The sequence below is a fragment of the Aeromicrobium sp. CFBP 8757 genome, from assembly GCF_014841755.1.
Classification (GTDB): Bacteria; Actinomycetota; Actinomycetes; order Propionibacteriales; family Nocardioidaceae; genus Aeromicrobium.
The window spans coordinates 166,967-223,403 of the sequence record NZ_JACYUM010000005.1; the positions used below are offsets into that span (position 1 = coordinate 166,967).

At 71.2% G+C, this 56,437-nt stretch carries 57 protein-coding genes and 1 riboswitch (2 of these 58 cut by a window edge); of the genes, 44 read left to right on the forward strand and 13 right to left on the reverse strand.

Annotated elements, in window-relative coordinates:
- Positions 1 to 307, reverse strand: partial view of a DUF3043 domain-containing protein gene (locus tag IFT73_RS14975; protein WP_235501881.1) — the 5' portion only. 251 nt of this gene lie to the left of the window's left edge; the window shows 307 of its 558 coding nt (coding positions 1–307); the start codon lies at positions 305 to 307; its stop codon lies beyond the left edge, outside the window.
- A 30-nt stretch (positions 308 to 337) separates the two neighbouring features.
- Between IFT73_RS14975 and IFT73_RS14980 the strand changes: the two genes are divergently transcribed.
- The 11 genes from IFT73_RS14980 to IFT73_RS15030 all read left to right on the forward strand — a co-directional run bounded on the left by IFT73_RS14980 (position 338) and on the right by IFT73_RS15030 (position 10,985).
- Positions 338 to 1,129: a PspA/IM30 family protein gene (locus IFT73_RS14980; RefSeq protein WP_192168324.1), complete on the forward strand. Its 792-nt coding sequence runs from the start codon at positions 338 to 340 to the stop codon at positions 1,127 to 1,129.
- A complete protein-coding gene (gene htpX / locus IFT73_RS14985; RefSeq protein WP_192168325.1) occupies positions 1,104 to 2,015 on the forward strand; it encodes a zinc metalloprotease HtpX in 912 nt (303 codons plus the stop codon). Before IFT73_RS14980 ends, htpX begins: the two co-directional genes overlap by 26 nt.
- Positions 2,015 to 2,584 (forward strand): hypothetical protein, encoded by a 570-nt coding sequence (locus IFT73_RS14990; protein WP_056609405.1) that lies wholly within the window; start codon positions 2,015 to 2,017, stop codon positions 2,582 to 2,584. The genes htpX and IFT73_RS14990 overlap by 1 nt, the downstream gene beginning before the upstream one ends.
- 26 nt (positions 2,585 to 2,610) lie before the next feature.
- Entirely contained in the window at positions 2,611 to 3,882 is a 1,272-nt protein-coding gene (locus IFT73_RS14995) for an aminotransferase class I/II-fold pyridoxal phosphate-dependent enzyme (RefSeq protein ID WP_192168326.1), read from the forward strand.
- A gap of 12 nt (positions 3,883 to 3,894) precedes the next feature.
- Positions 3,895 to 5,010, forward strand: coding sequence for a glycerate kinase (locus IFT73_RS15000; protein WP_192168327.1), 1,116 nt, complete (start codon positions 3,895 to 3,897; stop codon positions 5,008 to 5,010).
- 94 nt (positions 5,011 to 5,104) lie between these two features.
- Positions 5,105 to 5,482: an iron-sulfur cluster assembly accessory protein gene (locus tag IFT73_RS15005; RefSeq protein WP_056609400.1), complete on the forward strand. Its 378-nt coding sequence runs from the start codon at positions 5,105 to 5,107 to the stop codon at positions 5,480 to 5,482.
- A gap of 79 nt (positions 5,483 to 5,561) precedes the next feature.
- Positions 5,562 to 6,536 (forward strand): carbohydrate kinase family protein, encoded by a 975-nt coding sequence (locus IFT73_RS15010; RefSeq protein WP_192168328.1) that lies wholly within the window; start codon positions 5,562 to 5,564, stop codon positions 6,534 to 6,536.
- Positions 6,537 to 6,662: 126 nt separating this feature from the next.
- Positions 6,663 to 7,520, forward strand: a complete 858-nt coding sequence (gene coxB, locus IFT73_RS15015) for a cytochrome c oxidase subunit II (protein WP_192168329.1) — start codon at positions 6,663 to 6,665, stop codon at positions 7,518 to 7,520.
- Positions 7,520 to 9,274: a cytochrome c oxidase subunit I gene (gene ctaD / locus IFT73_RS15020; protein WP_056609394.1), complete on the forward strand. Its 1,755-nt coding sequence runs from the start codon at positions 7,520 to 7,522 to the stop codon at positions 9,272 to 9,274. Before coxB ends, ctaD begins: the two co-directional genes overlap by 1 nt.
- Positions 9,275 to 9,277: 3 nt before the next feature.
- Complete coding sequence (locus IFT73_RS15025) at positions 9,278 to 9,673, forward strand: cytochrome c oxidase subunit 4 (protein WP_192168330.1); 396 nt, start codon at positions 9,278 to 9,280, stop codon at positions 9,671 to 9,673.
- Between the two features lie 94 nt (positions 9,674 to 9,767).
- A complete protein-coding gene (locus IFT73_RS15030; RefSeq protein ID WP_371811290.1) occupies positions 9,768 to 10,985 on the forward strand; it encodes an Ig-like domain-containing protein in 1,218 nt (405 codons plus the stop codon).
- Between the two features lie 313 nt (positions 10,986 to 11,298).
- Here IFT73_RS15030 and IFT73_RS15035 read toward each other — a convergent pair whose 3' ends face one another.
- From IFT73_RS15035 to IFT73_RS15050, 4 genes are all read right to left on the reverse strand, one after another.
- Positions 11,299 to 13,005, reverse strand: coding sequence for a cytochrome bc complex cytochrome b subunit (locus IFT73_RS15035; RefSeq protein WP_192168331.1), 1,707 nt, complete (start codon positions 13,003 to 13,005; stop codon positions 11,299 to 11,301).
- Positions 13,002 to 14,051: a ubiquinol-cytochrome c reductase iron-sulfur subunit gene (locus IFT73_RS15040; protein ID WP_056609388.1), complete on the reverse strand. Its 1,050-nt coding sequence runs from the start codon at positions 14,049 to 14,051 to the stop codon at positions 13,002 to 13,004. The genes IFT73_RS15035 and IFT73_RS15040 overlap by 4 nt, the downstream gene beginning before the upstream one ends.
- Entirely contained in the window at positions 14,048 to 14,875 is an 828-nt protein-coding gene (locus tag IFT73_RS15045) for a c-type cytochrome (protein ID WP_056609387.1), read from the reverse strand. The genes IFT73_RS15040 and IFT73_RS15045 overlap by 4 nt, the downstream gene beginning before the upstream one ends.
- A gap of 94 nt (positions 14,876 to 14,969) precedes the next feature.
- Positions 14,970 to 15,539 (reverse strand): heme-copper oxidase subunit III, encoded by a 570-nt coding sequence (locus tag IFT73_RS15050; RefSeq protein ID WP_223148470.1) that lies wholly within the window; start codon positions 15,537 to 15,539, stop codon positions 14,970 to 14,972.
- 93 nt (positions 15,540 to 15,632) lie between these two features.
- Here IFT73_RS15050 and IFT73_RS15055 point away from each other — a divergent pair, with 93 nt between their 5' ends.
- Both IFT73_RS15055 and trpD read left to right on the forward strand, forming a co-directional pair.
- Complete coding sequence (locus tag IFT73_RS15055) at positions 15,633 to 16,037, forward strand: response regulator transcription factor (protein ID WP_056610571.1); 405 nt, start codon at positions 15,633 to 15,635, stop codon at positions 16,035 to 16,037.
- A 7-nt stretch (positions 16,038 to 16,044) separates the two neighbouring features.
- Positions 16,045 to 17,085 (forward strand): anthranilate phosphoribosyltransferase, encoded by a 1,041-nt coding sequence (gene trpD / locus IFT73_RS15060; protein WP_192168334.1) that lies wholly within the window; start codon positions 16,045 to 16,047, stop codon positions 17,083 to 17,085.
- 158 nt (positions 17,086 to 17,243) lie between these two features.
- Here trpD and IFT73_RS15065 read toward each other — a convergent pair whose 3' ends face one another.
- Both IFT73_RS15065 and IFT73_RS15070 read right to left on the reverse strand, forming a co-directional pair.
- Positions 17,244 to 17,519: an Lrp/AsnC family transcriptional regulator gene (locus IFT73_RS15065; protein WP_056609381.1), complete on the reverse strand. Its 276-nt coding sequence runs from the start codon at positions 17,517 to 17,519 to the stop codon at positions 17,244 to 17,246.
- A 26-nt stretch (positions 17,520 to 17,545) separates the two neighbouring features.
- Complete coding sequence (locus IFT73_RS15070) at positions 17,546 to 19,249, reverse strand: DEDD exonuclease domain-containing protein (protein WP_371811291.1); 1,704 nt, start codon at positions 19,247 to 19,249, stop codon at positions 17,546 to 17,548.
- Positions 19,250 to 19,404: 155 nt separating this feature from the next.
- On the opposite strand from IFT73_RS15070, the gene IFT73_RS15075 reads away from it, so the two are divergent.
- From IFT73_RS15075 to IFT73_RS15085, 3 genes are all read left to right on the forward strand, one after another.
- The gene (locus IFT73_RS15075; RefSeq protein ID WP_192168336.1) at positions 19,405 to 19,653 is read left to right on the forward strand and encodes a hypothetical protein; all 249 of its coding nucleotides are present in this window, start codon (positions 19,405 to 19,407) and stop codon (positions 19,651 to 19,653) included.
- 108 nt (positions 19,654 to 19,761) lie between these two features.
- A riboswitch (cyclic di-AMP (ydaO/yuaA leader) is annotated at positions 19,762 to 19,933 on the forward strand.
- A 12-nt stretch (positions 19,934 to 19,945) separates the two neighbouring features.
- A complete protein-coding gene (locus tag IFT73_RS15080; protein WP_197984277.1) occupies positions 19,946 to 20,959 on the forward strand; it encodes a C40 family peptidase in 1,014 nt (337 codons plus the stop codon).
- Positions 20,952 to 22,202: a hypothetical protein gene (locus IFT73_RS15085; RefSeq protein ID WP_192168337.1), complete on the forward strand. Its 1,251-nt coding sequence runs from the start codon at positions 20,952 to 20,954 to the stop codon at positions 22,200 to 22,202. Before IFT73_RS15080 ends, IFT73_RS15085 begins: the two co-directional genes overlap by 8 nt.
- Here the strand turns inward: IFT73_RS15085 and IFT73_RS15090 are convergent.
- A complete protein-coding gene (locus tag IFT73_RS15090; protein WP_192168338.1) occupies positions 22,169 to 23,908 on the reverse strand; it encodes an AMP-binding protein in 1,740 nt (579 codons plus the stop codon). The genes IFT73_RS15085 and IFT73_RS15090 overlap by 34 nt on opposite strands.
- A gap of 111 nt (positions 23,909 to 24,019) precedes the next feature.
- On the opposite strand from IFT73_RS15090, the gene IFT73_RS15095 reads away from it, so the two are divergent.
- Genes IFT73_RS15095 through IFT73_RS15110 form a run of 4 tightly spaced genes read left to right on the forward strand, consistent with a single transcriptional unit; the run spans position 24,020 to position 26,800 of the window.
- Entirely contained in the window at positions 24,020 to 24,457 is a 438-nt protein-coding gene (locus IFT73_RS15095; RefSeq protein ID WP_056609369.1) for an SRPBCC family protein, read from the forward strand.
- Complete coding sequence (locus IFT73_RS15100) at positions 24,454 to 24,801, forward strand: hypothetical protein (protein WP_192168339.1); 348 nt, start codon at positions 24,454 to 24,456, stop codon at positions 24,799 to 24,801. Before IFT73_RS15095 ends, IFT73_RS15100 begins: the two co-directional genes overlap by 4 nt.
- Positions 24,798 to 25,763 carry an ROK family glucokinase gene (locus IFT73_RS15105; RefSeq protein ID WP_192168340.1) on the forward strand — a complete coding sequence of 322 codons (966 nt, stop codon included), beginning with the start codon at positions 24,798 to 24,800 and terminating at the stop codon, positions 25,761 to 25,763. The genes IFT73_RS15100 and IFT73_RS15105 overlap by 4 nt, the downstream gene beginning before the upstream one ends.
- Entirely contained in the window at positions 25,763 to 26,800 is a 1,038-nt protein-coding gene (locus IFT73_RS15110; RefSeq protein WP_192168341.1) for an ROK family glucokinase, read from the forward strand. Before IFT73_RS15105 ends, IFT73_RS15110 begins: the two co-directional genes overlap by 1 nt.
- Here the strand turns inward: IFT73_RS15110 and IFT73_RS15115 are convergent.
- The gene (locus IFT73_RS15115; RefSeq protein ID WP_056609361.1) at positions 26,706 to 27,092 is read right to left on the reverse strand and encodes a hypothetical protein; all 387 of its coding nucleotides are present in this window, start codon (positions 27,090 to 27,092) and stop codon (positions 26,706 to 26,708) included. The two genes, IFT73_RS15110 and IFT73_RS15115, sit on opposite strands and share 95 nt — an antisense overlap.
- Positions 27,089 to 27,865 (reverse strand): carboxylesterase, encoded by a 777-nt coding sequence (locus tag IFT73_RS15120; RefSeq protein ID WP_192168342.1) that lies wholly within the window; start codon positions 27,863 to 27,865, stop codon positions 27,089 to 27,091. The genes IFT73_RS15115 and IFT73_RS15120 overlap by 4 nt, the downstream gene beginning before the upstream one ends.
- Positions 27,866 to 27,970: 105 nt before the next feature.
- Between IFT73_RS15120 and IFT73_RS15125 the strand changes: the two genes are divergently transcribed.
- The 4 genes from IFT73_RS15125 (at position 27,971) to IFT73_RS15140 (ending at position 31,997) form a co-directional block, all read left to right on the forward strand.
- Positions 27,971 to 28,723, forward strand: coding sequence for a 1-acyl-sn-glycerol-3-phosphate acyltransferase (locus IFT73_RS15125; RefSeq protein ID WP_056609359.1), 753 nt, complete (start codon positions 27,971 to 27,973; stop codon positions 28,721 to 28,723).
- A 163-nt stretch (positions 28,724 to 28,886) separates the two neighbouring features.
- The gene (locus tag IFT73_RS15130; protein WP_192168343.1) at positions 28,887 to 29,915 is read left to right on the forward strand and encodes a 6-phosphofructokinase; all 1,029 of its coding nucleotides are present in this window, start codon (positions 28,887 to 28,889) and stop codon (positions 29,913 to 29,915) included.
- A gap of 18 nt (positions 29,916 to 29,933) precedes the next feature.
- A complete protein-coding gene (locus tag IFT73_RS15135; RefSeq protein ID WP_192168344.1) occupies positions 29,934 to 30,410 on the forward strand; it encodes a DUF427 domain-containing protein in 477 nt (158 codons plus the stop codon).
- A gap of 252 nt (positions 30,411 to 30,662) precedes the next feature.
- Entirely contained in the window at positions 30,663 to 31,997 is a 1,335-nt protein-coding gene (locus IFT73_RS15140; protein ID WP_192168345.1) for a class II 3-deoxy-7-phosphoheptulonate synthase, read from the forward strand.
- 54 nt (positions 31,998 to 32,051) lie between these two features.
- On the opposite strand, the gene pknB is transcribed toward IFT73_RS15140, so the two are convergent.
- Positions 32,052 to 34,079, reverse strand: coding sequence for a Stk1 family PASTA domain-containing Ser/Thr kinase (gene pknB, locus IFT73_RS15145; protein WP_192168346.1), 2,028 nt, complete (start codon positions 34,077 to 34,079; stop codon positions 32,052 to 32,054).
- Between the two features lie 134 nt (positions 34,080 to 34,213).
- Positions 34,214 to 35,257: a polyprenyl synthetase family protein gene (locus IFT73_RS15150; RefSeq protein WP_371811292.1), complete on the reverse strand. Its 1,044-nt coding sequence runs from the start codon at positions 35,255 to 35,257 to the stop codon at positions 34,214 to 34,216.
- A gap of 23 nt (positions 35,258 to 35,280) precedes the next feature.
- Between IFT73_RS15150 and metF the strand changes: the two genes are divergently transcribed.
- A complete protein-coding gene (gene metF / locus IFT73_RS15155; RefSeq protein WP_192168347.1) occupies positions 35,281 to 36,174 on the forward strand; it encodes a methylenetetrahydrofolate reductase [NAD(P)H] in 894 nt (297 codons plus the stop codon).
- 11 nt (positions 36,175 to 36,185) lie between these two features.
- Here metF and IFT73_RS15160 read toward each other — a convergent pair whose 3' ends face one another.
- On the reverse strand, positions 36,186 to 37,442 hold the full coding sequence (locus IFT73_RS15160; RefSeq protein ID WP_192168348.1) for an NAD(P)/FAD-dependent oxidoreductase: 1,257 nt from the start codon (positions 37,440 to 37,442) through the stop codon (positions 36,186 to 36,188).
- 106 nt (positions 37,443 to 37,548) lie between these two features.
- Between IFT73_RS15160 and IFT73_RS15165 the strand changes: the two genes are divergently transcribed.
- The 19 genes from IFT73_RS15165 to IFT73_RS15255 all read left to right on the forward strand — a co-directional run.
- Entirely contained in the window at positions 37,549 to 38,319 is a 771-nt protein-coding gene (locus IFT73_RS15165; protein ID WP_192168349.1) for a bifunctional 2-polyprenyl-6-hydroxyphenol methylase/3-demethylubiquinol 3-O-methyltransferase UbiG, read from the forward strand.
- Positions 38,306 to 38,701, forward strand: a complete 396-nt coding sequence (locus IFT73_RS15170) for a DUF3040 domain-containing protein (RefSeq protein WP_192168350.1) — start codon at positions 38,306 to 38,308, stop codon at positions 38,699 to 38,701. The genes IFT73_RS15165 and IFT73_RS15170 overlap by 14 nt, the downstream gene beginning before the upstream one ends.
- A 229-nt stretch (positions 38,702 to 38,930) precedes the next feature.
- Positions 38,931 to 39,380: a division/cell wall cluster transcriptional repressor MraZ gene (gene mraZ, locus IFT73_RS15175; protein ID WP_056609340.1), complete on the forward strand. Its 450-nt coding sequence runs from the start codon at positions 38,931 to 38,933 to the stop codon at positions 39,378 to 39,380.
- A gap of 160 nt (positions 39,381 to 39,540) precedes the next feature.
- Positions 39,541 to 39,684 carry a hypothetical protein gene (locus IFT73_RS19080; protein WP_192168351.1) on the forward strand — a complete coding sequence of 48 codons (144 nt, stop codon included), beginning with the start codon at positions 39,541 to 39,543 and terminating at the stop codon, positions 39,682 to 39,684.
- Positions 39,681 to 40,652 (forward strand): 16S rRNA (cytosine(1402)-N(4))-methyltransferase RsmH, encoded by a 972-nt coding sequence (rsmH, locus tag IFT73_RS15185; protein WP_192168352.1) that lies wholly within the window; start codon positions 39,681 to 39,683, stop codon positions 40,650 to 40,652. Before IFT73_RS19080 ends, rsmH begins: the two co-directional genes overlap by 4 nt.
- A gap of 79 nt (positions 40,653 to 40,731) precedes the next feature.
- On the forward strand, positions 40,732 to 41,157 hold the full coding sequence (locus tag IFT73_RS15190) for a hypothetical protein (protein WP_056609337.1): 426 nt from the start codon (positions 40,732 to 40,734) through the stop codon (positions 41,155 to 41,157).
- Positions 41,154 to 42,914 (forward strand): penicillin-binding protein 2, encoded by a 1,761-nt coding sequence (locus IFT73_RS15195; protein WP_192168353.1) that lies wholly within the window; start codon positions 41,154 to 41,156, stop codon positions 42,912 to 42,914. The genes IFT73_RS15190 and IFT73_RS15195 overlap by 4 nt, the downstream gene beginning before the upstream one ends.
- 240 nt (positions 42,915 to 43,154) lie before the next feature.
- Positions 43,155 to 44,270 (forward strand): endonuclease/exonuclease/phosphatase family protein, encoded by a 1,116-nt coding sequence (locus IFT73_RS15200; RefSeq protein ID WP_192168354.1) that lies wholly within the window; start codon positions 43,155 to 43,157, stop codon positions 44,268 to 44,270.
- A gap of 52 nt (positions 44,271 to 44,322) precedes the next feature.
- Entirely contained in the window at positions 44,323 to 45,816 is a 1,494-nt protein-coding gene (locus IFT73_RS15205; protein ID WP_371811293.1) for a UDP-N-acetylmuramoyl-L-alanyl-D-glutamate--2,6-diaminopimelate ligase, read from the forward strand.
- A complete protein-coding gene (gene murF, locus IFT73_RS15210; protein WP_192168355.1) occupies positions 45,813 to 47,180 on the forward strand; it encodes a UDP-N-acetylmuramoyl-tripeptide--D-alanyl-D-alanine ligase in 1,368 nt (455 codons plus the stop codon). The genes IFT73_RS15205 and murF overlap by 4 nt, the downstream gene beginning before the upstream one ends.
- Positions 47,177 to 48,241, forward strand: a complete 1,065-nt coding sequence (gene mraY / locus IFT73_RS15215; RefSeq protein WP_192168356.1) for a phospho-N-acetylmuramoyl-pentapeptide-transferase — start codon at positions 47,177 to 47,179, stop codon at positions 48,239 to 48,241. Before murF ends, mraY begins: the two co-directional genes overlap by 4 nt.
- Positions 48,238 to 49,710: a UDP-N-acetylmuramoyl-L-alanine--D-glutamate ligase gene (gene murD, locus IFT73_RS15220; protein ID WP_192168357.1), complete on the forward strand. Its 1,473-nt coding sequence runs from the start codon at positions 48,238 to 48,240 to the stop codon at positions 49,708 to 49,710. The genes mraY and murD overlap by 4 nt, the downstream gene beginning before the upstream one ends.
- A gap of 56 nt (positions 49,711 to 49,766) precedes the next feature.
- A complete protein-coding gene (ftsW, locus tag IFT73_RS15225; RefSeq protein ID WP_192168358.1) occupies positions 49,767 to 50,981 on the forward strand; it encodes a putative lipid II flippase FtsW in 1,215 nt (404 codons plus the stop codon).
- A gap of 3 nt (positions 50,982 to 50,984) precedes the next feature.
- Entirely contained in the window at positions 50,985 to 52,064 is a 1,080-nt protein-coding gene (gene murG / locus IFT73_RS15230; protein ID WP_192168359.1) for an undecaprenyldiphospho-muramoylpentapeptide beta-N-acetylglucosaminyltransferase, read from the forward strand.
- Positions 52,061 to 53,455: a UDP-N-acetylmuramate--L-alanine ligase gene (murC, locus tag IFT73_RS15235; RefSeq protein WP_192168360.1), complete on the forward strand. Its 1,395-nt coding sequence runs from the start codon at positions 52,061 to 52,063 to the stop codon at positions 53,453 to 53,455. The genes murG and murC overlap by 4 nt, the downstream gene beginning before the upstream one ends.
- The gene (locus tag IFT73_RS15240; protein WP_192168361.1) at positions 53,452 to 54,177 is read left to right on the forward strand and encodes a cell division protein FtsQ/DivIB; all 726 of its coding nucleotides are present in this window, start codon (positions 53,452 to 53,454) and stop codon (positions 54,175 to 54,177) included. Before murC ends, IFT73_RS15240 begins: the two co-directional genes overlap by 4 nt.
- 182 nt (positions 54,178 to 54,359) lie before the next feature.
- Entirely contained in the window at positions 54,360 to 55,553 is a 1,194-nt protein-coding gene (ftsZ, locus tag IFT73_RS15245; protein ID WP_056609316.1) for a cell division protein FtsZ, read from the forward strand.
- Between the two features lie 20 nt (positions 55,554 to 55,573).
- On the forward strand, positions 55,574 to 56,287 hold the full coding sequence (locus tag IFT73_RS15250; protein WP_192168362.1) for a laccase domain-containing protein: 714 nt from the start codon (positions 55,574 to 55,576) through the stop codon (positions 56,285 to 56,287).
- Positions 56,284 to 56,437 carry the beginning of a YggS family pyridoxal phosphate-dependent enzyme gene (locus tag IFT73_RS15255; RefSeq protein ID WP_192168363.1) on the forward strand. 554 nt of this gene lie beyond the right edge of the window, so only the first 154 of its 708 coding nucleotides appear in the window; the start codon lies at positions 56,284 to 56,286; its stop codon lies beyond the right edge, outside the window. The genes IFT73_RS15250 and IFT73_RS15255 overlap by 4 nt, the downstream gene beginning before the upstream one ends.

Consider the following 56,437-nt stretch of genomic DNA (forward strand, 5'->3'; position numbering starts at 1 on the left):
CGACGGCGAACAGCACCAGGAGGACCACCAGGAACGGCAGCAGGTACTCGGCGAAGTTGCGCCGACGGTCGACGTAGTCGCGGGTGAAGCGGCGGACGGGACCCTGCTCGCGCGCCGGCAGGTAGCGCTCGTCGCCCGACTTCAGCGCGTCGCGCTGCTTGAGGCGGATCTCCTCGCGGGCGGCCCGGTCGCGCTTGGCCTGCTCCTTGCGGGTCATGGGGGTCTTCATCTGCTTCTTGCGGGCAGCCTCGGCCTCCCGGCGACTGGGGGTCGGACGGCCCTTGCCTGCTTCTGTCTCGTCAGCCACCCGCGACACCCTACCCGTAGGCTTGAGGGCATGAGCATCGGCAATCGCCTCGCCAAGTGGTGGGGATCGCGGCAGTCCGGCAACGACGACGCGGGTGCCCTGAAGGACCGTCTCGACCAGACCTACCGCACCCAGACGGCGCTGCTGCAGCAGGTGCGGCGCGGGGTCGCCGACGTCGCGACGAGCCGCAAGCGGGTCGACCTGCAGCTGACCACGATCGCCCAGCAGGCCGCGCAGCTCGACCAGCAGGCCAGCGACGCCGTCGCCGCCGGGCGCGACGACGACGCCCGCGCGGCCCTGACCCGCAAGGTCGCACTCGAGAAGACCGCCGACGAGCTGCGCGCCCGACGCGACGACCTGCTGGCCGAGGAGCGCAAGCTCGAGCAGTCGGCGCTGACGATCGAGCAGGACGTCGAGAGCTTCCGCATCCGCAAGGACACGCTCTCGGCCCGCCACACGGCGGCCTCCGCACGCGCCGAGATCAACAGCGCGACGAGCGGCATCAACTCGACCGTCAGCGAGGTCGGCCAGGCGATGGAGGCCGCCGAGCGGCGCACGCGCGAGATGGAGGCGAGGTCCGACGCCGTCGACGAGCTCGTGCGGGAGGGCGTCATCGGCACGGCGGGGGAGTCGGCGGACGACGCGCTGGCCCGGCAGTTCGACGCCGCGCTCGGTACCGGAACCGGCACCGACGCCGGCCCCGTCCTCGACGCGGGCACGACGGCCGAGGTCGACCGCCAGCTCGAGCAGATCTCGCACGACCGGGCTCGACCCGATCAAGACGTGGAGGGTGACGATGGCCAGAAGCCGGTTCAGAACTGATCGGGGGCTCTCGCTGCGCATGGGCGGCGTGAGCTTCGGGCTCGGCGCGCTCTACATCCTTTTCGGCGCGGTCCTGTTCGCCTTCATGGGCAACGGCGTGCTCGCGCTCGTCATCGTCCTTGCGATCGCTTGGGGACAGTGGTACTTCTCCGACACGCTGGCACTCAAGTCGATGAACGCGCAGATCGTCGAGCCCCACCAGGCGCCCGAGCTGCACGCCATGATCGACCGCCTGTGCGCGCTGGCCGACATGCCCAAGCCGCGCGTGGCGATCGCCGTGACCGACATGCCGAACGCCTTCGCGACGGGTCGCACGCCGAACCACTCGGCGGTGTGCGTCACGACCGGCATCATGCAGCGCCTCGACGCCGACGAGCTCGAGGGCGTGCTCGCGCACGAGCTGTCGCACGTCGCCAACCGCGACGTCACGGTCATGACGGTCGCGTCGTCGATCGGCCTGCTGGCCGGCTTCATCACGCGCTGGGGCGTGTACTTCGGCGGGATGTTCGGCGGTGGCAACCGCGACCGCGACAACAACGGTGGGCCGGCGTTCATCGTCGTGTTCCTCGTCAGCCTGCTGGTGTACGCGGTCAGCTTCGTCCTGATCAGGGGCCTGTCGCGCTACCGCGAGCTCAGCGCCGACCGCAGCGGCGCCTACATGACGGGCCGCCCGTCCAAGCTGTCGTCGGCGCTCGTCAAGATCTCGGGCGACATGTCGCGCATCCCCAACAGCGACCTGCGCGAGAGCCAGGCCATGAGCGCGTTCTTCTTCGCGCCCGCGATCAACCGCGAGTCGATCGGCGCGCTCTTCTCGACGCACCCGCCGCTGCAGCAGCGCCTCGACCAGCTCGCCAAGGTCAGCGCCGAGCTCTCCGAGCAGGGCTGATGGGCTTCCTCGACGGCATCCTCGGGCGGTCCAAGCCGCCCGAGGCCGATCTCGACGTCCTGTTCTCCGTGCCGCAGGCGGTCATCTCGCTGCAGCTGGAGGGCTTCGTGCCGACCGGTTCGGGGTCCGTGTGCTTCCGCGACATGGAGGGACAGGCCGACGACGCCGTCATGGCCGACGCCGAGAAGATCATCACGTCGACCCCCGGCTCGACCGTGACCCGCAGCGACGACCGGTTCGGCTTCCACTGGCTCACCGTCACGCGAGCCGACGCCGACGTGTCGGGTCTCGTGACCGACCTGCACGCCGTCAACAGCTCGCTGGCCGACGCCGGGTTCGGCACCGCGCTGCTGTGCTCGACTTTCGTGTTCACCAGTCCCGCCGGGAAGCCCGTCGGGCTGGTCTACCTCTACAAGCGCGGCACGTTCTACCCGTTCGCCCCCGACGGCTCCGAGCGACGCGACAACGCGCTCGAGCTGCAGCTCAGGGGCGTCGTCGGTGGCGACGTCCCGGTGGAGCCCGACCTCGCCCGGTGGCTCGCGATCTGGGGCGCGCCCGGTCTGGCCTGATTCCGTCCGGGCGATAGGTTGGGTCCGTGAGCCTCGACGATCTCTCCCGTGACCAGGTCCAGACCCTCCTCGACGAGCAGACGGCCGCGCACCGCGCCCTGCAGGAGCGAGGTCTCAAGCTCGACCTGACGCGCGGCAAGCCGTCGCCCGAGCAGCTCGACCTCTCCAACGGCCTGCTGACGCTGCCGGGCGACGACTTCCGCGACCGCGACGGCGTCGACACCCGCAACTACGGCGGTCTGACGGGCCTGACCGAGCTGCGCGAGATCTTCGCGCCGATCATGCAGGTGCCGGTCGAGCAGGTCGTCGCGGGCGACAACGCGAGCCTCGCGATGATGCACGACAACCTGGTCTTCGCGCTGTTCCACGGCGTCCCCGGGTCCGAGCAGCCGTGGGGCGTCGAGGAGTCGGTCAAGTTCATCTGCCCCGTGCCGGGCTACGACCGCCACTTCGCGCTGCTCGAGGAGTACGGCATCGAGATGGTGCCGGTGCCGCTGAACGAGGACGGCCCCGACGTCGACGCCGTGCGCGAGGCCGTCAAGGACCCCTCCGTCAAGGGCATGTGGCTCGTCCCCACCTACAGCAACCCCACGGGCGCCGTCACCAGCGAGGCCGTCGCGGCCGAGCTCGCGGCCCTGGAGACCGCGGCGCCCGACTTCCGCATCTTCTGGGACAACGCGTACGCCGTCCACCACCTCACCGACGAGCAGACCAAGACCGCCGACATCCTCGGTCTGTGCGTCGCGTCGGGGCACCCCGACCGGGCCGTGATCTTCGCCTCCACGTCCAAGATCACGTTCGCCGGCTCGGGAGTCTGCTTCTTCGGCAGCTCGGCCGACAACGTCGCGTGGTACCTGTCGCACCTGGGCAAGCGGACGATCGGCCCCGACAAGGTCAACCAGCTGCGGCACGCCCGTCACCTCGGCGACGTCGACGGCGTGCACGCCCTGATGGCCGGGCACCGCGAGATCCTCGCCCCCAAGTTCGAGGCCGTCGTCTCGATCCTGGCCGACCGGCTCGCCCCCTACGGTGTCGCGAGCTGGACCGAGCCGAAGGGCGGCTACTTCGTCAGCCTCGACGTCGTCGACGGCACGGCCTCGCGGGTCATCGAGCTGACCCGCCAGGCGGGCGTCGCGATGACCCCTGCCGGTGCCGCGTTCCCCTACGGCGACGACCCCCGCGACCGCAACATCCGCATCGCGCCGTCGTACCCGTCGCCCGACGAGCTGGCGCTCGCGATCGACGCGCTCGCGACGAGCGTCCTGATCGCGGCCGCCGAGCACGCCCTCGCGGAGTAGGCGGGGCGGGCCGTGCGGGTCCTCGTCGCACCGGACTCCTTCGGTGGCACCCTGTCGGCCCCGGAGGCGGCGCGCGCCATCATCGAGGGCTGGCGGCGTCACGCGCCCGACGACGTCCTGACCGCCGCGGCGATGGCCGACGGGGGCCCCGGGCTCGTCGACGTCCTGCACGCCGCGACCGGAGGCCGGCTCGACGTCGTCAGGGTCCGCGGACCTCTCGGGGCCGACGTCCCGGTCACGGTCCTCCACGCGGACGGCACGGCGTTCGTCGAGAGCGCGCAGGCGTGCGGGCTGCACCTCGTCGAGGCCAAGGACCCCCTGCACGCCTCGACGTTCGGGGTCGGCCAGGCCGTCGCCGCGGCGGTCGACGCCGGCGCGTCCCGCGTCGTGGTGGGCCTGGGGGGCAGCGCGACCAACGACGGGGGAGCGGGGTTGCTGGCCGCCCTCGGCGCGACGGCCGACGTGCCGCTCGACGCGGGCCCCGCGGCGCTCGCGAACGTCGGGTCCGTCGACGTGGCCCCGGCCGTCGAGCGGCTGCGCGGCGTCGAGCTGGTCGTGGCCGCCGACGTCGACGTCACGCTGCTCGGCATGTTCGGCGCCACCAAGACCTTCGGACCGCAGAAGGGCCTGACCGACGCCCATATCGTCGAGGTCGACGGCTGGCTCGACCGGTTCGTGGTGGCGGTGTGCGGCCCGTCCCCGGCGCAGCGACGCCCTGCGGACGCCAAGGGGGCCGGAGCCGCGGGCGGGCTGGGATTCGCGCTGATGGTGCTCGGCGGCACCGTCGTGTCGGGCATCGAGCTCGTCGCCGAGACGGTCGGGCTGACCGCGGAGGCCGGTGCCCACGACCTCGTCGTGACGGGGGAGGGCACGTACGACTTCTCGTCGCGGGCCGGCAAGGTCGTGCACGGGGTCGCCGCGGTGGCCGCCGCGGCCGCGCGCCCGTGCATCGTCCTGGCCGGGCAGGTGCTCGTCGGCTCGCGCGAGATGCGGGCGATGGGCGTCGAGTCGGCCTACGGCGTCACCGAGCGGGTCGCCGTCGAGGAGTCGATGGGCGAGCCCGCCCGGCACCTGGCCGACCTGGCCGAGCGCGTCGCCCGCACGTGGTCGCCCCGACCGCTGGACTGACGGCGTACGATGGAATGGAATCGCCACACGCTTCGTTGCCTTTCGTGAAGCGTCCCTCGTGACGAGTCCGCAGACCACACCTTCGGGAGTACACATGACAGTCGAGACCGACCAGACCACCGCCTCCGAGCCGACCACGGAGGTCGCGTCCGGCGTCAGCCTGAGCGACGGCGCCGCCGAGAAGGTCGCGAGCCTGCTCGCCCAGGAGGGTCGCGACGACCTCGCGCTGCGCATCGCGGTGCAGCCCGGCGGCTGCTCGGGCCTGCGCTACCAGCTGTTCTTCGACGAGCGCTCGCTCGACGGCGACCAGACCTTCGGCTTCGGCGGCGTCAACGTCGTCGTCGACCGCATGAGCCTGCCGTACCTCGGCGGCGCGACGATCGACTTCGTCGACACGATCGAGAAGCAGGGCTTCACGATCGACAACCCCGCCGCCACGGGCTCCTGCGCCTGCGGCGACAGCTTCCACTAGGCCCTCGCGGCTGGCCGGTGCCGCCGATCCCCGACGAGCGAGCTCNGCGCCGCAGGGGGGCGTTGTCTATGGTTGGCGGGTGCACCTCGCCATCACCGGATCCATCGCGACCGACCACCTCATGACCTTCCCGGGCAAGTTCGTCGACTCGCTCGTGCCCGACCAGCTCGACAAGATCTCGCTGTCGTTCCTGGTCGACGACCTCGACGTCCGCCGCGGCGGGTGCGGGGCCAACATCGCCTTCGCGCTCGCCAAGCTGGGCCACCGCCCCCTGCTGGTCGGCGCCGTCGGCCGCGACTTCGAGACCGAGTACCGCGGCTGGCTCGACGCCGCCGGCGTCGACACGAGCGGCGTGCTCGTCTCGGACACCCGCCACACGGCACGGTTCGTCTGCACGACCGACACCGAGCTCGCCCAGTTCGCGACGTTCTACGCCGGCGCGATGGCCGAGGCCCGCGACATCGACCTGCTCGCCGTCGGCTCCGGCTACGACCTCGTGCTGATCGGCCCCGACGACCCCGAGGGCATGCTGCGCCACACGCGCACGTGCCGTGACGGCGGCATCCCGTTCGCCGCCGACCCCTCGCAGCAGCTCGCCTGGGCCGAGGGCGACGTCATCCGCGAGCTGATCGACGGTGCGACGTACCTGTTCAGCAACGACTACGAGGCGTCCCTGATCCAGCAGAAGACGGGCTGGAGCGCCGACGACGTCCGCTCGCACGTCGGCACCCAGGTCATCACCCGCGGCAAGGACGGCGTGACGGTCCTGCCGGCCGACGGCGAAGCCGTCGAGGTCAAGGCCATCGCCGGCGTCACGGCCGTCGATCCCACGGGCGTCGGCGACAGCTTCCGCGCCGGGTTCCTGGCCGGCATCGCCGCGGGCCTCGGCTTCGAGCGCTCGGCGCAGATCGGCTGCACGATCGCAGCCAGCGTCGTCGAGACGACGGGCACGCAGGAGTACGTCCTCGACCGCTCGGGCTTCCTCGACCGGCTCGGCTCCGCGTACGGCGACGACGCCCGCACCGAGGTCGACGCAGCGCTTTCGCTGGCGTGACGCCTCGCGCGGCGACGCGCGCCCAGGTCAGGCGGACCTCACCGCTCCCGACACGTTCACCTGAAGTAAGGTGCTCATGTGTCATCTCGTGACAGTCATGGTCCAGAAAGGCGCCCCGTGGGTCGGATGAAATTGGCGGTTCTGTTCTTCGCCGCCGTTGTGTTGAGTGGGTGTGCACCAGACGCCGACTCGGATCTTGCGCGTCTCGCGCTGCCGGTCGGAAGCACCGATCGCACCCAGGACATCTGGGAGCTGTGGCTCGGTGCGTGGATCGCCGTGCTGGTGATCTTCCTGCTGGTCTTCGGTCTCATCGTCTACGCGACGGTGCGCTACCGCCGCCGCAGCGAGGACGAGATCCCCGCGCAGGTGCGCTACAACCTGCCGATCGAGGCGCTGTACACCTTCGCGCCGGTCATCATCGTCGCGGTGTTCTTCTTCCACACGGTCACGTCGCAGAACAACGTGCTCGAGCGCGTCGACAACCCCGATCACACGATCGAGGTCGTCGGCAGCAAGTGGCAGTGGGCGTTCAACTACCTCGACGAGGACGCGACGCAGGGCGAGGACGTCTACGACTACGGCACCCCGCAGGAGCCCGCCGAGCTGTGGCTCCCGGTCGACGAGTCGGTCCGGTTCGACCTCAAGTCGCCCGACGTCATCCACTCGTTCTGGATCCCCGAGTTCTACTTCAAGATGGACGTCGTGCCGGGCAAGGTGAACTCCTTCGACCTGTCGCCGACGCGCACCGGCACGTTCACGGGTCGCTGCGCCGAGCTGTGCGGCCTCTATCACTCCCGCATGATCTTCAAGGTCAACGTCGTGACGCGCGCCGAGTACGACGCGCACCTCGAGGACCTGAAGGCTGCGGACCAGGTCGGAGCGCCCCAGGGCGCGAAGGAAGCCAATGAGATCGCAGGTCTCAGGGGCGACGACAAGAGCGGCAACGTCGCTGGCGTCCAGGGAGACGGGTCAGGCAAGAGCTGATGGTTGACGCAACAGCAACATTCGACGACGGTTCGACGAACCTGCGGGCGGGCGTCCGCGAGCGGACGCTCGGGCAGAAGGTCGTCACGGTCCTCACGACGACCGACCACAAGGTCATCGGCAACATGTACCTGGTCACGTCGTTCGCGTTCTTCATCATCGGCGGCATCCTCGCCCTGATGATCCGCGCCGAGCTGGCCCAGCCGGGCACGCAGTTCGTCGACGACGAGACGTACAACCAGCTGTTCACGATGCACGGCACGATCATGCTGCTGATGTTCGCGACACCGCTGTTCTTCGGCTTCGGCAACGCGATCATGCCGCTGCAGATCGGTGCTCCCGACGTCGCGTTCCCGCGCCTCAACATGTTCAGCTACTGGCTGTACCTGTTCGGCAGCACGATCGTCGTCTCGGGCTTCTTCGTCCCCGGTGGCGCGGCGAGCTTCGGCTGGTTCGCGTACGCACCCCTCAGCGACGCCGTGAACTCCCCGGGAGTGGGCGGTGACCTGTGGGTCATGGGCCTGTGGATGTCGGGTCTGGGCACGATCCTCGGTGGCGTCAACTTCATCACCACGATCTTCACGATGCGTGCGCCCGGCATGACGATGTTCCGCATGCCGATCTTCGTGTGGAACACGCTCGTCACGAGCATGCTCGTGCTGATCGCGTTCCCGATCTTCGCCGCGGCGCTGCTGTCGCTCGAGGCCGACAGACGTCTCGGCGCCCACGTCTTCGACGCCGCCAACGGCGGGCCGATCCTGTGGCAGCACCTGTTCTGGTTCTTCGGTCACCCCGAGGTCTACATCATCGCGCTGCCGTTCTTCGGCATCATCACCGAGATCCTGCCCGTGTTCAGCCGCAAGCCGATCTTCGGCTACGTCGGCCTGGTCGGCGCGACGCTGATGATCGCGGCCCTGTCGGTCGCGGTGTGGGCCCACCACATGTTCGTGACGGGCTCGGTCGACCTGGCGTTCTTCTCCTTCATGACGTTCCTGATCGCGGTGCCCACGGGCGTCAAGTTCTTCAACTGGATCGGCACGTTGTGGGGCGGCTCCCTGTCGTTCGACACCCCGCTGATCTTCGCGCTCGGCTTCCTGACGACCTTCCTCTTCGGTGGTCTGACGGGCGTCATCCTGGCCTCGCCGACGCTCGACTTCCAGCTGTCCGACAGCTACTTCGTGGTCGCGCACTTCCACTACGTCGTGTTCGGCACCGTGGTGTTCGCGATGTTCGCCGGCTTCTACTTCTGGTGGCCCAAGCTGACCGGTCGCATGCTCGACGAGAAGCTCGGCAAGATCCACTTCTGGCTGCTGTTCATCGGCTTCCACCTGACCTTCCTGGTGCAGCACTGGCTCGGCGTCGAGGGCTTCCCGCGTCGCTACGCCGACTACGGACCGGGCGACGGGTTCACGACCCTCAACGAGATCTCGTCGATCGGCGCGTTCCTGCTGGGTGCCTCGACGCTCCCGTTCTTCTACAACGTGTGGAAGTCGCGCAAGGCGCCGCTGGTCGGTCTCGACGACCCGTGGGGCTGGGGTCGCTCGCTCGAGTGGGCCACCTCCTCCCCGCCGCCGCGTCACAACTTCACGTCGCTGCCGCGCATCCGGTCCGAGAGCCCCGCGTTCGACCTGCACCACCCGGAGATCGCGGCCCTCGAGCTGGTCGACAACCCGGGCGAGAACTCCAAGTTCGCCGACGCCCCCGACATCAGCGGCAAGGGCGAAGCCATCAACGACGCGAAGGGCGACCACTGAGTCATGAAGGCTGAAACCTGGACCATCCTGTCGTGCGGAATCTTCTTCGCACTGATCGCTCCGGTCTACTGGGTCCTGACCAAGGACCCGACCGGTACGACCGCCCTGGTCATGACGACGCTGCTGTGCATCCTGCTGGGCTTCTACCTCGGTGTGGTCGCCAAGCAGATCCCCGATCGTCCCGAGGACCGGTCCGACGGCGAGATCGCCGACGGTGCGGGCGAGCAGGGCTTCTTCCCTCCCTACAGCTGGTGGCCGTTGTTCTGCGCCGCCGCGCTGGCCATCGTCGTGCTCGGCGTGGTCATCGGCTGGTGGCTGTTCATCATCGGCTGCACGATCGGAGCCGTGATGGTCTGCGGCTGGATCTTCGAGTACTACCGCGGCATCCACGCCCACTGATCGGCACCCGCACGAGCTGATCTCCAGAGCACCGACGACGTCCACCACGTCGTCGGTGCTCTGCTGTGTGGGGGGCGGCACGTAAACTGTCGGGGTGAAGCAGCTCCGTCTCCCCGTCGCGCTCGTGTGCGCCACGATGATCGCCGTGTCGTCCTGCTCGATCAAGGACGCCAAGGACGCCGTCACGCCTGACAGCACGCTCGACTCGCTGAGCCTCACGCCGAACGTCGCCGACGGCGCGAAGGACGTGAAGGTCAGCACCTACGTCAAGGTGCTCGCCGAGGACGGCACGGTCTCGTCCGCGAAGCTCGCGACCGCCGACGGCGCCACCGAGATCACCGGCCGCGTCACCGACTCCGGCTGGCGGGCCGACAGCCGGCTCGAGCCGGGAACGGCGTACCGCCTCACCGCCACGGGTCAGGGCGAGGACGGCGAGTCGCGCACCGTCACGAGCGCCTTCACGACGCAGGCGCTGTCGCTCGACCAGCAGACCTACCCGTCGGTCGCGCCGCTCGACGGCGAGACCGTCGGTGTCGGCATGCCGATCATCGTCACGTTCGACCTGCCGGTGCGCAAGCGCGCCCTGTACGAGAAGCACATGAAGGTGACGACCGACAACGGCACGACGGGCTCGTGGACGTGGTTCAGCGACAACGAGGCCCACTACCGGCCCGAGCAGTACTGGCCCGCCAACACCAAGGTCAACGTCCACCTGACCCTCAACAGCCTGCCGGCGGGCGAGGGGGTCTTCGGGCAGCAGGACCAGGACATCAACTTCCAGGTCGGCAAGAAGTCGGTCACGACGGTCGACGTCGGCAAGCACCAGCTGACCTACTCGGTCGACGACCAGAAGGTCCGCACGATCCCCGTCACGACGGGTGACGACGGCCACCGCACGCGCGCCGGCGTCAAGATCATCATGGAGAAGTTCTCCTCGGTCGACATGGACGCCGCGACGACGGGCGTCGACTCCGAGGACCCCGGCTACTACAACATCTCCGACGTCCGGTGGGCGATGCGCCTGACCAACTCGGGGGAGTTCATCCACGCCGCCCCGTGGTCGGTCGGCTCACAGGGGCGTGACAACGTCAGCCACGGCTGCACGGGCATGAGCACCGCCGACGCCAAGTGGCTGTACGACCGCTCGGTGCGCGGCGACGTCGTCGAGTACGTCGACAGCCCCCGTGCCCTCGAGGACCGCAACGGCTGGACCGACTGGAACGTCCCGTGGGCGACGTGGACCGCGGGCTCGGCCCTCCAGGCCGCGGCTGCGTCCGCAGCGCCTCCTGCAGCCGACGACGTCGTCGACTGACCCCACCCTGCACACTGCTCAGCCCCACCGTGGACGTCATCACGGTGGGGCTGTCGTCGGTACTGGCGTGATGACGTCCGCAGTGGGGCGTGGGGACGTCATCACGGTGGGGCTGTCGTAGGTACCGATGTGATGACGTCCGCAGCGGGGCGTGGGGACGTCATCACGGTGGGGCTGTTGTGGGTACCGATGTGATGACGTCCGCGACGGCCGCCGCGGGGGAGACGTGGCGGGGGAGCGGGGCGGGGGCCGCGAGAGAAGACGAAGCCCCCGTCAGCGTGGCTGACGGGGGCTGTCGGGGACGTGCAGGCGATCAGTGGACCCGGGGGACACCCGTCTCCGAGACGCCCTGGAACTCGTCGCCCAGCTCGACGGGGTGGCCGTCGATCTCACCGAGGTGCTCCTCGGCGTGCTGGACGTCCTCGGCCGTCGGCTTGTCGAGCGTGTCGCGGTAGTACAGCGCCTGCAGCTTGGCCCGCACCTTCTCCTTGCGGGAGTGGGGTGCGGCGACACCGTTCTCGTCCGTCTCGGCCGGAGCCTCGAGGACGGGTACGCGGTCGTGCGCCGTCAGCGTGTACTGCTGCGAGGCCGGCAGGGGAGCGTGGCGCTCCGAGAAGCCGCCGTCGGGCGACCGCTCGATGACACCGGTCTCGTAGCCGTGCAGGATGCGGTTGGCGTCCGCCCGCTGGAGGCCGATGCAGATCCGCTTGGTCACCATGAACGCGATGATCGGGAACACGAAGAAACCGACCCGGAAGATGTTCGTCAGCGTGTAGATGTCCATGTGGAACTTGGTGGCGATGATGTCGTTGCCACCGGCCGCCCAGGCGACGCCGTAGGCCGTCATGCCGGCCACGCCGAGGGCCGTGCGGACCGGGGCGTTGCGCGGACGCTGGAGCAGGTGGTGGTCACGCTTGTCGCCCGTGATCCACTGCTCGATGAACGGCCAGGCGCCGAGGATGACGAACAGACCGGTCAGGCCGCCGACACCCGGGATGAAGACGTTCCAGCTCCAGGTGTAGTTGAAGAACGTGCTCTCCCAGCCGGGCATGAGGCGCACGAGGCCCTCGGAGAAGCCCATGTACCAGTCGGGCTGCGAGCCGGCCGTGACCTCGGACGGGTTGTAGGGGCCGTAGACCCAGACCGGGTTGATCTGGAGCAGGGCACCCATCAGGGCCGTGAAGCCGAAGACGACGAAGAAGAATCCGCCGGCCTTGGCCGCGTAGACGGGGAGCATCGGGTAGCCGACGACGTTCTGCTCGGTGCGTCCCGGTCCAGGCCACTGCGTGTGCTTGTGGTAGACGAGCAGCAGCATGTGGGCGCCGATGAGACCCAGCAGGATCGCGGGGATCAGCAGGATGTGCGCCATGTAGAGGCGGGGGATGATCTCGTCGCCGGGGAACTCGCCACCGAAGATGAAGAACTCGAGGTACGAGCCGACCAGCGGGATCGAGCGGATCAGGCCGTCGACGAATCGCAGACCGGTTCCCGACAGCAGGTCGTCGGGCAGCGAGTAGCCCGCGAACCCCTCGACCAGGCCGAGCGAGAACAGCCCGACGCCGATGAGCCAGTTGATCTCACGCGGCTTGCGGTACGCGCCGGTGAAGAACACGCGCAGCATGTGGGCGATCATCGCGGCGATGAACAGCGCCGCGGCCCAGTGGTGGATCTGCCGGATCAGCAGACCGCCGCGGATGTCGAACGAGATGTCGAGCGTCGACTTGTACGCCTGCGACATCTCGAGCCCGTTGAACGGCAGGTAGGAGCCGTGGTACTCGACCTCGGTCATGCTGGGCTGGAACCAGAACGTCAGGAAGACGCCGGTCAGCAGCAGCACCACGAAGCTCCACAGGGCGATCTCGCCCAGCATGAACGACCAGTGCTCGGGGAAGACCTTGCGAAGGTTCTTCTTGGCCACCCCGGCGAGGCCGAGGCGGTCGTCCAGCCAGCCGACGGGGCCGGCTGCCTTCTTGCCCACGCCGGTGTCTTGGATCGGCGTGTACTGCTCTGTGGTGCTCATGACTTATTGTCCAACTTCTTCTGGTCACGCGCCAGTTCTGGATAGCTGGGCGCGATGATCTCGGGGAAGTCGCTCATGGCGATCAGGTAACCCTCCTCGTCGACACCCAGCGGGAGCTGGGGCAACGGACGGTGGGCGGGGCCGAAGATGACCTTGCCGTTGTCACCGAGGTCAAAGGTCGACTGGTGGCACGGGCACAGCAGGTGGTGCGTCTGCTGCTCCCACAGGCTGATCGGGCAGCCGACGTGGGTGCAGATCTTGGAGAAGCACAGGATGCCGTCGACGCCCCAGTTCTCGCGGCCCTTCGAGGCCGTGATGTCCTCCGGGCGCATGCGCACGACGATGATCGAGGCCTTCGACTTGACCTGCAGCAGCTCGGTGCCGTGCAGGACGGCCTCGCCGTCGGCGTCGGTCTCGTAGACGATCGCGGGCTGGCCGTTGACGAGCTGGCCGACCTGCATGTCGGACGGCTTGATCGGCGTGCCGGTGACGTCGTTGACCAGGCGCATGCCCTTCTTCCAGACCGTCTCGCGCTGGGAGTGGGGGAGCGGGCCGAGGTCGCGCAGCAGCACGACGGCCGGCAGGCCGAGCAGCGCCATCGAGCCGAGCAGGCTGTTGCGGATCATGGGGCGGCGGCCGAAGCCGGACTCCTCGATGCCCGCGTTGATGTCCTTCATGACCGCGACACGGTCCTCCTCGGACGATGCCGAGGGGTGACGCATCTCGACCATCTCGTGGTCGCCCATGAGCTTCTTGGCCCACTGGATGATGCCGACGCCGATCAGCAGCAGCCCGCCGCCCAGCGTCATGCCGAAGGCGAAGTTCTGGGCGGACCAGCCGAGGAACGTGGCGTCGATGTCGACGGCGAAGTAGGCGACGCAGAAGCCGAAGAACAGCAGCCCGGCGATGCGGAACATCCAGGCGATCTGACGCTCGGTGCGCTTGGCCTGCGACTCGTCGACGTCCTGCGGGCGGAACTGGTGCTCGGCGAGCCCCGGGTCCTTGATCGGCTCGGTGTCCGAGACCGGCTGCAGCTCGTCGCTCATGACTTCTTCTTCACTCTCGCTCCGTGGGCACCGATCCAGATCGATGCGATGATCAGGCCGCCGATGCCGATGATCCAGGTGAACATGCCGTCCACCACCGGACCGAGGCCGCCGCCGCCGAGACCGCCGTAGTTGGGCTGGTCCTGCACCTGCTTGACGTACGCGATGATGTTGCGCTTGTCCTCGGGCGTGATGACGTCGTCGGAGAAGACGGGCATCTGCTGGGGACCGGTGATCATGGCCTCGGCGATGTGCTTGGCGCTGACGCCCTTGATGGAGGGGGCGTACTTGCCGCCCGGCATGGCGCCGCCGGCGCCGACCGAGTTGTGGCACGCGGTGCAGTTGGCGCGGAACAGCTCGCCACCCTCGCGGATGTCGTCGACGTTGGCCTTGTCGATGTCGGTGTACTCACCGTCGGGGATGGCCGGCCCGGGGGCCAGCGAGGCGATGTACGCCGACAGCTGCCGGGTCTCCTCCTCGGTGTACTCCGGGTTCTTGGACGGAGCCTGCGGCGCGGTCTGCGCCAGCGGCATGCGTCCGGTGCCGACCTGGAAGTCGACCGAGGCGGCGCCCACGCCGATCAGGGACGGGCCGTAGTTGTTGCCGCGCTCGGTCTCGATGCCGGTGGCGTTCTTGCCGTGGCAGCTCGCACAACCGATCAGGAACAGGTCGCGTCCGGCTTCGACGTCGTTGGCCGTGACCTCCTGCGCCTCGGCGGGCTTGGGCGCGAACGCGTAGTACGCGCCGCCCGCGATGACGAGCCCCAGCAGGAGCACGACGAATCCGGCGAGTGGATGCCGACGTCTGGTGGACAGTTTCCGCACCGAGGACCTCATTCCTGGAAGTGATGCCAGAGTACCTTTCGGCACCCCGAAGTTTGTGACTCAGGCCAGCCTTAGCGGCAGGCCCGTGTGGTGGCTACTTGATGAGGTAGATCGTGGCGAACAGCCCGACCCACACGATGTCGACGAAGTGCCAGTAGTACGACACGACGATCGCGGAGATGGCCTGCTCGTGCGTGAACTTGCGCGCCGCGAACGTGCGGCCGATCACGAGCAGGAAGGCCAGCAGACCACCGATGACGTGGATGCCGTGGAAGCCCGTGGCGAGGTAGAAGAGGCTGCCGTAGGGCGAGCTGGGGATCGTGATGCCCTCGCGGACGAGCTCGGCGTACTCGGTCGCCTGGCCGCCGATGAAGATCGCGCCCATCAGGTACGTGAGGACGAACCACTCACGCATGCCCCAGAGGCTGATCTGGAAGAGCTTGCCGGAGCGACCGGCCTTGCCGCGCTCGGCGGCGAACACGCCGAACTGGCAGGTGACCGACGACAGCACGAGGATCGTGGTGTTCGCGGTCGCGAAGGGGACGTTCAGCACCTCCGTCTCCTGGGCCCACAGCTCGGGGGAGATGTTGCGGATCGTGAAGTACGCCGCGAACAGACCGGCGAAGAACATGAGCTCGCTGGAGAGCCAAACGATGGTCCCCACCGTCACCATGGAGGGACGGCCTTCCTGGCCGTGCAGGCGGGAAGCGGGAATCACGGAGGTAGTCGTCACTCGTTCATTATGTACGATCAACTCGTGAGCGCAGACAAGCCCCTACGTGTCCTGGTCTACAGCGACGATCGAGACGTCCGATCCGCTGTGCTGTCGGCGCTCGGAGCCCGCCCTCACCCCGATCTGCCGCCCTTCGAGTACGTCGAGTGCGCGACCGAGCCGGTCGTCCTGCAGCACCTCGACGGCGGCGGGATCGACCTGGTCGTCCTCGACGGCGAGGCCGTCCCGGTCGGCGGGCTCGGCATCGCCCGTCAGATCAAGGACGAGATCTTCCAGGCGCCCCCCGTGCTGGTGCTGACCGGACGTCCCCAGGACGCGTGGCTCGCGACGTGGTCGCGCGCCGAGGCCGCCGTCTCGCACCCCATCGAGCCCATCCGGCTCGCCGAGGCCGTCATCGCGCTGGCGCGCGGCGTCCTGCAGCCCGGCTGAGGTCGAGGTGCAGCCACAGACGTGGCCCGACGTCCTGACGACGCTCGTGGCCGGTCACGACCTCGACGCGTCCACGACCGTCTGGGCCATGGACCAGATCCTCGCCGGCGAGGCGACCGACTCGCAGATCGCCGGCTTCGCGGTCGCCCTGCGCTCCAAGGGCGAGACCGCCGAGGAGCTGCGTGGCCTGGCCGACGCGATGCTGGCCCGCGCGACCCGTCTCGACATCCCGGGTCGGTTCGTCGACATCGTCGGCACGGGCGGCGACCGGTCGCGGACCGTCAACATCTCGTCGATGTCGGCGGTCGTGGCGGCGGGTGCCGGCGTCGGCGTCGTCAAGCACGGCAACCGGGCGGCGTCGAGCTCGAGCGGCACGGCCGACGTCTTCGAGGTGCTCGGCATCCGGCTCGACGTGCCGGCGGCCCGCATCCCCGACGTCTTCGCCCGCAGCGGCATCACGTTCTGCTTCGCGCCGGTGTTCCACCCGTCGTTCCGGCACACGGCGGTCCCGCGCCGCGAGCTCGGCATCGCGACGCCGTTCAACTTCCTCGGCCCGCTGACCAACCCGGCGCAGCCGGCCGCCTCGGCGATCGGCTGCGCCGACCTGCGCATGTCGCCGCTGATGGCCGAGGTGCTGGCGGCGCGGGGTCACGACGCCTTCGTGTTCCGCGGCGACGACGGTCTCGACGAGATCACGATCACGACGACGACGCGGGTGTGGGAGGTCACGGGGGGCGCGGTCGTCGAGAGCGTCCTCGACCCCACCGACCTGGGCTTCGAGCTGGCTCCGCCGGCGAGCCTGGTCGGCGCCGACCCGGCGTTCAACGCCGACGTGTTCCGCCGGGTCGTCGGGGGTGAGGTGTCGCCGGTGCGCGACGCCGTCCTGCTCAACGCGGGTGCCGCGATCGCCGCGCACGAGGCGGGCAGCGGCACGCTGCACGAGCGGCTCGCAGCGGGCGTCGACCGTGCGCGCACGTCGATCGACTCCGGGGCGGCCGCCGAGACCCTCGCGCGGTGGGCCGCCGCGACCCAGGACCTCGCCACCTGATCCCCGACGAGTCACTCGCGCCCGGCGACGAGTCACTCGCGCCCGGCGACGAGTCACTCATGGATCGCCTGGAGTGACTCGCGGGTGGGCTTACGTGACTCGTCGGCGGGCTTACGTGACTCGTCGGCGGGCCTACGTGACTCGTCGGCGGGCTGGGGTCAGAGGCCGATGCTGAAGGCGTCCTCGAGGTCGTGCTGGCTGTGGGCGCGGTAGGCGATCTGCGTCTGCGTCGACACGATGCCGTCGACCTTGTTGAGCTGGTCGGCGACGACCGACGCGACGTCGTCGATCTGGCGGACCCGCACCATCGCGACGAGGTCGAGCTCGCCCGTGACGGAGTAGACCTCGCTGACGCCGTCGATCGCGGCGATGCTCTCGGCGATGTCGGACAGCCGCGAGACCTCGGCCTGGATGAAGACGATGGCGGTGATCATGCAGCGAGCCTACCGACGTCGCGGGCCTAGCCCGGTCGTTGCAGGTCGTGCCAGGCCGCGGTGGCCTGCTCGAACGGCGTGAGGTGGCGCGCGGCGCTCTCGAGCGGGACGTGCCAGGCTCCGCGCACCATGCGCAGGCCCGGGGTGTCGAGCCAGCGCAGGAGCGTCTCGGTCTCCTCGGCCGTGGCCGACGGGATCGGCCCGAAGCCGCCGACGACGGTCTCGGCGGTCGCGAGCAGCGCGTCGACCCACCCGGTCGGGTGCACGCCACGCGGCAGCACGCCGGCCGCGGCGAGCCGGCCGAAGCGGATGACGTGGATCTCGTAGCCGAGCGGGTGCGGCGCCGCCGCGACGAGCTCGTCGACGGCCGTGAGCTCGCGCAGCCGCTGCGTGCGCACGGCGGCCCGCAGGAAGGCCGTGAGCCGGTCGCGCCACACCGCGGCGTCCTCGAACCGCTCGGTGCGCGCCAGCTCGAGCATGTGCCGGCGGATCGAGGCGACCAGGGGAGCGGGGTCGCCCGTCATGGCCTGCCGCACTCGCTGCACCTCGGCGGCGTACTCGTCGGGATCGGCCGAACCGTCGCACGGCGAGAGGCAGTGGCCCATCTCGGCCAGGGCGCATGGGGACGTGCGCGACGCCTTGGCCAGCCGGGGCGTGCACTGGCGGATGCGGAACGAGTCGTGCAGGGCCGTCAGCGCGGCCTCCGCGGACGGACGCCCGCGGAACGGGCCGATGTAGTCGGCGTCGTCGTCGAGGATCGCCCGGACGATCGACAGCCGGGGCCACGGCTCGCGGGTCAGCTTGAGCCACGTGAGGCGGTCGGGGAAGCGGGAGCGGCGGTTGTAGGGCGGCCGGTGGCGGCCGATGAGCCGCAGCTCGCGGACGTTCGCCTCGAGGGCGGTGGCGCACACGATGCCCTCGATGCGCTGCGCCAGCATGACCATCTCACCCATGCGGGTGCGGGTCTCGGCCTTGGTGAAGTACGAGCGCGTGCGGGTGCGCAGGTTGCGTGACGTGCCGACGTAGAGGATGTCGTCGTTGGCGTCGCGGAACAGGTAGACGCCCGGTGCCTCGGGCAGGTGCTCGGCGAGGTGACGCTTGCGCCGCTGCTCGGGCTTGACCTTGGACGTGTAGGTCGACACCTCCTCGAGGGTCGTGACGCCCAGCGGCCCGAGCCGCTCGAACAGGGCGTGCAGGACGTCGACCGTCGCGCGGGCGTCGGACAGGGCGCGGTGGTTGGGCGTCGTGGTGGCCGAGAACGCCGCCGCGAGGGTCGAGAGCTTGCAGTTGGGCACCTCCTCGCGGCTCAGCACGCGGCGCGCCAGCACCGCGGTGTCGAGCGTCTCGAACCCGGGCCACGGGATCGCCAGCTCGCGGCTGAAGTGCTTGAGGAAGCCGACGTCGAAGGGCGCGTTGTGCGCGACCAGCACGGTGCCGCGCGCGAACTCGAGGAAGCTCGGCAGCACCTCGGCGATGCGCGGCGCGTGCACGACCATCTGGTTGGTGATGCCGGTCAGGACCGTGATGTAGGCCGGGATCGTCTCGTCGGGGTTGACGAGGGTCTGGAACTCGCCGAGCACCTCGCCGCCGCGGATCTTGACGGCACCGATCTCGGTGATCCTCGAGCCCTTCGCGGCCGACCCACCCGTCGTCTCGAGGTCGACGACACAGAACGTGACGTCGGCCAGATGGCGTCCCAGCTCGTCGAACGATCCCTGCACGGCTTCCACGCGGCACACGTTAGGCGCGGCCACCGACAGAGTGGGGGAGGCGTCGGCACCCGGCTCCCGCCGCCCCGGGACGGCGGACGTTTTTGTCCGGGGCGGCTCCTAGCGTCGTGGACGTCCCCGATCACCGGGGTCTTCCCCGCACCAGGAGGTCACGCATGACCAGCCACACCTCGCACGAGTCACACCCCACCGACTCGGTGGTCGTCGACTGCGACCGCTGCCTCGTCCGCAGCCCCGGCGCGTGCGGCGACTGCGTCGTCACGTTCCTGCTCGGCGCACCGCCGGCCGGCATCGAGATCGACGCCGAGGAGATGGCCGCCCTCGGGGTGCTGTCCGACGCCGGCCTGACGCCGCCCCTGCGCCTCGTCACCCCCGTCGCGGGCCCCGAGACGCAAGCCGGCTGAGCGCACCTGAACATCTCCTGACAACCGGCCGGGCGAGTTGTCCCGGCCCCTGGCTCGGCCTACAGTGAGACCTTGCGCGTCCGGTGAACACCGCCCTCCAGGTCGGTGTCGGACGCGCCGTCGAGTCGTCGCAGCCATGGGGAAGATGTCTGGGACGAACCGGGGAACCACGCACGTGGGGTGAATCGCCGTGCACGCACCTGACCGGTGCGCACACGGCGTAGGGCAATCCGAGGCCCGAACCCGTCAGCTCACCCGGTAGACGTCGAGGATGCGGGAGACCCACGCACACATGGCACACGCCCTGAACCAGCCCAGCACGACCCAGACCACCCCCCACCGCCGCCGCACGGTGCGGCGTCGCGTGCTCGCGATGACCGCGAGCCTTGCCCTGGCCGGTGCGGTGCTGGCGCTCCCGTCGGCGCAGGCCGCGCCCAAGGTCACCGTCAAGGACGTCGAGGCCGCCTTCAGCCAGGTCGAGGCCGCCAACGAGCAGGTCAACCAGCTCGGCGAGCAGATCAAGCAGACGCAGTCCGAGATCGACGACATCTCCGCCGACATCTCCCGCGGCATGGCCACCTACACGGCCCAGAAGGACGAGCTCAGCGGCGCCATCGTCCAGCAGCAGCTCGACGCCCCGCTCGGGCCCACCGCCAACCTGCTCAGCAGCGACGACCCCGACCAGTTCCTGGCCGGTCTGGGTGCCGTCCGTGCCCTCAACAACACCCGTGCCGACGCGCTCGAGCAGTTCGGCCGCACCAGCAAGCAGCTCAAGAACCGTCGGGCTCAGCTCAAGGACCGCCGGGCCGACCTGACCGCCGCGTCGAAGGACGCCGAGGCCCAGCGGGCCGACGTCCGCGCCAAGTACGAGGCCGCCAAGGCCGAGCTCGCCCGCCTGACGGCCGCCGAGCAGGCGTCGTTCAACCAGAGCAACACCGACGTGGACGTGTCGACCGCCGACGCGAAGGGCCGGGCGAAGAAGGCCCTCGACTTCGCGCTCGCCCAGATCGGCGACCCGTACGTCTACGGCGGCACGGGCCCCAACAGCTGGGACTGCTCGGGCCTGGTCATGAAGTCGTGGGCCGCCGCCGGCGTCTCGATCCCGCGCGTCGTCGGCCCGCAGATCGCCGCCGGCACCTCGGTGTCGATGAGCGAGCTGCAGCCCGGCGACATCGTGGCCTACGGCGACATGTCGCACGACGGCCTCTACCTGGGCAACGGCCGGGTCGTCCACGCCCCGCGCCCCGGCAAGAGCGTCGAGATCACCGGCCTGAGCGGCTTCACGCGCGCGGCGCGGGTTGGCTGAGCCGCGCCTGCGGCCGTCGCCCAACGTGGCGGCGGTCCTCGTGCTGGCCGTCGTGGCCGCCGTGCTCCTGGCGTGGCAGCAGCCGTGGCGTGCCGACGCCCCGGCCGACGACCCCGTCGCGATCCCGCGGGACGCCTCGTCGCGGCTGACGTCACAGCTGCGCGACCTCTCGGGCGCCGCCTCGGAGCAGGACTTCGTCACGGCGGCGGGCGACCTGCCGGCCGGCCGCGAGTTCGCCCGGCGCACGTGGCGGTCGATGCAGGTCGTCGCCGCGCCGGGCACGACGTTCCGCTACGTCAGCGGGGGTGAGGTCGCCGACCGCACGGACGGCTCGGCCACCGCGACCGTCGAGGTCGCGTGGAAGGCCTCGCAGGCATCGGGCCTCGACCCGGCCGTGACGCACCGGTCGACCGTCGAGCTGCGCGTCGCACCGCAGCGCGACGGAGCGCTGTCGATCGTCGGCCGGGGGCGGGCGACCTCGAGCGTGCCGGTCTGGCTGCTGGGCGACGTCACGCTCGACACGGGTGGGGGGCGCACCGTGCTGCGGATCGACGGTGGTGACGACTCGCTGCCGGTCGACGACATGGTGACCCGCGCCCGCGACGTCGTCGAGCGCACGGTGCCGGGCGTCGGGGGAGACCTGACGATCATCTCGCCCCGCACGCAGGCGCAGATGGCCGCGGTCGTCGGACAGGACGAGGACGCCGTGGCGCAGATCGCCGCGGTCACGACCGGTGTCGACGGCGACACCTCGGCCGCCGACGCCGTCGTCGTCCTCAACCCGGCGGTGTTCGCGACGATGGACCGGCGCGCCGCGCAGATCGTCCTGACGCACGAGGCGACGCACGTGCTGACGTCGGCGGTCGGCACGACGGCCGTCAACTGGGTCGTCGAGGGATTCGCCGACTACGTCGCGCTGCAGGACGACACCGCGCCGCTGTCGGTCAGCGCGGGCCAGGTGCTGACCCGCGTGCGCGCGGGCATCGTCCCGGAGGCGCTGCCGTCCGACACCGACTTCGGCTCGACGCAGCACGGTCTCGGCGCCGTGTACGAGTCGGCCTGGATGATCTTCCGGATGCTCGGCGAGCAGCACCCGCAGAAGGACGTCGTCGCGTTCTACCGCGACGTGCTGGGCGGCGAGCCCGTCGAGCGTGCCCTGCGATCGTCGTTCGGCCTGACGGTCGACGAGCTGACCGCCGACTGGCGGGCCTACCTGACGAAGAGCGCCTCGACGGTGTCGTGAAGGTCGCGGAGGACGGCATTGCGCTTGACCTTGAACGACGGGGTCAGGTAGCCGTTCTCCTCGGTCCAGTCCTCGCGCAGGATCTCGAACTTGCGGATCGACTCGGCCTGCGACACCTGCGAGTTGGCGTCGTCGACGGCCTTCTGGACGGCGGACAGCAGCTCGGGGTCGTCGAGGCGTCCCGTCCAGGCCTCCTCGTCGATCGTCACGAGGGCCGCGATGAACGGCTTGCCGTCGCCGACCACGAGGCACTGGCTGACGAGGGGGTGCGCCCGGACCCGGTCCTCGAGGACGGCGGGGGCGACGTTCTTGCCGCCCGCCGTCACGATGATCTCCTTCTTGCGTCCGGTGATGCGCACGAAGCCGTCGGCGTCGACCTCGCCGAGGTCGCCCGTCGCGAACCAGCCGTCGGCGTCGAGGGCCTCGGCGCTGGCCTCGTCGTTGTGCCAGTAGCCGTGGAAGACCTGCGGGCCGCGGAAGCTGAGCTCGCCGTCGTCGCCCGCGCGCACCTCGGTGCCCGGCAGGGGCCGCCCGACGGTGCCGATGCGCTGGTCGTCCGGGGTGTTGACGCACAGGGCGGCGGTGGTCTCGGTGAGGCCGTAGCCCTCGAGGACCGTCACGCCGATGCCGCGGTAGAAGTGCGCGAGCCGGTCGCCCAGCGGTGCGCCTCCGGAGATGGCCCACGCCGCCTCGCCGCCCAGCGCGTCGCGGAGCTTGCCGTAGACGAGACGGTCGAACAGCGCGTGGCGGGCCCGGAGCGCGAGGCCCGGTCGGCCGTCGTCCAGGGCACGGCTGTAGCCGATCGCCGTCTGCACGGCGCGGTCGAAGATCTTGCCCTTGCCGTCGGCGTAGGCCTTGCCGCTGGCCGAGTTGAACACCTTCTCGAAGACCCGCGGCACCGCGAGGACGAAGGTCGGGTGGAACGTGCCGAGGTGCGTGACGAGTTCCTTGACGTCGGCGGTGTGGCCCAGCCGGGCTCCCGATCGGATCGCACCCACCTGGATGACCCGCGCGAACACGTGCGCGAGCGGCAGGAAGAGCAGCGTCGACGCGCCCTCGGCCGTGAACAGGTCGTTGAGCTGCTCCGTGGCAGCCTCGAGCTCGTACCGGAAGTTGCCGTGCGTGAGCCGGCAGCCCTTGGGCCGTCCCGTCGTGCCGGACGTGTAGATCAGGGTCGCCAGCGTGTCGCTGGTCAGCGCGGCACGTCGCTGCTCGAGGTCGTCGTCGGAGACGTCGGCACCCGCCGCGCGCAGGTCGTCGAGCCCGCCGGTCTCGATCGTCCAGACGTGCCCGAGCGACGGGGCGTCGGCGCGGGCCTCCTCGACCTTCGACAGGTGGCCGTCGTTCTCGACGATCGCCGCGACGGCGCCGGAGTCGGACAGGATCCAGGCGATCTGGGCCGCCGACGACGTCTCGTAGATCGGCACGGTCGCGGCGCCGGTCCACCAGATGGCGTAGTCGGCGACGGTCCACTCGTACCGCGTCTTCGACAGCAGGACGACGCGGTCTCCCGCGGCGACACCCGCCCCGACCAGGCCCTTGGCCACGGCGACGACGTCGCGGTGGAACTCGGCCAGCGTGACGTCGGTCCAGGACTCGCCGTCCTCGCCGGCCCGGGCGAGGGCGATGTCGTCCGCGTGCGCGGGCAGACGGTCGAGGATGTCGTCGCTGAGGTTGCCCAGGGAGGGCGTCGGGTGCTCGGTCACGTACGGAACGCTACTCGCCCGCGGCGCGCGTCGGAGGGGAGCCCACGGCCTGCGAGGGCCGTCGAGCCACTAGCATGGTGGCTCACACTGGCAGCGGCACGAGGAGGGGTGATGGCGCGGACCACGAGCGACATCGTCATCGATGCACCGGCCGACGAGATCATGGACGTCATCGCCGACTTCGGTGCCTACCCCTCGTGGGCCACGGGCATGAAGACGGCCGACGTCGTGTCGACGAGTGCCGACGGGCGCGCCGAGCAGGTGCACTTCGTCCTCGACGCCACCCCGATCCGCGACGAGTACGACCTGGGCTACGTCTGGGACGGCGACCGCACCGTGTCGTGGAGCCTCGTCGAGCCCGGCTCGATGCTCAAGTCGATGGACGGCGCCTACACGCTCGAGCCGGTCGGTGACGCCTCGACGCGTGTCACGTACCAGCTCGCGGTCGACGTCTCGATCCCGCTGCTGGGCATGCTCAAGCGCAAGGCCGAGAAGGTCATCATCGACACCGCTCTCAAGGGGTTGAAGAAACAGGTCGAGGCCCGGTGAACGAGCCGGACGCGGCCGCACCCGACGTCGACACCCCCTCGACGCCCCACGACCCCGAGCCCGTCGGCTCCGTCGCGCAGGAGGCGTTCAAGCTGTTCCGCGCCGTCGCGACGCCCTCGGCCGCGCAGGGGGTGGGCGCCGACGACGGCGCCGACGAGGTGCGGACCGGCCATCCCGCAGGCCACGAGTGCACGACGACGTGGTGCCCCGTGTGCCAGGTCGTCGGGTTCGTGCGCGACAACCCCGACGCCATCGCGTCGGTGACGCGATCGGCGACCGACCTGGCGCGCTCACTGCGCGACCTCGTCGACGCCGCTCTCGCCCCGGAGGAGAAGAAGCAGTGAACCTGTCCATCGGCGTCGACATCGGCGGCACCAAGATCGCGGCGGGCCTCGTGTCCGAGGCCGGCGACATCCTCGACTCGGTCGCCGAGCCCACGCCCGACGACGCGACGAAGATCCCCGCCGTCGTGGCCGACCTGGTCGACCGCCTCACCGGCGACGAGAAGGCGTCCGGCATCGGCATCGGTGCCGCCGGCTTCGTCGGCGAGGACCGCTCGACGGTGCGCTTCGCGCCCAACATCGACTGGCGCGAGGAGCCCCTCGGCGCGGAGGTGGCCGCGTTGGTCGACCTGCCCGTCGTCGTCGAGAACGACGCCAATGCCGCGGCGTGGGGCGAGTTCCGGTTCGGTGCCGGCGAGGACACCGACGACCTCCTGCTGATCACGGTCGGCACCGGCATCGGTGGCGGCATCGTGCACCGTGGCCGCCTGTTCCGTGGCGGGTTCGGCGTCGCCGCCGAGATCGGCCACATGCGCATCGTCCCCGACGGCATCCTGTGCGGTTGCGGCCAGCGCGGCTGCTACGAGCAGTACGGCAGCGGCAGCGCCCTGGTGCGCGACGCCCGCGAACGCGTCACGAACCGCGACCCCGGGTCCGAGGCGCTCACGGCCCTGGCCGACGGTGATCTCGCGCGCATCACGGGTCCGGCCGTCACGAGGCTCGCGCAGGACGGCGACCCGATGTCGGTCGACCTCCTGGCAGACCTCGGACGCTGGATCGGCGAGGGGGCGGCCGTGCTGGCCACCGTGCTCGACCCCAGCGTCATCGCGATCGGCGGAGGTGTCGGCGCGGCGGGCGACCTGCTCATGACCCACCTCGTCGAGGCGTTCGAGACGCACCTGCCGGCCCGCGCCCACCGGCCGCAGGCGGCCCTGCGCCTGGCCGCGCTCGGCAACGAGGCGGGCATCATCGGCGCTGCGGACCTGGCACGCACCGAACCGACGACGTCGACGAGGAGGGCCTGATGGCCGACAAGCTGGCCGTGGGCATCGACATCGGCGGCACCAAGATCGCCGCCGGCGTCGTCGACGAGGACGGTCACGTCCTGGCCCGCCTCAAGCGCGAGACCCCGACGACCGACCCCCTCGAGGTGATCGACGCGATCGCCTCGATCACCGAGGAGTTCCGTCGCGAGCACCACATCCGGGCGATCGGCGTCGGCGCGGCGGGCTTCGTCGACGCGACGCAGTCGACCGTGCTGTTCGCGCCGCACCTGGCGTGGCGCCACGAGCCGCTGCGCGACTCGGTGGCCCGCCGGACGGGTCTGCCGGTCCTGGTCGACAACGACGCCAACGCCGCGGGATGGGCCGAGTGGCGCTTCGGCGCGGCGCAGAACGAGGCCGACCTGGTGCTGATCACCCTCGGCACGGGCATCGGAGGCGCGATCGTCATCGACGGCCAGCCGTATCGCGGACAGTTCGGCATCGCCGGCGAGTTCGGCCACATGCAGGTCGTCCCGAACGGCAACCAGTGCGAGTGCGGCAACCAGGGCTGCTGGGAGCAGTACGCCAGCGGACGCGTCCTGACCCGTCGGGCCCGTGCCGCGGCGACCGACGGCACCGAGCTCGGCAAGCTCATGCTCGCCGACGCCGGTGGAACCGTCGAGCGCATCGAGGGGCACCTCGTGACGGCGCACGCCAAGACCGGCAACGAGGAGGCCGTCGAGTGGATCGCCGACGTCGGCGACTGGCTCGGCGTCGGCATCGCCAACCTGGCGGCGGCGCTCGATCCCGGCATGTTCGTGATCGGCGGCGGCGTGAGCGACGCCAAGGACCTGCTGATCGGCCCGGCCCGCGCGGCGTTCTCCCGCACGCTGACGGGCCGCGGCTACCGCGCCGAGGCCCGGATCGTCCGCGCGCACCTCGGGCCCGAGGCGGGCCTGATCGGTGCCGCCGACATGGCTCGCATCACAGCACGGCGCCGTCGTCCGGCCAGTCCCGGCGCGAGGGCCCGTGTTCGGGCAGCTGCAAGAACAGGTAGATCGCCGAAGCCACGAAGGTGAGTGCGGCGCCCGCGACGATCGGACGGTCGAGGAAGACGTGGGCGACGGTCGCGAGCACCAGCAGCATCGGCGCGCCGATGACGCCGGCCCACGCGAGCACGATGCCCCGACGACGGGGCACGATCGGTCGGGCGTCGACGTGCCGATAGAACTGCTCGTCCTCGGCCGGCTCGACGGGAGCCGCCTGCGGGGGAGACGGCGGGCTCGGAGGGTCGGCGACCGGCTCGTCGGCGAACGACAGGTCGAGGTCGAGCCCCTCGACGATGCGGTCGAACTCGTCGCGCTCGGTCATGCGTCCTCCCGGTCGGGCGATGAGGGCAGGTGCTCGGCGACGAAGGCGTCGGTGCGGCCGAAGATCAGCTCGGCGTCGTGGTCGAGCGTCGCGACGTGGAAGCTGTCGTGCAGGGTGACCAGCTCGGCGACGTCCGACGAGACGCCCTCGAGGATGATCGACTGCGAGGTCTCGTCGACGACGTGGTCGTCGGCGGAGCGGAACATCAGCAGCGGCTGCGTCACCGACGGCAGCGCGGCACGCACCTGCCTCCACATCGTCACCTGCGACGCGAGTGCCTTCAGGGGTGTGCGGTCGTAGCCGATCTCGTCCTGGCCCGGCTTCTTGATGTCGTTGCCGATGCCCGGCATCGAGGGGACGACCCACTGCAGCAGCGGGACGAGCTTGATGTCGAGACGCTTGACGTTGACGGCGGGATTGACCAGCACCACGGCGTCGACGTCGCCGGGCCGCTGCTCGGCGAGCCGCAGGGCGAGGCAACCGCCCATCGAGAGGCCCGCCACGACGACGGTGTCGCAGTGCGACCGCAGCTCGGTCAGCGCCGTGTCGAGCTCGCCGTACCAGTCGTCCCACCGGGTGCGGTTCATGTCCTGCCACGTCGTGCCGTGACCCGGCAGGCGCGGCACGCGGACGGAGTGCCCCTGCGCTGCGAGGTGCCGGGCCCACGGCGTCATCGAGGCGGGGGAGCCCGTGAACCCGTGGCTCAGCAGGAAGCCGACGCGGCCGCCCTCGGCGGCGAAGGGCTCGGTGCCGGCCCGGGGTGCTGACGTCATGCGTCCATCATCCCCCATGGGAGGGCGTCCGACCCCGTGGTCGGTCACGTCGTCTCCCGCGCTTCGTCCTGCGCGGGGCGAGCCGGACGGAGTAGTGTCCTGTCCGTGTTCTATTGGTTCCTCAAGTTCCTCGCGCTGGGTCCGTTGCTCAAGCTGATCTTCAGGCCGTGGGCGCAGGGCACCGAGAACGTCCCGCGCGAGGGCGCGGTCATCCTGGCGAGCAACCACCTGTCGTACAGCGACTGGCTGTTCATGCCGCTCGTGATCCCGCGGCGCGTCACGTTCGTCGCGAAGGCCGAGTACTTCGAGGGGTCGGGCGTCAAGGGCTGGCTGCAGAAGACCTTCTTCTCCGGCGCCGGGCAGGTGCCGATCGACCGCAGCAGCGGTTCGGCGGCGGCCGGCGCGATCAAGACCCAGCTGCGGCTGCTCGCCGACGGCGAGGTGTGCGGCATCTACCCCGAGGGCACCCGGTCGCACGACGGCAAGCTCTACCGCGGGCGCACGGGGGTCGCGCGCCTCGCGCTCGAAGCCGGTGTGCCGGTCATCCCGCTCGCGGTCATTGGCACCGACGTCGTCGCGCCTCCCGGCAAGATCTTCGGCTCGTTCGCGCGCCCCGGCGTCCGGTTCGGCGCCCCGCTCGACTTCAGCCGGTACGAGGGCATGGAGGACGACCGCTACATCCTGCGGGCCATCACCGACGAGATCATGTACGAGATCATGCGGCTGTCGGGCCAGGAGTACGTCGACCTCTACGCGCAGGAGGCCAAGAAGCGGGACCAGGCCCGTGAGAAGGAGGCCGCTGCGGCCGCCGCGGCCGCCGAGTCCGACGAGGTCTGGGAAGAGATCAAGCCGGTCTGACGAGAGCGAGCGCAGCGAGCGATCGAGCCGGATGGGGCCAGACCCCTCGCCTCGCTGGCGCGCGCTGCAAGCGGCCTCCTGGGGCGAAGGACGCACGAGCCGCGGACGGCTTCCCGACCGGAGGGGCGCTAGTGTCGTAGGTCACACGTCCTGAGGAGCTCGAATGCGCGTCGGCATGCTCACCGGGGGAGGCGACTGCCCCGGTCTCAACGCGGTCATCCGGGCGGCGGTCCGCAAGGGTGTCCAGCAGTACGGCCACGAGTTCGTGGGGTTCCGCGACGGCTGGCGGGGGCCGCTCGAGGACGACGTCATGACGCTCGGCGTCGACGAGGTGCGCGGCATCCTGCCGCGCGGCGGCACGATCCTCGGCTCGTCGCGCACCAATCCGTTCGCGGTCGAGGGTGGCGTCCAGCGCATCCGCGACACGCTGGAGCGTCACGGCTGCGACGCGCTCATCGCGATCGGCGGCGAGGACACGCTCGGCGTCGCGAGCCGGCTCGCCGACCTCGGCGTCCAGGTCGTCGGCGTGCCCAAGACGATCGACAACGACCTGTCCGGCACCGACTTCACCTTCGGCTTCGACACCGCGGTCAACATCGCGACCGAGGCGATCGACCGGCTCCACACGACGGCCGAGTCGCACCACCGGGTGCTGGTCGTCGAGGTCATGGGACGCCACGCGGGCTGGATCGCCCTGCACAGCGGACTGGCCGGCGGGGCCAACATCATCCTGATCCCCGAGCGTCCGTTCGACATCGACCGCGTGTGCGCGCAGGTCGAGAGCCGGTTCGCGACGCACTACGCGCCGATCATCGTGGTGTCCGAGGGCGCCGTGCCGGCCGAGGGCGGCGACATGTCCCTCGTCAGTGGCGAGAAGGACGCCTTCGGGCACGTCCGGCTGGGCGGCATCGGCGACCGCCTCGCGTCCGAGATCGAGCACCGCACCGGCAAGGAGGCGCGTGCCGTCGTGCTGGGGCACGTGCAGCGCGGCGGTTCGCCCACGGCCTTCGACCGGTGGCTCGCGACACGGTTCGGGCTGCACGCCGTCACGGCGGTCCACGAGGGCGACTTCGGCACGATGATGGCGCTGCGGGGCACCGAGATCGCCCGGGTGCCGCTGTCGGAGGGCACCGAGACGCTCAAGACCGTCCGCGACGACCTGTACGAGGAGGCCGAGGTGTTCTTCGGCTAGTCGGCGTAGCCTCGTGACATGAGCTCCCGTCCCGTCGAGAACGTGTGGGACTACCCGCGCCCGCCGTCGATCGAACCCAGCGACGAGCACCTCGTCGTGACCCTGGGAGGGTTGACGATCGCCGACACGTCGGCCTCGTACCGGATCTGCGAGACCAGCCACCCGCCGACGTACTACCTGCCGATCGACTCGTTCGCCGACGGCGTGCTGCGCCGGATCGACGGGTCGACGTGGTGCGAGTGGAAGGGCGCGGCCTCGTACTTCGACGTCGTCACGCCCGAGCGCACGATCCGCGCCGGCGCGTGGACGTACGAGTCGCCCACCGACGGCTACCGCGACCTGGTCGGCCACGTCGCGATCTATCCCGGCAAGGTCGACTCGTGCTCGATCGACGGCGAGACCGTGCAGGCGCAGGAGGGTGACTTCTACGGCGGCTGGATCACGTCGCGCGTGACGGGCCCGTTCAAGGGCGCCCCGGGCACGCTCGGCTGGTAGGCGCGGCGGCTCGGCGCGGTTTCCCAGCTCCACCTCGGAAGCTTCCGGTGCGCACCACGGAAACCGGCACCCCACCCCGGTTGCGAACAGGGTGGGGTGGTGGATTCCCCCGTGGACCCCGCGATCAGCGAGGACGCGCACGATTCCCGGGTCCACCTGGGAATCCGCGGTGGGGACGACCGAGGTGCGGGAGGCTCGTCCACCGCCGGACGGCGGGGTCGGGGCACGGCTCGGCACGGGTAGAATTCTGGCGTGAGCATCCCCAGCCTTGACGACCTCCACGCGATCGGCGCCGCCCAGCAGCCCACGTACGTCGACCAGACCGCCCGCGACGCCGCGGTGCAGACGCTGCGCAGGATGCCGCCCCTGGTGTTCGCCGGCGAGTGCGACGCGCTGCGCGACCGGCTCGCCGAGGTCGCCCGGGGCGAGGCGTTCCTGCTGCAGGGCGGTGACTGCGCCGAGACGTTCGAGGGCGTCACGGCCGAGAACGTCCGCAACAAGCTGCGGGTCCTGCTGTCGATGGCGGTCGTGCTGACGTACGCCGCCAGCGTCCCGGTCGTGAAGGTCGGCCGCCTGGCCGGCCAGTACGCCAAGCCGCGCTCCAGCGACACCGAGACCCGCGACGGCGTGACGCTGCCCGCCTACCGCGGCGACGCCGTCAACGGCTTCGACTTCACCCCCGAGTCGCGTGCGCACGACCCCCAGCGGCTCGTCGACGTCTACAACGCGTCGGCCGCGACCCTCAACCTGGCCCGTGCCTTCACGACCGGCGGCTACGCCGACCTGCGTCAGATGCACGCGTGGAACACCGACTTCGTCAAGAGCAGCCCCGTCGGCGAGCGCTACGAGCGCATCGGCGCCGAGATCGACCGCGCCCTCGCGTTCATGGACGCGATCGGGGTCGACCCCGACGAGTTCCACACCGTCGACTTCTTCTCGTCGCACGAGGCGCTGATCCTCGAGTACGAGCACGCCCTGACGCGCATCGACTCGCGCACCGAGCAGCCGTACGACGTCTCGAGCCACTTCGTGTGGATCGGCGAGCGCACCCGCCAGCTCGACGGCGCGCACGTCGAGCTGCTGAGCCGCATCGCCAACCCCATCGGGGTCAAGCTCGGCCCCACCACGACCGCCGACGACGCGATCGCGCTGTACGAGAAGCTCAACCCCGAGCGCGTGCCGGGCAAGGTCAGCTTCATCACCCGCTTCGGCGCCAAGAAGATCCGTGACGGCCTGCCGAACCTGGTCGAGAAGGTCACCGCCGCCGGCATCGAGGTCGCGTGGATCTGCGACCCGATGCACGGCAACACCTTCGAGACGTCCAACGGCTACAAGACCCGCGAGTTCGACGACGTCATCGACGAGGTGCGCGGCTTCTTCGAGGTGCACCGCTCGCTCGGCACGTGGCCCGGTGGCGTCCACGTCGAGCTCACGGGCGACGACGTCACCGAGTGCGTCGGTGGCGGGTCGCGGCTCTCCGCCGAGGACCTGACGCACCGCTACGAGACGCTGTGCGACCCCCGCCTCAACCGGGCGCAGTCGCTCGAGCTGGCGTTCCTCGTCGCCGAGATGCTCGCGGGACGCTGACGCGCGGGCGCCCGGGCCACGGCCCGGGCGCGCTCCGCACCCGGTCGGCCGCGGTCAGAGCGGCGAGATCGTGACCGTCGTGCCGCGCTTGGCGGTGTCGCCGCCGTTCGGCACCTGGCGCTGGATGATGTAGTTGCCGGCGCCCGGGAAGGAGAACGCGCGCACCTTGAAGCCCGCGGCCTCGAGCGCCGCGCGTCCGTCGGACTTCTTCATGCCGACGACCGACGGGATCGGGATGGCCTCGGGGCCCTTCGAGACGGTCAGCGAGATCGTGTCGTCCTTGAAGCCCTGCCCGCTGCCGGGTGACTGCGAGACGACCGCGCCCTCGGCGACGGTGTCGCTGAACGCCTCGTTGGTCGTGACCGTGAACCCGGCGTCCTGCAGCGCCTTGCGGGCGGTCTGCAGCGACTGGCCCTCGTAGTTCTTGATGTCGATCGGCTGGCGGCCGCGACTGACCCGGACGTTGACGGAGTCGCCGCGCTTGAGCGGATCGGCCGACGTGACGCCCTCGGCGCGGATGATCAGACCCTGGGCGATCGTCTCGCTGTAGGCCTGGTTCTGCTCGCCGAGCTTGAGGTCCTGCTGCCCGAGGGCCGCGGTGGCCTCGTCGATCGTCATGCCCTTGAGGTTGCCCTCGGGGATGTAGACGCGGTCGGGTCCCTTCGACACGACGGCGTCGATCGTGCTGCCGGGCAGGATCTTGTCGCCGGGATCGGGATCGGTGCGGATGATCGTGCCGGCCAGGACGGTCTCGGAGAACTCCCGTTCGGTGACCTTGAACTCGAAGCCGGCCTGCTCGGCGTTGTCCTTCGCCACGGTCTCGGCGCTGTTGACCAGGAACGGCGTCTCGTCGTAGCGCAGCACCGTGAAGTAGTACGACAGGAAGCCCGCGAGCAGGGCGATCACGACGGCGGCGATCAGCAGGTTGCGGCCGCGGCGCGAGTGCGGACGGCTGGTGACCTGCCCGTACTGCTCGCGGGTCATCGGCGGGTGCAGCCCCGCGGGCTTGGCCGCGCCCTCGATCGGGACCGACGGGGCAGCCGTGGGGTGGCTGCTCCACTGCATCGTGTGCTCGTCGCCCGCCGCGGTGGCGGTCGTGACGGCGGACGCGGAGGCCGAGGCGCCGAGGGCCGAGCCGATCGGTGCGCCGGGGACCGCGAGGGTCGGGGCGTCCTCGTCGACGCGGGCGCCGGGACGCAGGTCGGCCACGAGCTCGGGGTCGTCGTCGAGCCCCGCCGCCAGGGCGCGCTGCACCGACCGCACCTGCTGCAGCATGACGCGGGCGTCGGTCGAGCGCTGGTCGCGGTCACGGACCGTGGCGCGCGCGACCAAGGCGTCGACGTAGGGCGGGATGCCGCGCTGGATCGCCGACGGACGTCCGATGTCCTCGTGGACGTGCTTGTAGGCCACCTGGATCGGCGACTCGCCGGAGTGCGGCTTGAAGCCCGTGAGCATCTCGTAGAGCATGGCGCCGCACGCGTAGACGTCGGAGCGGGCGTCGACGCCGTCGTTGGTCACGATCTCGGGGGCCAGGTACGAGACCGTGCCGATCAGCGTGCCGCCCGTCGCGGTCGTCGCCGCGCTGACCGCGCGCGCCAGGCCGAAGTCGGCGACCTTGACGTCGCCGTCGGGCGTGATGAGCACGTTCTCGGGCTTGACGTCGCGGTGGATGATGCGCGCCGCGTGGGCCGCCGACAGGGCGATCAGCACCTGCTCGAGCAGCTCGAGCGCGCGCCACGGGGGCATCGGCGCCTCGGCCCGCATGAGGTCGCGCAACGTGTTGCCCGGGACGTACTCCATGACGAGGTACGTGACCTCGCCGTCGGTGCCCTGGTCGAAGACCGACACGACGTTGCGGTGGTTCAGCTTGGCGGCGGACTTGGCCTCGCGGACGAAGCGCTGCGTGAACTGCTGGTCGTCGCCGAGACCGCGGTGCATGACCTTGATCGCGACCTCGCGGTCGAGCCGCTGGTCGAGGGCCTTGAACACGCTGGCCATGCCGCCGCGGGCGATGCGCTCGCCCATGAGGTACCGCTCGTTGAGGACCGTGCCGACGAGGGCGTCGTCGCCTGTGATCGCCACGTCGCCCTCCTTGTCGCACAGCGGACCCCTGGCGGTCCTGAACGCATTCTAGTGACTCTGCCACACCGGACCGTGACCGGAGCGGACGCGTGTTGCCCGGCGTCTGTGATGTCGCCCGCACCCTCGCGGGGGAGTCAGCTGGCGCGGCGGGTCGCCTTGAGGGCCAGGGGGTGCAGCACCTCGGGAGCCCTGCCGCCGAGGCGGTCGATCGCGGCGTCGGCCTGCGCCTCGAGGCGCGAGATGTCGGCCTCGACCGCGTCGAGCGCCCCCGACGTGCGGATGAGCGTGGCCAGCGCGTCGACGGCGTCGGCGGTGCCGAGGCCCTCGGTGAGCAGCGCGCGTCCGGCCTCGTCGGCGAGCTCGTGCGCCCGTGCGACCAGCACCGTCCGCTTGCCCTCGCGGAGGTCGTCACCGGCGGGCTTGCCCGTCACCGCCGGGTCGCCGAACACGCCGAGGACGTCGTCGCGCAGCTGGAACGCCTCGCCGAGGGGCAGGGCGACCTCCGACAGCGCATCGATCATGGTCGCGTCGGCGCCGGCCAGGGCCGCCCCCATGTGGAGGGGACGCTCGACGGTGTACTTGGCCGACTTGTAGCGCACCACCCGCATGGCCTCAGCGACCGACAGGGTCGCCCGGGTCTGGCCGACGACGTCGAGGAACTGGCCCGCCACGACCTCGGTCTTGCACAGGTCGAGGTACGCCAGGGCCGCGGGGACCGTCGGCAGGTCGCTGGCGCGGAACATCTCGTCGCACCACGACAGCATCAGGTCGCCCAGCAGCACCGCGACCGACTCGCCGAAACCCGCCGGGTCGCCGACGCGTCCGGCGTCGCGGTGGCTGGCCTCGAAGGCGCGGTGCACGGCCGGGCGCCCACGACGCGTGTCGGAGCCGTCCATCAGGTCGTCGTGCACGAGGGCGCTGCCCTGCAGCCACTCGAGCGATGCGGCGGCGGGGACGATGCCGGGCTCGTCGGGGTCGCCGCCGGCCACGAGCCACCCCGCGAGGCAGAACTGCGGACGCAGCCGCTTGCCGCCCTCGACGAACGCGATCGCGGCGTCGGCCAGCTCGTCCAGGTCGGGGCCCATGGCAGCGAAGAGCGAGCGCTGGTGCTCCACGAACCGCGTCAGGGTGTGATCAACCCGGGTCGTGAAGTCGTGGTCGTCGCGGCCTGAAGTCACGTCCTGAACGGTACCGTTGCGCCATGGCTTCCGATGACCGCTCCCTCGTCGCTGCCCTCCGGGCCCCCGCACCGAGCTTCTCGTTCGAGTTCTTCCCGCCCAAGGACGACGCGGGCGAGGACGTGCTGTGGCAGACCATCGCCGATCTCGAGCCCCTCGACCCGACCTTCGTCTCGGTGACGTACGGCGCTGGCGGCACGAGCCAGGAGCGAACGGTGCGCATCACGTCGCGCATCGCCGAGCAGACCGGCATGCGTCCCGTCGGCCACCTGACCCTCGTGTCGCAGACCAAGGGAGAGATCGAGTCGGTCCTCAAGCAGTACGCGGCGGCCGGCGTCGACAACGTGCTCGCGCTGCGCGGCGACCCCAAGGGCGGGCCGCGCGCGCCGTGGGAGCAGCACCCCGACGGCATGACGTACGCGATCGACCTGGTCGAGCTGGCACGTCAGCTGGGCGGCTTCGAGATCGGCGTCGCGGCGTTCCCCGAGGGGCACCCGGACGCCGCGAGCCTCGACCACGACGCCGAGGTGCTCGTGGCCAAGGCGCGGGCCGGCGCCGACTACGCCATCACGCAGCTGTTCTTCCGGGCGTCCGACTACTTCGGGCTGGTCGACCGCGTCCGTGCGCTCGGCAGCGACATCCCGATCGTGCCGGGCATCATGCCGATCCTGAACTTCGCGCAGGTCGCCCGCATGGCCGAGCTGTCGGGCGCCGCGATGCCGCCGGAGGTGCTGGAGCAGATCGAGCCCATCGCCGACGACCAGGGCGCCGTCCGGGCCAAGGGCATCGAGCTCGCGACGCAGCTGTGCCGCGACCTGCTCGACGGTGGCGCCCCGGGGCTGCACTTCATCACGCTCAACCGGTCGAAGGCGACCCGCGAGATCTTCGATCGTCTGCGCGCCGACGACCTGATCTAGACGCCCCGACGTCAGCGGCCGACGGCGCCGACGTCGGCGGCGATCGCCGCGGTCGCCATGCCGATGCCCTCGAGGGTTCCACCCGGGTAGGCGTGCGCCCCGGCGAAGTACAGGCCGCCGGCGGGCGCGACGCCCGGCAGGTCGAAGACCGTGGTCCAGGTGCTCCAGGCCCAGCCCCAATGGCCGGCCGTCACGAGCTGGCTGGGCGAGAGCGTGGACCGCGTCTCGACGTGAGCGCGCAGGTCGAGGCCGAACCGGGCCAGGGCCTGGAGCGGGTCCTCGCCGCTGTGGTGCTCGATGGTCCACCGGCGCTCGCCGGCGGTGTAGATGCGCACGGGTGGATTGCCGTGCACGAGGGTCTCGTCGGCGAGCTCTGGCGCGCCCGGGCCGAGCGTCACGAACGTCCGGGCCGCGGGGATGACCGGCAGCATGCGGACGGGAGGAAGGGGGGCGGGGATCGTCGGCGCGCACCACACGACGACGTCCGCCGCGATCGTGCGACGGTCCGTCACGACGCCCGTGACCTGCCCGGCCGCGCGCGTGATCTCGACACCCGTCTCGCCGAGCTCGACCGTCACGCGTCGCTCCGCGAGTCGCTGCTCGAGGGCGTGGGCCAGGGCCGGCAGGCCGCCGTCGAAGCGCCACCGCCCGAACGACCGCTCGACGTAGTGGTTGACCGCGACGAAGGCGGGGGTCGACCGGCGGTCGTGGCCCGCGAGCCGCACGGGGTCGAGGACGATCTTGGCGAGGCGCTCGTCGGCCAGCTCGCGGTCGAGCGACTCGACCGTGCGCCGGGGCCGCAGCACCTTGCGGGCGGGGCGGTCGACGGCCCTGCGGCCCGCGAAGACCTGGTCGAGCGCCGTCAGGCGGATGAGGTTCCACGGCTCGGCGAACCGGTCGACCCACGGAGACCACTCGTCCTCGCCGGTCAGCGCCACGACGGCCTCGTGCTGGTCGCCCCGGTTGCCGAGCGGCAGGTCGAGCACCGACCCGTCCTTGAAGAGGTGGCGCCGTCCGTGCGTCTTGTCGAGGCCGATGACACGGTCGATGGGACGCCCGGACTTGCGGAACAGGTCGCGGAAGACGCCGGGCAGCGTCACGGTGTCGAGGTCGACGGGCCACGCGTGCCCGTCGACGACGTGACCGTGCAGACGTCCGCCCAGGCGGTCGCCCGAGTCGACGAGCGTGACGTCGTGCCGCAGCTTCGCGAGGCGCGCGGCGGCGGACAGGCCCGCGAAGCCGCCACCGACCACCACGACGTTCGCCATGGCCGGAAGCGTACGGGCCGGGCGGCGCCCGGCCGGACACGGGCCGGGCCGGGACGGGGGAGCGCGGTGGGGAGCGGGCCGGGGGCCTGTGACTACAGTGTCGGTCATGGGTCCGGTGCGCTCCGAGCTGATGTGGCAGGCAGTCGTCGACGCCGTCCGGATCGCCGGCGACGGTGCGTCGCTCGACGTCCTCGACCTGGGTGGCGGGACCGGTGGCGACGCCGTCCGGCTGGCCCAGCTCGGGCACCGCGTCACGGTCGTCGACCCGAGCCCCGACGCCCTCGCCTCGCTGCACCGCCGCGGCGTCGAGGCCGGCCTGGCCGTCCCGGTGACGGGGGTGCTGGGCGATGCGTCCGACCTGCCCGACCACGTGGCCGCCGCCTCGTTCGACCTGGTCGTGTGCCACGGGGTCCTCGAGCACGTCGACGACCCCGCCGAGGCGCTGTCGACCGTCGCCACGGTCCTGCGCCCCGCCGGTCACGTCAGCGTGATGGTCGCGGGTCGCAACGCCGCGGTCGCGGCGCGGGCGCTGGCGGGCGACTTCGTCACGGCCCAGACCCTGCTGGCCCGCTCGGCGGGCGACTGGAACCTGCGCACCATGGGGCCGCGGCGGTTCGTGCAGCACGAGGTCGAGGCCCTGCTGTCCGACCTGCACTTCACGACGATCCGCAGCCAGGGCGTGCGGGTCTTCGCCGACCTCGTGCCCAGCGCGATCGTCGACACCGAGCCCGGTGCGCGCGACGCGCTGTTCGCGCTCGAGCAGATCCTGAGAAGCTCATCGGACTTCACAGGTCTTTCGGCTGGTCTGCACACGATCGCCCGCCTAGACTTGACCGCAGCACCACCCGATCCAGGAGGCAAGAGTGCCACTCTCTGACGAAGAGGCCAGGCTGCTGCACCAGCTCGAGCAGTCGCTGGCCGCAGAAGATCCCGACTTCGCCTCCACGCTGCGCGGGTCCAAGTTCATGGCCCGCAACCGGCGCGTCGCGGTGCTGTCGGCCCTCGGCTTCATCGCCGGGCTCGTGGTGATGTTCTCCGGCGCCGTCTCCAAGATGACGTGGCTCGGGGTCATCGGCTTCCTGCTCATGGTCGGGACGGCCTTCCTGTTCAGCCAGGCCTGGAAGCGTGGCATCGGTGGTCGCGAGGACGAGACGGCCGCGCCGTCGGGTCCCCGCCAGCGCCAGCAGAAGCCGTCCGGCTCGTTCGTCGACCGCATGGAGGAGCGCTGGCAGCGCCGCCGCGACGGCGACGGCATCTGACCGCTGACGCCGATGCGGGGCTGAACGCCCCACTTCGCTCCACCTCTTCGTGAACCGCCCCCTCGGGGGCGGTTTTTTCGTTGTCCTGACGGGCCACGACGCCATTCGCGAGCCGTGGGGACATCGCTGCGACATGTCCGGAAACAGGCCGCGAATGGTGGTCCGGTGGGGCAATGTGGAGTACAGTGGTGCGAAATGGAGCGCATGGCCGTCAACGAGGAGGAGAGAGGTGAACCCGGATGTCTCGAACTTCTTCGGCACCTACACCCCCCGACTCGACGACAAGGGCCGTCTCTTCCTGCCGGCCAAGTTCCGCCCTCGCCTGGAGACCGGCATCGTGCTGACCCGCGGGCAGGAGAACTGCGTCTACGGCTGGACGACCGAGTCGTTCAACGCCTTCACCGACCGCATCCGCAACACGCCGTTCACCAACCAGGCGGCGCGCAACTTCAACCGGATGTTCTTCTCGGGCGCCTCGTCGGAGGTGCCCGACAAGCAGGGGCGCATCCCGATCCCGTCGGTGCTGCGCACCTGGGCGCACCTCGACAGGGAGTGCACGGTCGTCGGGGCGATGGACCGCATCGAGATCTGGGACTCGGCCCGCTGGGACGAGTTCTCGGCATCGCAGGAAGGTCCGTTCGCGGACATGTCGGAAGAAGTGATGCCCGGGATCTTCTGACGTTCGTGCGGCGAGATCTGCGCCCGCGCGGTTCTGACATCACTTCCCCGGTGTCAGACCCAGCGGTCGTGGATCTGGGCACACGAACGACATCCGCCCCCACACCGGGGCGGAGGACCGGGCACACGACAGGGCACGAGAGCGACGAGGGGCAGGGGACATGACGATCGAGACGGGCGCGACGACGTCGCCGACGCGACGCGTGCGGCACGAGGTCGCCGACGGCGCCCGCCTGATGGCCTTCTCGCTGGGTTCGTCGATCGCCCTCGCAGTGCTGATCTCGATCGGCCTGGGCCGGCTGTGACGTCCCCGACGGGCTCGGGTCAGGCCGACGCGAGCCACGTCCCCGTGCTGCTGGACCGCGTGCTCGACGTGCTGGCCCCGTCGCTGACGGGGGAGCGTCCCGTCGTGGTCGACACGACCCTGGGCCTCGGCGGTCACACCGAGGCGATGCTGCAGCGCTTCGACGGTCTGCACGTCATCGGCATCGACCGTGACCGCGAGGCGCTGAGGCGGGCGCAGGACCGTCTCGCGCCGTTCGGCGACCGCGTCACGTTCGCGCACGCCGTCTACGACGAGATCGGCGAGGTCGTCGCGGGGGCCGGTCTTACGACCGTCTCGGGCGTCCTGTTCGACCTCGGGGTGTCGTCGATGCAGCTCGATCTCGCCGATCGGGGCTTCGCCTACGCGCAGGACGCCCCGCTCGACATGCGGATGAACGCCGAGGACGAGCTGACGGCCGCCGACGTCCTCAACACGTACAGCTCGCGCGACCTGTCGCGCGTGCTGCGCGAGTACGGCGAGGAGAAGTTCGCCAAGCGCATCGCCGACAACGTCGTGGCCGCGCGGGCCGTCGAGCCCTTCACCACGAGCGCCCGCCTGGTCGACCTGATCCGCGACTCGATCCCGCAGGCGGCGCGACGCACCGGCGGCAACCCCGCCAAGCGGACGTTCCAGGCGCTGCGCATCGAGGTCAACGACGAGCTGGGGGTCTACCGCCGGGCGCTGCCCGCCGCTCTCGACGTGCTGGCCCCCGGCGGCCGGGTCGTGGTGCTGTCGTACCACTCGCTCGAGGACCGCATCACCAAGCGCGCCCTCACGGAGGTCACCACGACCGACGTGCCGCGCGACATGCCGTTCGTGCCCGCCGGGCACGAGGCCAAGTTCTCCCTCGTCACCCGCGGCGCCGAGCTGGCGACCGACGACGAGATCGACGACAACCCCCGGGCCCGGTCGGTCCGGCTCCGCGTGGCCGAGAGGAACAAGTCATGAGCGAGCGCCAGCGAGTGAATCGTGATGCCGGATCGATGCGGCCGGCTGCGTACCGTTCCTCCCTCACGAAGGTGGCCGCATGAGCTCGATGGTCGCGCGGACGCTGGCACCCGCACCGAAGGTCCTCGAGGACGCCCGGGCCGCGGGTCTGCGACTCGTCCGCCCCGTCCGGAGCCGCGCCCGCAAGGCGCCGTTCGTGGTCGTCGTGCTCAGCGTGCTGGGCGCCGGACTCGTCGGCCTGGTGCTGATGAGCACGGTCCTGCAGGCCCAGTCGTTCGAGGCGACGCGGCTCGACCGCCAGGCCGCCTCGCTCGAGACCCGCCAGCAGTCGATCGCCCGCGAGGTCGACCGCCTGCAGAGCCCCGCCAACGTCGCGAAACGTGCCATCGCCATCGGCATGGTGCCGAACGCCAACCCCGCCTTTCTGCGACTCTCTGACGGGAAGGTGCTCGGCAAGCCCCAGGCGGCCGAGCCGGGCAGCAACATCAGGAGCGTGACGCAGTGACCGCCGCCACGAACGACCGGCACCGCCTGACACGGCGCAGGCTGCGGTTCTGCACGATCGGCGTCTTCCTCGTGTTCGGGCTGTTCGGCGCCCGGCTCTTCCAGATCCAGGGCATCGACGCGAGCGCGTACGCCGCCGCATCGATCCAGGCCGGCACCCAGCCGCAGACGCAGCCCGCGCCGCGCGGCAACATCCTCGACCGCAACGGCGCGCAGCTCGCGACGAGCGTCGACGGCCTCACGATCGTCGCGGACCCCACCCTGACGACGGCCAACGCCCCGCAGATCGCACGGATCCTGCGCGAGGAGCTCGGCGACGAGATCGACTACTTCGACACGATCGACACGCTGCGCACCCCCAAGACCCGCTACGTCGTCCTCGCGCGCGACATCCCCAAGTGGACGGCCGACAAGGCCGTCGCGGCCCTGCAGGAGGCCCAGCTCGCGGGGGTCTCCACCGAGAAGGAGACGCTGCGCACCTACCCGGGCGGCTCGCTCGCGGCCAACCTGCTCGGCTACGTCAACGGCGCCGGCAAGGGCGTCGCGGGGCTCGAGCAGCAGTACGACAAGACCCTGACCGGCACCGACGGCTCGAGCACGTACGAGGTCTCGCCGACCGGCCAGCGCATCCCGATGGCCGACAGCACCGTCACCAAGATGGTGCCGGGCCAGGACGTCAAGACCACGATCGACCGCGACCTGCAGTGGTACGCCGACCAGCGTCTGACCGACGCCGTCGCCGAGTCGAGCTCCGACTGGGGCCTGGCCATCACGATGGACGTCAAGACCTGCCAGATCGTGCAGATGTCGCAGTCGCCCACGTTCGACGCCGACACCCGCACCGGCATGGACGACTCCAACACCGTCTCGCGTGCCGTGCAGAACGTCTACGAGCCCGGCAGCGTCATGAAGACCGTGACGATGGCGGCCCTCGCCGACCAGGGCAAGATCGCCGCCGACACCCCGATCTCGGTGCCGTCGAGCCTGACGATCGACAAGTTCCGCATCGGCGACTACTGGGAGCACGGCCGCATCAACCTGACCGCCGCCGGCGTCATCGCCAAGTCGTCGAACCTCGGCACGATCGTGGCCGCCCAGCAGATGAGCGACCAGACGATGTACGACTACTTCACCAAGTTCGGCTTCGGCCAGAAGACCGGCGTCAACCTGCCCGGCGAGTCCAACGGCATCCTCACCGACGGGGCGTCGTGGACCAAGGCCAACCACGCCACGATCTCGTTCGGCCAGGGCGTCTCGGTCACCGCGATGCAGATGATGCGGGCCGTGGGAGCCATCGCCAACGCGGGCACGATGTGCGAGCCGACCGTCGTCACCGGCACGGTCGACGCCGAGGGCACCGAGACGCCCGTCGAGTCGGCCCCGGGCCACCGGGTCGTCTCCAAGGACGCCGCCGCGACCGTCACCCGGATGATGGAGGCCGTGACGGCCGACGACGGCACCGCGCCCGCCGCGCAGATCGAGGGCTACCGCGTCGCCGGCAAGACCGGCACCGCGTGGCGCGTCGACCCGCAGACGGGGCGCTACATCCGCGGCCAGAACACGGTGTCGTTCATGGGCTTCGCCCCCGCCGACAACCCGCGCTTCCTGACCTACATCGTGCTCGACAAGCCGTACAGCAACGCGGGAGGCGGCTCGACCGCCGCGCCGGTGTTCCACGACATCATGTCGATGGCGCTCGAGCGGTTCGGCGTCGCGCCCAGCGGCTCCAAGAGCCCCAAGGTCGAGCAGACCTGGTAGGCGGGGCGGCTCCGCCGCCTCGGGCTCGTACCTCGCCCTCTCCGCAGCTCGTTCCTCGCTGCGGCCGCCTGTCCTTCGCTCGCTGCGCTCGCTCGAACCCGGGGTGGGTTCTTGCTCGCAGCGCTCGCTCGGACCCGGGGTGGGTTCTTGCTCGCTGCGCTCGCTCGGACCCGGGGTGGGACTCGGACGGTTTCGCGTGAAATCGGCCCGTGGAGGCTCGGGTTCGCCTAGCGTGCGGGGGTGAGAATCGTGAGGACGCTGGGCGTCATCGGCATCGTCGCCTCCGTCGTCGTGTCCGTTCTGGCGGCACCGGCCGTCGCTCGAGGACGGGTCGACGCGCCGTGGGTCGTGGCTGCGTCACCGACGTCGATGACGCTCGACTGGGCAGGAACGGGGTCGTACCGGCTGACCGCTCGCCCGCAGGCCGGCGGTCGCGCCACATCGGTCCGGACCAGGACGTCGACCGGCACCGTGAAGGGCCTGCGGGCCGGACGCTCGTACTGCTTCACGGTGGCGAGGCCGCACCGGACGGAGCACTCGAGGACCTACTGTCACTCCACTCCGCGTCCGGTCGACGCCCCCGCCACGACGTCGATCAGGGTGGCGACCTTCAACGTGTGCGCCTCGGTGTGCCGGGGGTGGAAGGAGCGGCGGGACGCGATCGTGCGGCGCATCGAGGAGTCGGACGCCGATGTCGTGGCCGTTCAGGAGCTCACCCGTCACGGCTTCGCCCTCACCTCCCAGATGATCCGGCGCGGCTACGTGCAGGTGGCGCAGACCAGCAACGACATCGTCCTGGTGCGAACGTCCGGACCAGGGGCTCACCTGCGACACCACGGCGACACCGAGGACGGGGTCGTCCGCGCGGCGGGCGCCGCGTCGCCGTGGATCACGATGTACGACACCGTGACCGGCAGCCCCTACACGTTCATCTCGGTGCACCTCGAGTCCGGGACGTCTCGGAGCGCCTCGCGGGCCAGGCAGCGCCAGGCCGTCGCGCTGATCCGCGGCATGGCGGCATCCGCTGCCCGCGGACCCGTCGTCTACGCGGGCGACGTCAACTCCAGCCCTGCCCGCGGCGGAGATCCCGTCGGACGGATCTTCGCCCGAGCCGGACTCGTCGACGCCTACCAGCAGTCGACGTCGTTCACGCGCGCATGGGTGAGCAGCTTCAACGGCTTCGCGTCGAGACCGCGCCGCGAGGTGCGGTACGGCGACCACATCGACCGGATCTTCGTCCCGTCAGGCACCGCCGTCTCCGACTGGGAGGTCGTCGCACCCCTGCGGCACGGCCGGGCCGTGCGTCCCATGGCGTCGGACCACCACCCCGTGCGGGCGACGCTCCGACTGCCCTGACGCGGCGAGGTGCGCATGCCTCGGCGGTGGTCGCGGTCGGTAGGGTTGCTGGGTGACGGATGCGATGCGGGTGCGACCCACCACGACCCCCCGATGGACGCTCCCCGAGCTCGCGGAGACGCTCGGCGCAGCGGTGTCCGGCGACGCGGTCGTCACGGGCATCGCGCTCAACACGGCCCACGTGCTCGCGGGCGACCTGTACGTCGCGCTGCCGGGCGCCAACGCGCACGGCGGCACGTACGTGTCCCAGGCCGCCGCCGCCGGCGCGACCGCGGTGCTGACCGATCCCGCCGGCGCCGACCTCGTGGGTGACTTGCTGCCGACGATCGTCGTCGACGAGCCGCGCCGCCGGCTCGCGGCACTCAGCGCGTCGTTCTACGGGCACCCCGCCGAGTCGTTCACGACCGTCGGCGTCACGGGCACGCAGGGCAAGACCACGACCACGTACCTCGCCGAGGCGGCGCTCGGCGAGCGGGTCTCGGCCGTGGTGGGCACGATCGGCACCCGCATCGGACGGGTTCCCGCGGCCTCGACCCTCACGACGCCGGAGGCACCGCAGCTGCAGGCGCTGTTCGCGGTCATGCGCGAGGAGTCGGTCGAGCTGTGCGCGATGGAGGTCTCGAGCCACGCCCTCGTGCAGGGACGCGCCGACGGCTTCGTCTTCGAAGTCGCGGTCTTCTTGAACCTCGGTCGCGACCACCTCGACTTCCACCACGACCTCGAGGAGTACTTCCTCGCCAAGGCGTCGCTGTTCACCCCGGAGCGGGCACGGCACGCCGTCGTCAACGTCGACGACGCGCACGGCCGACGGCTGCGTCAGCTCACGCCGCTGCCCGTCACGACGTTCTCGACCGACGGCAACCCGGCCGACTGGCGGGCCGTCAACATCCGCCCCCACCGCCTCGGGACCGACCTCGAGGTGCTCGGACCCGACGGCCTGGCGATCGACCTGTCGGTGCCGCTGCCGGGCGTGTTCAACGTCTCGAACGCCCTCGCGGTCGTCGCCGCGCTGACCACGGCCGGTCACGACCCCGTCGAGCTCGCGGCGGGCATCGCGGCCAGCACAGGCGTCCCGGGGCGCATGGAGCGCGTCGAGGCAGGTCAGCCGTTCACCGCGATCGTCGACTACGCCCACAAGCCCGATGCCGTGACCGCGGTGCTGACCGCGCTGCGCCCCGTCACGGCCGGACGCCTGATCGTCGTGATCGGCGCCGGGGGAGACCGCGACCACGGCAAGCGACCCCTGATGGGCGAGGCGGCCGCTCGGCACGCCGACGTCGTGGTCGTGACCGACGACAACCCCCGGTCCGAGCGTCCCGGTGCCATCCGGGCCGCCGTGCTGGAGGGGGCCGCAGCGGGCCCCGGTGTGACGATCGAGGTCGCCGACCGCCGCGACGCGATCGCGCACGCCGTCGCGATGGCGCACCTCGGCGACACCGTCGTGGTGGCCGGCAAGGGGCACGAGCGCGGACAGGAGGTCGACGGCGTCGTGCACCCGTTCGACGACCGCGAGGTGCTGGTCGAGCTGATCGGGGCCGCCTCGTGATCCCCCTGACGCTCGCCGAGATCGCCGACGTCATAGGCGGGGCGGTCGTCGGCGACCCCGCCGTCGTCGTCGACGGCCCCGCGACGCTCGACTCGCGGGCCGTCGAGGAGGGCGGGCTGTTCGTGGCCGTCGCCGGCGAGCACGTCGACGGGCACGACTACGCCGAGCGGGCCGTCGCGGCTGGAGCGGCCGCCGTGCTGGCCTCGCGCGACACCGGTGTGCCCGCCGTGGTGGTGCCCGACGTGACCAGAGCGCTCGGTCTGCTGGCCCGTCACGTGCTCGACGTGCGCGAGGACGTGCAGGTGGTGGCCCTGACGGGGTCGAGCGGCAAGACCAGCGTCAAGGACCTGCTGGCCCACGTGCTGGCACCCGACGGCGCGACGGTCGCCACGCGGGGCAACTTCAACAACGAGCTCGGCGTGCCGCTGACCGTGCTCGGCGTCGACGAGCTGACCCGGTACCTCGTCGTCGAGATGGGCGCCCGCGCGATCGGCGACATCGCGGTGCTGTGCGAGATCGCCCCGCCGTCGATCGGCATCGTGCTGAACGTCGGCTCGGCGCACGTCGGCGAGTTCGGCTCGGCCGACAACATCGCGGTCGCCAAGGGCGAGATGGCCGAGGCGGTCGGCCCCGAGGGGGTCGTCGTGCTGAACGCCGACGACGTCCGCGTCGCCGCGATGCGCACCCGCACCGAGGCGTCCGTGCGCACGTTCGGCACGGGCGACGACGCCGACATGGAGATCGGCGACGTGCGCCTCGACGAGGGCGGGGCGCCGCACTTCACGTTGGGCCACGACCGGCGGCGCGTCGAGGCCACCGTTCCGTTGATCGGTGGGTACCACGCCATGAACGCCGCCGCGGTGGCGCTCGCCGCCGTCTCGCTGGGCCTCGACCTGCCGACCGTCGTCGAGCGGCTCGCGACCGCCGGCAGCGCCACGTCGCCCATGCGCATGGAGCGGCACGTCCGCGACGACGGCCTCGTCGTCGTCAACGACGCCTACAACGCGAACCCCGAGTCGATGGAGGCCGCGCTGCGCGCCGTGGCGGCGATCGGCGGGGGACGCGCCGTCGCGGTGCTGGGTGCGATGCTCGAGCTCGGCGACGACGCCGACGACGCGCACCGCCGCATCGGGCGCCTGGCGGCCGAGCTGGGATACGCCCGCGTGGTCGTCGTCGGCGACGGTGCCCACGGCATCGCCGAGGGGGCGGGAGCCGTCGCCGAGACCGTGGCCGACGTCGATGTGGCGACCCACACACTCCCCGCGAGCCTGTCGGGGGACGAGGTGGTTCTTGTGAAAGCATCGAGGGGCGTTCGTCTCGAACGCGTCGCCCGAGCCCTGCTGGAAGGAACCACCACGCGATGAAGGCCATCCTGATCGCAGGAGCGCTGTCGTTGCTGGTGACCCTGATCGGCACCCGGTTCGCCATCTCGGTGCTCGTGAAGCAGGGCTACGGCCAGCTGATCCGCGACGACGGTCCGACGTCGCACCACACCAAGCGCGGCACGCCGACGATGGGTGGCCTTGTCATCATCGTGGCGGTCGTGATCGGCTACTTCACGGCCAAGCTCGCGACGCAGACGGCGCCCAGCGCCTCGGCCCTGCTGCTGCTGTTCCTGTTCGTGGGGCTCGGCGCGATCGGCTTCCTCGACGACTTCATCAAGGTCTCCAAGCAGCGCAACCTCGGTCTGCGCAGCAAGGCCAAGCTGATCGGCCAGACCGTCGTCGGACTGATCTTCGCGTGGCTCGCGATCGGCTGGGAGGACGACACCGGACGCACCCCGATCACGCACGCGATCTCGTTCACCCGTGACATCGACGGCTGGCGGCTGCCGACCGTGCTGCTCGTCATCTGGGTGCTGCTGCTCGTCGCCGGCACCAGCAACGGCGTCAACCTGACCGACGGCCTGGACGGTCTGGCGATCGGCTCGGCCATGATGGTGTTCGGCGCCTACATCTTCATCAACATCTGGCAGAGCGGGCAGAACTGCTCGGTCAACCCCGGGATGAAGTGCTACGAGGTGCGCGACCCGCTCGACCTCGCGGTCGTCGCCTCGGCCCTGACGGGTGCCTGCTTCGGGTTCCTGTGGTGGAACGCCTCGCCGGCCAAGATCTTCATGGGCGACACGGGCTCGCTGTCGCTCGGCGGCGCGATGGCCGGCTTCGCGCTGATGACCCGCACCGAGCTGCTGCTCGTCGTCATCGGCGGCCTGTTCGTCGCGATCACGATGTCGGTGATCCTGCAGGTCGGGTGGTTCAAGATCTCCGGCGGCAAACGGATCTTCCGCATGGCGCCCCTGCAGCACCACTTCGAGCTGCTGGGCTGGGCCGAGATCACGATCGTCGTCCGCTTCTGGATCATCAGCGGCCTGTGCGTCGCCGCGGGTCTCGGCATCTTCTACAGCGAGTGGGTCACGGGCGTATGACCGTCGACATCTCCACCCTGGGGCGCGAGTCGTCCTGGGAGGGCGTCCGCGCTGCCGTGGGCGGCCTCGGCGTCAGCGGCTTCGCGGCCGCCGACACCCTGCAGCACCTGGGCGCCGACGTCGTCGCGCTCGACGACGGCGACGACGACGCGCTGCGCGAGAAGGCCACCCTGCTCGAGATCCTGGGCGTCGACGTCCGCATCGGCCCCGGCTCGACCGCGACGTTCCCCGACGGCGTCGACCTGGTCGTGACGTCGCCCGGCTGGTCGCCGTCGACACCGCTGCTCGCGGAGGCCGCGGCCCGCGGCGTCCCGGTCTTGGGCGAGGTCGAGCTCGCGTGGAGGCTGCGCGGCCAGGACGCCGCGCCGTGGCTGACCGTCACGGGCACCAACGGCAAGACCACGACGGTGCAGATGCTCGAGTCGATCCTGCGGGCGCAGGGCCTCAACGCGCTGGCCGTCGGCAACGTGGGCACGCCGGTCCTCGAGGCCGTCATGAACCCCGAGCCCTTCGACGTCCTCGCGGTCGAGCTGTCGAGCTACCAGCTGCACTGGAGCCGGTCGATCTCGGCCCGCGCCAGCGCCGTGCTCAACCTCGCGCCCGACCACATCGACTGGCACGGCGGTCTCGACGCCTACAGCGCCGACAAGGCGCGCATCTACGAGCGCACCCAGGTCGCGGCGGTCTACAACGTGCAGGACCCCGCGACCGAGCGGATGGTCGAGGACGCCGAGGTCGTCGAGGGCTGCCGGGCGATCGGGTTCACGCTCGGCATCCCCGCCACCGGCATGATCGGCCTCGTCGACGACGCGATCGCCGACCGGGCCTTCATCCCCGGCCGCATCTCGAGCGCCGCCGAGCTCGGCAGCCTCGGCGACATCGGGCTGGCCGCGCACGGCGACGCGAGCCGGGTGCCGGCCCCGCACGTCGTCGCCGACGCCCTCGCGGCGGCGGCCCTCGCGCGGGCCCACGGCGTCGAGCCGCGCGCCGTCCGCGACGGCCTGCGCGCGTTCAGCCCCGACGCCCACCGCATCGCCGACGTCGCCGAGATCGACGGCGTCCGCTGGGTCGACGACTCCAAGGCCACCAACCCGCACGCGGCGCAGGCGTCGCTGCAGGGATTCGACGACGTCGTCTGGATCGCCGGGGGACTGGCCAAGGGCGCGACGTTCGACGAGCTCGTGATCGCGACCCGCGACCGGCTCCGGGCCGTGGTCCTCGTCGGTGCCGACCGCGCCGTCGTCGCCGACGCGCTGCGGCGACACGCGCCTGATGTGCCGGTCGTGGAGGTCGACACCGGCGAGACTGACCCCATGGATCGCGTCGTCGAGGTCGCCGCCCCGCTCGCCCGTCGGGGCGACACGGTGCTGCTGGCCCCGGGGTGCGCCTCCATGGACCAGTTCCGCAACTACTCCGCCCGGGGCGACAGCTTCGCGGCGGCGGTGCACAGGTTGCGCGACCGGTCGTAGCCCCACCGAGACACGAGCACCCCGACAGACCAGCCCGGGCACGGAGGACGACCACGATGCGGAGCACCAGCGAGGCGATACGCCGGACGCTCGAGCGTCCGCTGGCGTCGTACCAGCTCGTGCTCGGCACCTCGGCGCTGCTGCTCGGCATCGGGCTGATCATGGTGCTGAGCGCCAGCTCGGTCTTCGCGCTGGTGCACTACGGCAACTCGTTCTCGATCGTCCTGCGCCAGCTGATCTTCGCGGTGCTGGGCATCACGGGCGCGGTCGTCGCGGCCCGCATGCCGCTGAGCCTGATCCGCCGGCTGATCCTGCCGTTCCTGCTGGTCTCGGTGGCCCTGATCTGCGCGACGTTCATCCCCGGCGTCGGCATCACGGTCAACGGCAACCGCAACTGGCTCCCGCTGTTCGGCGGGTTCCAGCTGCAGCCGTCGGAGTTCGCCAAGCTGGCCCTGGTGCTGTGGATCGCCGATCTCTACGCCCGTCGGCAGAAGTACCTGTCGACGCCGCGCTACGTCCTGACGCCGATGGTGCCGGTCGCCGGCGCGGTCGGCATGCTCGTCGTCCTGCAGCGCGACCTCGGCACCGCGGTCGTGATCTTCGCCCTGACCGTCGGCATGCTGTGGATCGCGGGCCTGCCCCGGCGCCAGATGGGCGGCATCGTCGCTGGCCTGTTCGTCGGCCTGGTCGTCGCGGTCGCCAACTCGCCGCACCGCGTCGAGCGCCTGCTGAACTTCACCAACCCGCAGGCCGATCCCGACAGCGCCGGCTACCAGGCCATCAAGGGCATGATGGCCCTGGCCCGCGGCGGCTTCTGGGGTGTCGGCCTCGGCGGCAGCCGGCAGAAGTGGGGATCGCTGCCCGAGGCCCACACCGACTTCATCCTCGCCGTGATCGGCGAGGAGCTCGGCCTGCTCGGCACGCTCGTCGTCCTGGTGCTGTTCATCGTCCTGGGCTTCGCCGGCATGCGCATCGCGATGCGCACGCGGGAGCCGTTCGTCCGCTACGCCGCGTCCGGCATCACGATCTGGCTGCTGATCCAGGCCATCATCAACATCGGCATGGTGCTGGGAATGCTGCCGGTCATCGGCATCCCGCTGCCGCTCATCTCGTACGGCGGCTCGAGCCTGCTCGTGACCCTCGTGTCCCTGGGCATCCTGCTGAACTGCGCCACGACCGAGCCGGGCGCCAAGCGCGCCCTCGCGGCCGGGCGCGCCAACCGCAAGCGCGCCGCGGCCCCGCACCCCGTCCGCGTCGCAGGGAGGCGATGACGCGTGCGCGTTCTCCTCGCCGGTGGTGGAACCGCCGGACACACCTCGCCCCTGCTCGCGACCGCGGCCGTGCTGGCCGACGCGGGCGTCGACATCACGTGCCTCGGCACCCCGCGCGGGCTCGAGGTGACCTTGATCCCGCAGGCCGGCTACCCGCTCGAGCTGGTGCCGCCCGTGCCGCTGCCGCGCCGCCCCGGCAAGGCCATGGTGCAGGTGCCCGGACGGTTGAGGGCCGCGGTCCGCGCGACCGGCGACGTCGTCGACCGCGTGCGTCCCGACGTCATCGTCGGCTTCGGCGGCTACGTGTCGGTGCCGGCCTACCTGGTGGCACGTCGACGCCGCATCCCCCTGGTGGTGCACGAGGGCAACGCGATCCCGGGCATCGCCAACAAGCTGGGCGCGCGGTTCACCCCGCACGTCGCGACGAGCTTCCCCGACACCGACCTGCCGCACGCCCGATTCGTCGGCCTGCCGATCCGTCGCGAGATCTCCCGGCTCGACCGGGCCGCCTCCCGCGCCGAGGCACGGCAGTTCTTCGGCCTCGACGCCGACCGCCCGACGCTGCTCGTCACGGGCGGCTCGCAGGGCGCGCGGCGCATCAACCACGCCGTCTCGGCAGCGGCCCGCGTCCTCGCGGCGGCCGGCGTGCAGGTGCTGCACGCGGCCGGCCGGCCCGAGGAGGTCGTGGTCAGCCCGCGTCCGGGCGACCCGCCCTACGTCGTCGTGCCGTTCATCGACCGCATGGACCTCGCATACGCCGCCGCCGACCTGATCGTGTGCCGCGCCGGCGCCAACACCGTCACCGAGGTCGCGGCCACCGGGTTGCCGGCCGCCTTCGTGCCGCTGCCGATCGGCAACGGCGAGCAGGCCCACAACGCACACCCCGTCGTGCAGGCCGGGGGAGCGCTGCTGATCGACGACGCCGCGCTGACGCCCACGTGGATCGACAACGTCGTGATCCCGCTGGTCTCGCACGAGGGGCGTCTCGCCGCGATGTCGGAGGCCGCCTCGGGCATCGTCGCGCGCGACGCCGACGAGAAGCTCGCGGCGATGATCCGCGAGGCGGCGGGGGAGAAGGCGTGAGGATCGAGGTCCCCACCGTCATCCCGCCGGTCGGCGAGCTGGGGCACGTGCACTTCATCGGCATCGGCGGAGCCGGTCTGTCCGCGATCGCGCGGCTCATGGCGCAGCAGGGTGTCACCGTCAGCGGCAGCGACGCCTTCGACTCCGCGGTCGTGCGGGCCCTGCGTGCCGAGGGAATCGTGTGCCACGTCGGCCACGACCCGTCGCAGCTCGACGGCGTCGACACCGTCATCGCGTCGACCGCGGTGCGCGACGACAACCCCGAGATCGTCGAGGCGCAGCGTCGCGGCCTGCGGCTGTGGCCGCGCTCGGCGGGGCTGCGGTCGGTCATGGAGGGCCGCCGCACGATCGCCGTCGCCGGCACCCACGGCAAGACCACCACGACGGCGATGCTGACGTGCGCGCTGATCGCGGCCGGCGCCGAGCCGTCCTACGCGATCGGCGCCGAGGTCGCGAGCCTCGGGGCCAACGCCCGGCTCGGATCGGGCGACCTGCTGGTCGCCGAGGCCGACGAGAGCGACGGCGCCTTCCTGGTCTACCGGCCCGAGGGGGCCGTCGTGACCAACGTCGACGCCGACCACCTCGACAACTACGGCACGGTCGAGGCGTATGCCGCGGCGTTCGACGAGTTCGTCGGACGGGTCGGGCGCTTCGTCGTGCTGAGCGCCGACGACCCCGGGGCGGGGCACCTCGCCGAGGTCGCCCGGGCCGCGGGTCTCGAGGTCGTGACGGCCGGGTTCGCCGAGGACGCCGACCTGATGGGACAGCACCTGCGGGTCGACGGCACCCGGACGACGTTCACGGCCTCGATGCGCGGCGTCGACCTCGGTCCGGTCGAGCTCGCCGTCCCGGGCGCGCACTACGCGCTCGACGCGTTGCTGGCGCTCGGCACGGGACTGCTGCTCGACCAGAACGTCGACCTGCTGATCGCCGGGCTCGGGGCCTACACGGGGGCCAACCGACGCATGCAGTCGCTGGGCGAGGCGGGCGGCGTCCGCGTCTACGACTCCTACGCCCACCACCCGACCGAGATCGCCGCCGACCTCGCGGCGGCACGTGCCGTCGCCGGCACCGACCGGCTGGTCGTGGCGTACCAGCCCCACCTCGTGAGCCGCACGCGGCTGTACGGCGCCGAGATGGGCGCGGCCCTGTCGGCCGCCGACCGCGTCGTCGTCGCCGACATCTACCTCGCGCGCGAGGACCCCGACCCGGCCGTCACCGCCGCGCTGGTCGCCGACGCCGTCGTCGGCCCCGTCGCGACCCTCGGCGGCCCGGTCTCCGGGTTGGCCGACGTCCTGCTGCCCGAGCTGCGGCCCGGCGACCTGCTGCTGACGCTCGGGGCGGGTGACATCACGACGGTCGGCCCCGCGGTCCTCGAGGCGCTGGCATGACGGCCGACCGGTTCTTCGAGCGCAGCCGCTCGGAGCGTCGACGCCGCTGGCTGCGCATCGTGCTCGCGGTGCTGGGCGTCGTCGCACTCGGCGCGCTGGTGTGGCTGGTGTGGTTCTCGAGCGTCCTGTCGGTGCGCGACGTCGAGGTCGCGGGGCGCACGACGCTCAAGCAGTCGCAGGTGCTGCGGGCGGCGCAGGTGCCGGTGGGGCGCCCCCTGGCGCGCGTCGACGTCGAGGCGATCGAGCAGCGCGTCTCGGCGCTCGACCGGGTCGACACGGTCGACGTCGGGCGGTCGTGGCCGCACGCCGTGTCGATCACGATCGTCGAGCGCACGTCCGTGATGTGGACGCGCGTCGACGGCGAGGTGCGCGGGGTCGACCGCAACGGCATCGCGTTCCGCTCGTACGGATCACCGCCCGACGGGCTGCTCGAGGCGACGATCGACGTCAGCGAGCCGCGCAACCGTCTGCAGACGTCCGAGGCGGTCGCCGCCGTCGTGGTGCAGATCGGCGAGCGCGACCCGGCGCTGCGCCGGGAGATCGAGTCCGTGTCGGCCGGCAGCAAGGACTCGATCGAGCTCACGCTGAGCAAGGGCCGCACGGTCGTGTGGGGGAGCAGCGCCGACGGACGGCGCAAGCTGCAGGTGCTGACGCCGCTGCTGCGGCTCGAGGCGTCGCGCTACGACGTGAGCGCCCCCGACCAGCCCACCACGACGCCGTAGTCGCGGCGTGTCGGAGCCGTCGGACCGCGACGTCCGCGTACCGTTCTCGGTAGGTCGCAGGTTGACATAACTATAACTCTTTACCTCAGGGTTAAGGTTTACCGCCTGCCGATCGAGAACGTTTCCACGAGTCTCAGACCGAGCTCGTCCACACTGCGCTACATCCTCGGAAGGGACACACGATGGCGGTCCAGAACTACCTCGCCGTGATCAAGGTCGTCGGCATCGGCGGCGGCGGAGTCAACGCCGTCAACCGGATGATCGAGGTGGGGCTCAAGGGTGTCGAGTTCATCGCGATCAACACCGATGCCCAGGCCCTGCTCATGAGCGACGCCGACGTCAAGCTCGACGTCGGCCGCGACTCGACGCGCGGGCTCGGCGCCGGCGCCAACCCCGAGATCGGCAAGCAGGCCGCCGAGGACCACGCCGAGGAGATCGAGGCCGCCATCAAGGGCGCCGACATGGTCTTCGTGACGGCAGGTGAGGGCGGCGGCACCGGTACCGGCGGCGCGCCCGTCGTGGCCCGCATCGCCCGCTCGCTGGGTGCCCTGACGATCGGCGTCGTGACGCGTCCCTTCAAGTTCGAGGGACGCAACCGCTCGGGCCAGGCCGACGCCGGCATCCAGGCGCTGCGCGACGAGGTCGACACGCTGATCGTGATCCCCAACGACCGGCTCCTGTCGATCAGCGACCCCAACGTCAGCCTGCTCGACTCGTTCCGCCAGGCCGACCAGGTCCTGCACCAGGGCGTCTCGGGCATCACCGACCTCATCACGACGCCTGGCCTGATCAACCTCGACTTCGCCGACGTCAAGTCGGTCATGTCCGACGCCGGCTCCGCCCTGATGGGCATCGGCTCGGCCCGCGGCGAGCACCGGGCGGCCGTCGCCGCCGAGAGCGCCGTCTCCAGCCCCCTGCTCGAGGCGTCCATCGAGGGCGCCCGGGGCGTCCTGCTGTCGATCGCGGGTGGCTCCGACCTCGGCCTGTTCGAGATCAACGAGGCCGCCGGCCTGGTCGCCGACGCCGTGCACCCCGACGCCAACATCATCTTCGGTGCCGTCATCGACGACGCCCTGGGCGACGAGGTGCGGGTCACCGTCATCGCGGCCGGCTTCGACGGGGGAGAGCCGATGCTGCGCGACGCCACCAAGCCCGCGCTGCTCAAGGAGAACCCTGCTCCGTCCGATCCGCCGGTCGCCCCGCCCGCGGCCGCCTCGCCGCCGACGGCCGAGAGCTACCTGCCGCCCGACCCGTACCTCGACGGCGGACGCCCGAGCCTGCCCCCGCGCGACGGTGCGGGTCGCCGCACGTCGCCGCCCGAGCCGCTGCCGGCCGACTACGGCGACGACCTCGACGTGCCCGACTTCCTGCGCTGAGCGGGTCGGGGACGCGACGGGTGATCTGGTACGAGGGCAGCCACGGCGACGTCTCGTTCGCGTTCACCGACCGCAGCGGTGGCACGAGCGAGGGACCGTGGGGATCGCTCAACCTCGGCACGTCCAGCGGTGACGATCCTGCGCGGGTCGCCGACAACCTCGCGCTGGTCGGCGGGGCCGTCGGCGCCGACCGGCTCGTGCGCATGACCCAGGTGCACGGCAACGACGTCGCCTGGGCCGATGCCGTCGCCGACGGCGACGTGCCGGTGGCCGACGCGCTGCTGACCGACCGGCCGGGCACCGCCGTGCTGGTGCGCGTCGCCGACTGCACGCCGGTCGTGCTGGCCGGCCAGGGAGTCGCAGCCGTCGTGCACTGCGGGCGGGAGGGGCTCGTCAAGGGAGTCGTCCCGGCCGCCGTGCGCGCGATGCGCGACCGCGGCACCTCCCGCCTGCGGGCCTGGGTCGGCCCGCGGGCCTGCGGACGCTGCTACGAGCTGCCCGCCGACATGGCCGACGCCGTGGCCGAGGTCGTCCCGCAGGCCCGCGCCACCACGTCGTGGGGCACCGCCTCGATCGACGTCGGCGCGGGCGTGCTGGCGCAGCTCGCCGCCGACGACGTCGACGCGACCGACCTCGGGGCCGACGAGTGCACGATCGAGCACGACCGGTGGTTCTCGTACCGCCGGCAGGGCCAGGACTCCGGTCGCTTCGGCGCCGTGGCGGTGGTCCGGTGAGCGCCGACGTCGACGACCGTCGCGCCGAGCTGACGGCGTCACTGGCCGAGACCGAGCAGCGCATCGTCGACGCGTGCGCCGCCGCCGGTCGCTCGCGCGACGAGATCACGCTCGTCGTGGTCACCAAGACCTACCCCGCGTCCGACGTCG

Coding starts and splice junctions, on each gene's coding strand:
- IFT73_RS15005 (WP_056609400.1), top strand. CDS start 5,105: ATGACAGTCGAGACCGACCAGACCACCGCCTCCGAGCCGACCACGGAG.
- IFT73_RS15065 (WP_056609381.1), bottom strand. CDS start 17,519: ATGATCACCGCCATCGTCTTCATCCAGGCCGAGGTCTCGCGGCTGTCC.
- IFT73_RS15110 (WP_192168341.1), top strand. CDS start 25,763: ATGGCCGACAAGCTGGCCGTGGGCATCGACATCGGCGGCACCAAGATC.
- coxB (WP_192168329.1), top strand. CDS start 6,663: ATGAAATTGGCGGTTCTGTTCTTCGCCGCCGTTGTGTTGAGTGGGTGT.
- IFT73_RS15240 (WP_192168361.1), top strand. CDS start 53,452: ATGACGGCCGACCGGTTCTTCGAGCGCAGCCGCTCGGAGCGTCGACGC.
- IFT73_RS15165 (WP_192168349.1), top strand. CDS start 37,549: ATGGGTCCGGTGCGCTCCGAGCTGATGTGGCAGGCAGTCGTCGACGCC.
- ctaD (WP_056609394.1), top strand. CDS start 7,520: ATGGTTGACGCAACAGCAACATTCGACGACGGTTCGACGAACCTGCGG.
- mraY (WP_192168356.1), top strand. CDS start 47,177: ATGAAGGCCATCCTGATCGCAGGAGCGCTGTCGTTGCTGGTGACCCTG.
- IFT73_RS15025 (WP_192168330.1), top strand. CDS start 9,278: ATGAAGGCTGAAACCTGGACCATCCTGTCGTGCGGAATCTTCTTCGCA.
- ftsZ (WP_056609316.1), top strand. CDS start 54,360: ATGGCGGTCCAGAACTACCTCGCCGTGATCAAGGTCGTCGGCATCGGC.
- htpX (WP_192168325.1), top strand. CDS start 1,104: ATGGCCAGAAGCCGGTTCAGAACTGATCGGGGGCTCTCGCTGCGCATG.
- IFT73_RS15130 (WP_192168343.1), top strand. CDS start 28,887: ATGCGCGTCGGCATGCTCACCGGGGGAGGCGACTGCCCCGGTCTCAAC.
- IFT73_RS15115 (WP_056609361.1), bottom strand. CDS start 27,092: ATGACCGAGCGCGACGAGTTCGACCGCATCGTCGAGGGGCTCGACCTC.
- ftsW (WP_192168358.1), top strand. CDS start 49,767: ATGCGGAGCACCAGCGAGGCGATACGCCGGACGCTCGAGCGTCCGCTG.
- IFT73_RS15160 (WP_192168348.1), bottom strand. CDS start 37,442: ATGGCGAACGTCGTGGTGGTCGGTGGCGGCTTCGCGGGCCTGTCCGCC.
- IFT73_RS14990 (WP_056609405.1), top strand. CDS start 2,015: ATGGGCTTCCTCGACGGCATCCTCGGGCGGTCCAAGCCGCCCGAGGCC.
- IFT73_RS19080 (WP_192168351.1), top strand. CDS start 39,541: ATGACGATCGAGACGGGCGCGACGACGTCGCCGACGCGACGCGTGCGG.
- metF (WP_192168347.1), top strand. CDS start 35,281: ATGGCTTCCGATGACCGCTCCCTCGTCGCTGCCCTCCGGGCCCCCGCA.
- IFT73_RS15120 (WP_192168342.1), bottom strand. CDS start 27,865: ATGACGTCAGCACCCCGGGCCGGCACCGAGCCCTTCGCCGCCGAGGGC.
- IFT73_RS15040 (WP_056609388.1), bottom strand. CDS start 14,051: ATGAGCGACGAGCTGCAGCCGGTCTCGGACACCGAGCCGATCAAGGAC.
- IFT73_RS15075 (WP_192168336.1), top strand. CDS start 19,405: ATGACCAGCCACACCTCGCACGAGTCACACCCCACCGACTCGGTGGTC.
- IFT73_RS15190 (WP_056609337.1), top strand. CDS start 40,732: ATGAGCTCGATGGTCGCGCGGACGCTGGCACCCGCACCGAAGGTCCTC.
- IFT73_RS15135 (WP_192168344.1), top strand. CDS start 29,934: ATGAGCTCCCGTCCCGTCGAGAACGTGTGGGACTACCCGCGCCCGCCG.
- IFT73_RS15080 (WP_197984277.1), top strand. CDS start 19,946: ATGGCACACGCCCTGAACCAGCCCAGCACGACCCAGACCACCCCCCAC.
- IFT73_RS15095 (WP_056609369.1), top strand. CDS start 24,020: ATGGCGCGGACCACGAGCGACATCGTCATCGATGCACCGGCCGACGAG.
- IFT73_RS15035 (WP_192168331.1), bottom strand. CDS start 13,005: ATGAGCACCACAGAGCAGTACACGCCGATCCAAGACACCGGCGTGGGC.
- IFT73_RS14980 (WP_192168324.1), top strand. CDS start 338: ATGAGCATCGGCAATCGCCTCGCCAAGTGGTGGGGATCGCGGCAGTCC.
- murD (WP_192168357.1), top strand. CDS start 48,238: ATGACCGTCGACATCTCCACCCTGGGGCGCGAGTCGTCCTGGGAGGGC.